Raw genomic sequence first — 57,671 nt, 5'->3', positions numbered from 1 at the left:
GGTGTCGCATCATGTCAGTTGCAGCCATTGCCGCACTCGCAGTATTTATTGGCATTCTGTTTTTTCTCTTCGGACAGCAGAAAAAGTCTCACACTCTTTCACGCTTAGTGCTACTTGGGTTAATCCTAGGCAGCGCATTTGGCCTTGCTCTACAAGTAGTTCTTGGTGAAGGACATGTGGCTATCAAGGAAACATTAGGCTGGGTCAACGTCGTCGGTAACGGCTATGTTGGTTTGCTAAAAATGGTGATTATGCCTTTGGTGCTGGTGTCGATGATCGCTGCGGTTGTGAAGCTCGATAAAGGTGGCTCGCTCGGTAAAATCTCTGGCCTGACCATTTCTATCTTACTGCTGACGACCGCTGTCTCGGCATTGATCGGTATTTTTGTCACCCAAGCTTTTGGTTTAACAGCAGACGACCTCGTTGAAGGCAGCCGTGAAACGGCGCGTATTGCTGTACTAGAAAGCCGCGCCGCTACTGTGAGTGATTTAACTATTCCTCAAATGCTATTAAGCTTTATTCCGACCAATCCTTTTGCCGACTTAACCGGTGCTCGCTCAACCTCGATCATCGCTGTGGTTATTTTTGGCGTACTAACGGGTATTGCGGCGCGTAAAGTAATGTCAGAGAAAGCCGAGCTAGAAACGCCAATCCGCACCTTTGTCGAAGCGATACAGTCGATTGTGATGCGCCTCGTGAAAATGGTGATGGCACTAACCCCTTACGGTATTGCGGCGTTGATGGCGAAAGTTGTCGCTACATCAAGTGCGGGCGATATTCTGAGTTTGCTCGGTTTTATTGTCGCCTCTTATGTCGCCATTGCATTGATGTTTGTGGTGCACGGTATCTTGGTTTCTTTTGTAGGCGTTAGCCCTAAAGAGTATTTTCAGAAAATTTGGCCAGTGTTGACCTTCGCGTTTACCTCACGTAGCTCAGCGGCAACCATTCCTCTGAATGTAGAAGCGCAAATCACTAAGCTGAACGTACCACCAGCAATTGCCAACCTATCGGCTTCATTCGGTGCCACTATTGGTCAAAACGGCTGCGCTGGTATTTACCCAGCCATGCTCGCTGTGATGGTTGCTCCTACCGTCGGTATTAATCCAATGGACGTGCACTTTATTTTGTCGCTAGTGGCTATTATCGCAATCAGCTCATTTGGTATTGCCGGCGTCGGTGGCGGTGCCACTTTTGCAGCCTTAATCGTACTACCAGCGATGGGCCTACCAGTGACGATTGCAGCACTGCTTATCTCCATTGAACCGTTGATTGATATGGCCCGCACCGCGTTGAACGTTTCAGGCTCAATGACGGCAGGTACCATTACCAGCCGCTTACTGAACGGTAAACAGGTACAAGTTCAAGAACAGCAAGCCTAGAAAGTATCGAACGTTCTCGTTTTTCTCCAAGCCGGTGCCAATGCGCCGGCTTTTTCATTTCAAATCCTCATCAGAGCATGCTTCGCACATTGCTATGTCACACAGGCAATGGTCTAATAAACCTTAAATTTCAGCGACTGGATACTATCGAATGCGACAAGAGCACCCGCCTACTTTCTTTTTCCTCGACTATGAGACGTGGGGAGTCAACCCTGCGAAAGATCGTCCGAGCCAATTTGCGGGCGTTCGCACCGATATGGATTTTAATATTATTGGCGAACCACTGGTCATCTATTGCCAACCACCAGCGGACTATTTGCCTTCTCCAGAAGCGGCGCTTATTACGGGTATCACTCCACAAAAAGCGGTGGCCCAAGGCTTGCCAGAGCCTGAATTTATCGCCAAAATTCATCAACAACTCGCCACACCCAACACCACCAGTCTTGGTTACAACAGTATTCGTTTTGATGATGAAGTAACGCGTTACACTTGCTATCGTAATTTCATTGATCCGTATGCTTGGAGCTGGCAAAACGGCAATTCACGCTGGGATTTACTTGATGTGATGCGCGCCTGCCATGCGCTACGCCCAGAAGGCATCAACTGGCCCGAAAATGACGAAGGCTTTACCAGTTTTAAGCTGGAGCATCTCTCAGTTGCCAATGGCATCGAACATGCGAATGCCCACGATGCTATGGCCGATGTTATCGCCACCATTGAGCTAGCCAAAAAAGTAAAAGCCGCCCAACCCAAGTTGTTTGATTACTTTTTTAACATGCGCCATAAACGCAAACTCAATGATCTGATTGATATCGTCAACATGACACCTTTAATGCACGTATCGGGTATGTTAGGCCGAGAATGCCAATATACCAGTTGGATCGTGCCGATTGCTTGGCATCCCACCAATCAAAATGCGGTTATTGTGGTGGACCTTGCCAAAAACCCTCAACCCCTGATCGATTTAAGCAGCGAAGAACTGCATCAACGTCTATATACCAAACGCGAAGAGTTGGCAGAAGATGAATTGCCAGTGCCCATCAAATTAGTGCATCTCAATAAATGCCCTATCCTTGCGCCGGCCAAAACATTAACGGCCGAAAATGCAGACCATATCGGGGTCGATAGAAACCTGTGCCTTGAACACTTAGCGCTCATCAAGCAGTACCCTGAGATCAGAGAAAAGCTGATTGGCCTCTACACAATTGAGCGAGAATATAAGCACAGTGACGATGTCGATACTCAACTCTACGACGGTTTCTTCTCTCCAGCCGACAAAGCGGCGATGGAGATCATTCGCCAAGCTGACCCAGTCAATCTCGCCGCATTAGACATTAGTTTTAGCGATAAGCGCATCGAACCCTTGCTGTTTCGCTACCGCGCTCGCCATTACCCATTGACATTAAGTGACGAAGAGCAAAGACGTTGGGCAACTCACTGTCGTGATTATTTCGAAAGCCACCTTGAAGAGTACATGCTCAATTTAGAGAACTTAGTTCACACCCACAGCAGTGACGAAAAGAAAATGGCTATTTTAAAATCCGTTTACCGTTATGTGGAAGACATCGCGAGTTAATGTACGAGGTTTTCGCGCTGTCAGGTTTCAAACCAACACGCTGCGATTCCATTTCCGAAAATAGTTTAGGCACAACAAGGCACCGACTTTTATTGTGAATACCATTGCAAAATATTTGGTCTCTATGGGGCTGATTTTCCTTTGCCTGATGGCAGGTATCAATCTTCAACATTGGCTTGGCATCACCATTCCGGGCAGTATTATCGGAATGCTAATTCTGTTTAGTTTATTGGCAAGTGGGCTCGTGCCTGTCGAATGGGTAAAACCCAGTGCCAGTCTTTTTATCCGTTATATGGTCATTTTATTTGTCCCTATCAGTGTCGGATTAATCGAGCATTTTGATTTATTGATGAGTAACGCCATACCGATTCTTGCTAGCGCGGTGGGCGGTACGCTGATCGTATTAGTTTGTCTGGGTTTAGGGCTGGATCGTTTTTTGAAAAAGGGGAATAAGTGATGTGGTTATTGCTCACGATTGCGGTCTTTTTCCTAACACGTTGGATCAGTAAAAAATGCAAAACGGCCATAATGAATCCGTTACTGCTCAGCCTTGTGATCATCATTCCTATCTTGCTATTTTTTAACATCCCTTATGCCAGTTACTATGCTGATAACCAGTGGCTGAGCTTTCTGTTGCAACCGGCCGTGGTGGCGCTGGCTTATCCTCTCTATGAACAACTGCCTCAGATCCGCTCAAATTGGCGCATCATTGCCCTCGCCTGCGGGGTGGGCAGTGCTATGTCAATGCTCACAGCCAGCTTAATTGCTGTTTATCTTCAAACGGATATACATTTAATCGCCAGCCTACTGGGTAAATCAGTTACCACACCGATTGCGATGGAAGTTTCCAGTAACCTCGGTGGGGAGCCAGCCATTGCCGCCGTTTTAGTGGTCATTGTAGGGCTGTTTGGCGCGATTCTCGCCTACCCTATCTATAACCTTCTCAACATTACGCATCCCATTGCTAAAGGCTTAACCATGGGCACCGTATCTCATGCGCTGGGCACAGCAACCTGCGCTGAAAAAGATCCACGTGACGCAGCATTTAGTTCACTTGCATTAGTCGTGTGCGGCGTAATCACATCGATACTTGCTCCAAGTTTTTTTGCTTTTTCAATGTGGTTGTCCACGCTATAGAGTGCCAACAGAAATCAAAGATACGTCTACTCATGGATTTTGATTGTAGACGTGTCTCACTCTAAGGCTGACTGTAATCGATTTCATGTGTGACCTCACTCTAAATGTGAAAACCAAAATTACGTTACATTGCATTACGTGACTTAAATCTCAGTAAAATTTCATTCTTCGCCTAGAATATTCGTCAATACATAGATAAGGACTCATTATGAAAAGCCGTATTGAACAGGCGCTAGCTGATACGCCAAAAACCGTTGCAGAATTTTTGTCGCCCATTCTGCTGTGCGATGATTTTGACGCAACCCTATCACCAGAACAGTTCAACCAACTGCTTTCTCTTTCTGGCTTAGACGATGCGGAATTGCGCGTTGCACTGCTGCCTTTTGCGGCCGCCTATGCTTATGTACCGCTTTCAAACTTTTACGTGGGAGCCATCGTCAGAGGTTTATCGGGCCGTTTGTACTTTGGCGCGAATATGGAGTTTTCCGGTGCACAATTAGGCCAAACCGTACACGCCGAGCAATGTGCCATCAGCCATGCGTGGATGAAAGGTGAACAAGGCGTTGCTGACATTACCATCAACTTCAGCCCTTGTGGGCACTGCCGTCAGTTTATGAATGAGCTTACGACCGCAGACTCGCTTGTCATTCAGCTACCACAGCGTGATGAGAAGTCACTGCAAGAGTACCTACCTGAATCATTTGGTCCTGCTGATTTAGGTGTTGATTCTGGTCTAATGGCAGACGCTAACCACGGCAAAACAACTAGCGAAGATGACCCACTCATTGGCTTAGCCCTTAATGGCCTAAACCACAGTTACGCACCCTATACCAACAATCTCAGTGGTGTTGCCCTGCAAGTTGAGAATGGTAAAACCTACGTCGGTGCGTATGCTGAAAATGCCGCATTCAACCCAAGCTTACCACCATTGCAAGTTGCTCTTGTTCAGTTAATGATGGATGGCCAACGCTTTGATAATATTGTCGCAGCCGCATTAGTTGAGATGTCTGATGGCAGTATTAGCCATTTAGCCGATACTCAAGCCACCTTGGAAGTAATTAACCCAGACATTCCTCTTTCCTATCTTGTGGTTTAGGCGCTCTAGTGAAAAATCCCCAACGCATGGGGATTTTTTCCTTTTGATGGTGCAGGTTTTACCGCATATCCTTTCCGCCCAACAAATTATCGAACACCTCTTGTTTACTCATCGGCTTGTAAAAATAGAAGCCTTGGATCTCATCAATATTCCAGACTTTGAGTTTGCGCAGTTGCGAAGCAGTTTCAACCCCTTCAGCCACGGTAGTTAAGCCTAGCTCTTGCGACATATTGATAATACTGCGCACCAAGGTTTTGGCTTTGTCATTGGATTCCAATGTGGAAATATAAGACTGGTCTAACTTCACTATATCTAATGGAAAATCACACAATGTACTAAACGAGGAATACCCCGTACCAAAATCATCAAGCGCCAACTGTATACCGAGTTTTTTTATCGCATCCATGCGTTTGATCGTCTCTTCTTCAGCCCCCAACAACATACTTTCCGTCAATTCGAGCACTAATTGTCCCGGTTCAATTTGATATTTTTCAATCAATACTGATAAGTACCCGACCAATTTTTTACTGTAGAAATGCGGGCTAGAAAGATTGACGTGAATACTTAGCCGTTTACCCAACGAAAATTGCGACCGCGTTTGCAGTTCGTTAATAAATTGGCAGGCTTGGCCTAGTATCTGCTCTCCCAATTCAATGATCACTTTACGTTGCTCAGCCAAAGGGATAAATACGGCTGGCGAAACCATACCAAGTTGAGGGTGTTCCCAGCGAGCTAGAGCTTCAAAGCCAATGATTTCAGCACTGTCTGCACGAACAATCGGCTGATAGTAAGCAATAATATGACCATCTTTCACGGCAGAGATAAGATCTCGATTGATCGCTAACGACTTCTGGGCATGAACAAACAATTCTTGTGTCACTGAAACAACCAGGCTGGCTCCAGCTTTCTCTGTTTGTTGAATGGCATAAAAACCACTTTGAACCAAAGTTTCAAAAGAATCGATCGGCAATTGTGAATCAATCACAGCGCCTTCCACACTCAAATCGAGTTCCAAGCCGCCAATGTCAGTCTTCCTCTTGTAACTATCGATAAGCTTAGTGCCTCTGTGAATCAAAAAAGAGGTTGCCCCGTTACCCAACTCACACACCATAAATTCATATTCACTAATTCGTCCCATTATGGACGTATTGAAACGGTTTCTAAGCGTAGCCGAAAAATGTTTAACGGCCATATCGTAAGCACTGTGTCCGTACACTTCTGAAATTTCTTTTAGTCTTTTAACCCGTAGGTAGAGCACGGAAAACCCACCACATTCAGTCGGATTGTCAATCAAAGGCTGCACTTGGCTCATCATCGTTGGACGATTAAGTAAACCTGAAACTGGGTCACAATGGGTAAGGTCGTAAATAAGCTGCTCTTGCTGCTTTTGCTCGCTGATATCAGTAATCGATAGCATGATAGAGCGATGCCCACGTTGTTCTATCAATGTAGCTTCGATAAGACACTCTAAACGCTGCTGACTCTTTGTAACAACATGTCCCTCAAATTCACGCATCCCTTGTTCTATATTTTGGTAGAGTAATTCACTGCTGCACACCACATCATTTTGTATAATACAAAACTCATCTAAAACCTTTCCAACCAACTCATCTCTAGAATAAGAAAGCATATCCAACAAGGCTTGGTTCACATCGACAATGAAGCGATCAACCACCAGCAACATTCCGAGATTTTGGCTTTGATAGAGTGCATCAAATTTCTGTAACGTCTCTTTAAGCCTATCTTCCGCCAAGGAGGATGAGGCAGCAAGTGAACGGACAAGTTCAGTAATTCGTTCAAACTCATCTTGTTTATCACTCGATTGTGAAGAGAATGCACTCTCTTCAATCAGCTGATTGATCCCACGCTCAAAATTCTCAAACCGTTTGGCTACCTTGCTGCGAAACAGAGCAAAAGTAGCCACGGCGACAAAGCCGGCCGCAATGATGATCGTCAAAATCAAATAATAAAAAGTTTCGTTCCCTTTTTGATAGTAAAGCCGCTGAGCACAGGTTTTTAGATAGCCAATAGGTTGCCCTGTCATATCACTGAGTAAGGTGTAATGCGTGATATTATTTTGATCTCTTTCAATACCTTCTTGATTATGACTAACAGGTAAAATCACAGGAGCATCGGTAACTACAATATCATTTTTAGCGGTTAGTAGGTTCTGATACTGAGAAGGGAAACGGCGGGTTAAGTGCTGTCCCCATAGCATCCACCCCACAACACCAGCCGTACCTTCACTGTTACGCACCGGAGTTAGGCTCACCACCCACACACTATTTTCCACACGGATGAGGCCAGAGCGGCTAGTTTTAGCCTCATCAAGTGTATGATGCATCTGAATTAAATGGTCGCTCACACCTTGTGAGCGTATCAACTGTTCCACTAACGAACAGTTTGTGCCAGGTTCAATATCCCGACATAAGTATTCAACCAATTGCGAAGATTCGGTGATGAAAGCCAAGACGTCTAAATCTAAAGTATCGAGGGAATCAGGATACAAGTTGCGCTCAGCAAATTGAGTGTCGCCATTCAACAGCAACTGATAAGTTTCATCCCAATAAGCCCAATCATAAGAACGCTTTTCTTGCTGTACTAAAAGATCTTGAATGACCGACTGAGCTTGATTGCTATCTCGATGAATCTCAATTGATTCAAGTTCATTCAAACTATATAAAAAAAAGTGGCGAGTAATAAATAAGCTGCTAAGAATGATCCCAACCAACCCGACAGAAAACAACAAAGCAGTTTTCGTGTGTAGAGTAATAAAACGCAAACGTAAGAAAGTTTTCATAGCCATAGGTGTCTTTTTCTTAGTCAATCCCACATAAACTTTAGACTGAAATTACTTCATATTCTTAACGCAGTTTCTCGAATGCTGTTTACTGCACATTAATTGCTATTTCAGCCTTAATTTTGTACAGATATGAGTTCGTTTACTGCGTATTACACAAACCACTCTATCGACAGCACGAACAGGAAATCACTCATCTCTCACCACAAAGGCAAACGTTTGCTTTTATTCTTAATTTTAGTATGATTTTGGCTGTTTTCGCTATTAACTATTGCTTGAATGTAAGGATTCACTATGTTTGGTACTGCTACACGTGAAAATGCCACCCGCGTTTTACTGCTTGGTTCCGGAGAATTGGGCAAAGAGGTGGCAATTGAATGCCAACGCCTTGGTTTAGAAGTGATTGCCTGTGATCGCTACGCCAACGCTCCAGCAATGCAGGTGGCGCATCGTAGCCACGTATTGGATATGCTCGATGGCGATGCGCTACAAGCCATTATCGAACTCGAAAAACCAGACTACGTGGTGCCAGAAATTGAAGCAATTGCCACTCATAAGCTGGTTGAACTGGAAGCGCAAGGCTTAAACGTTGTCCCCACTGCAACGGCCACTCAATTGACGATGAACCGTGAAGGCATTCGCCGTTTAGCCGCAGAAACTCTTGCCTTACCTACCTCTCCTTATCAGTTTGCTGATGACTATAATGATTTTGTACTGGCGATTGAGCATGTCGGTATGCCTTGCGTAGTTAAGCCTGTGATGAGTTCATCAGGTAAAGGCCAAAGTGTGATTAAGACGCAAGAGGATATTAGCCGCGCTTGGGCATACGCTCAAGAAGGTGGCCGCAGTGGAGCTGGGAGAGTGATCGTCGAAGGCTTTATCGATTTCGACTACGAAATTACTCTCTTGACGATTCGAGCAGTGGATGGTGTCCATTTCTGCGCTCCCATTGGCCATCGACAAGAGGAAGGGGATTATCGCGAATCATGGCAACCACAAGTGATGTCGGCTAACGCAATTAAAGCCGCTGAATATGTAGCAGAACAAGTGGTTAATGCACTCGGTGGTTACGGCTTATTTGGGGTTGAACTGTTTGTAAAAGGCGATAATGTTATCTTCAATGAAGTATCCCCTCGCCCACATGATACGGGAATGGTTACCCTTATTTCGCAAGAGCTGTCTGAATTTGCGCTACACGTGCGCGCGTTCACGGGTATGCCAATCAACAGTATTACCCAATATGGGCCATCGGCATCTGCGGTTATTTTAGGTCAAGGCACCTCCACTAACCTTAGATTTGATGGAATAAATGAAGCACTGTCTATCCCACACACTCAACTTCGTCTGTTTGGTAAACCAGACATTGATGGACGCCGTCGGCTTGGGGTTGCTCTGGCGAAAGATAAAGAACTCAAACAGGCTTTGCACAACGCAATTCAATGTGCCAAAAGCGTGCAAGTGATTCTGTAAAAACGCAAAGCGAGCCACTAGGCTCGCTTTCATTTTCTTCACCAACAATACTCGCTGCAGAGCTTTACTCTTTAATCAGTTCACTGACCGTGCCAACCACACTGTCCGCGGCTTTTCTCATTTCATCAATCAGCTTTTGCGTCTCTTCTAGTTTGCTGTTACATGCCGTGACTTGGCCTTGAATTGCCCCCATCATCGATGTCGAGCTGTTGGTCAGTTCGCTATTGAGCTTAACAATATTACCAATTTCATCGGTCGCTTTGGTAGTATTGGAGGCCAATGAGCGCACCTCATCAGCAACCACCGCAAAACCCCGGCCATACTCCCCAGCACGCGCAGCCTCGATAGCGGCATTGAGCGCCAGCAAATTAGTCTGTTCTGCTATGCCTGTAATGGTGGTTACAATTTTGGTGATTTGCTGCGACTGATTGGCCAGTTGCGTCATCGATGTATTCGCCTTAGTGATCGCGTTATCAATCTCTTTAGCAATGGAGGCGGCTTCGGCTAGCGTTCCCGTCCCAAGTTGAGCAATATGTACCGTTTCTTGTGAGGTGTGATGCGCCACTTCTGCTGCATCTTTAATCGCCCGAGCTTGCAGTATTCGTTGCGTGACATCAGTTGCAAACTTAGTCACACCAATCACTTTATGCTTTTCGTTAAAGATGGGGTTATAAGTCGCTTCTAACCAAATTTCATCACCATGTTTTGTAAAACGTTTAAATAATCCCGTTTTAAAATGGCCGCTAGCAAGCGACGCCCAAAAATTCGGGTTCTTTCTATAAAACTCATCGTCACAGAATAGGCTATGTGGTTTACCAACGATTTCTTGTAATTTGTACCCAACACAGGACAGAAAGTTTGGATTCGCCTCCACAACCGTCCCATCGGGAGTGAAAGAAATCACAGCCATTGACTTATCAACAGCTTCAAATACGGCCACTTGTCTATCCAATTTCTCTTTTGCAGCAGTGACATCACTGGCAATCTTCACCACCTTAACCACTTTTCCTTGCTCATCTTTTACTGGGATGTACGTAGCTTCAATCCACACTTTATTATGGCTTTTAGTTAAACGGCAAAACGTACCCGCATGAGTTTTACCTTGCGCTAAATTTTGCCAAAGTTGACTATATTGAGGCGCATTAACAAATTCACTTTCACAGAACATTCGATGATGCTGGCCCACCACTTCCGATAATGAATAACCCAACACTTGTAAGAATGAGGAGCTGGCAGTCAGAATATGTCCTTGTGGATCAAACTCAATATAAGCCATCGTGCGTTTTATTGAATCAACCACCAGTTCATCACTGCTCTTTTTAGACTGTTGATTGCTGTTTGGCTTCCGACTAAACAAACCCATAGTTTTTCCTTAGTATTAGAGCGGCTGATATAGACGTAATGGCTTGCTCTCATCAAACGCCTAAAACCTACCTATTTATTGTTGTATAAGATGTATAAATAAACGATTTAAGCATAGTCTGTTACTTCTCAATTAACCACACGACTTCAGCAAAACGGCTTAATCCTCGTTGACTGATTTTAGGGTTATTTTCATCAGCATCGTCACGAAACAGACACGTCACTTTGCAGTCAGTGAATAACGACTCAACTTCATTTTTGGCGACACAGAATGGAGGGCCCATCATTTCACTTTGAACGTAATCCAGCGTCACAAGCAGCACCCTTCCGCCCTCTTTTAACAGTGAAAGCAAGCGAGTAACGTACTCCTCTCGCATTTCAGGGGGCAGTGCAACTAACGCCGCTCTGTCGTAGATAAGCTCAACCGCTTTTAGCGGCGCACTAAAGACATCTCCGGTATAAATCATCAGTTCATCAAACTGATACAGTTCATGCGTTCCATTTAAGCGAGTGACCGTTGGCGTATAAAAATGCTCGGCAAAAAAGGAACGAACGGCAATTTCACTCAGCTCTACACCCTGAACCTGTTCATGCTGGGAAGCGAGCCATATCAAATCTTCACTTTTTCCGCACAATGGTACAAATACACTTTCATTTCGTTGAGGTGAGAGTTGAGGCCAATATTCGATCAACAATGGGTTCACATCTTCTAAGTGAAATCCTATTTGGTTGGATGCCCATTTCTTGTGCCAAAACTCGGGATCTTTCATTATCTTCGTACTCTACGATTAAAATCTACAGCCAGACAAAGTACATGCTACTGACTAATAAGTGAATCCCCAACGGGTTAAACAAACAGCATAAAGACAGATAAAGATGTTCATATTTGGTTCATCCTCATTAGATACACTTGGTAACACATCAAATTGAACAGATAGCCTGGCGAGGCGTCTGAAGATAAGACCTGTGATAAAGCGCAAAATTATGGATTAATTGTTCCACGAGCTATTGAGTTGACTTTGTTTAGCCCAAGATCTCATAGCAAGCGACTCTGGTTATCACGTGTTTAGGTCTATTTTGGTTTCACCTTTTACCTAGACTAAGTTAAGGAGAATGAATGAGCCTATTTTTACGTACTACGGCACTGATGCTTTTAGTACTAAGCAGAGCCCCTGCCTTTGCAGCCGTTCCGTTCAATTCAGAAAGTGATGCCAAAGTTGGTGAATCGAAAAATCAACTCTCATCTAAACTGTTCAAGCATAGTTTAAGCGGTTTATATGGCATCCAGTCCACCAACAACCAGCCTTTGCAACCCTACAACGATTTTGAAATTCTCTACAGTAAAGCTCATCAAGCTCAACGTGAACTTGAAACATTGTGCAGAAGTACTGCTTTACTGACATCAACAGAGGCTCACTTTTCTGGCGTGAAATCACGTGACCGAGCATTAAGTAAAATAGAACATGAATTAGGTGGGCGAGCTGATAGGATCACAGATTTAGCCAGAACAACCCTGGTGGCAAATGATGTACCAAGCTTAGTCGAGGCTTATGAGGTATTAAGCCGAGAAGCCAGTATCGTAAAAGTAAAGAACCGCTTTAAATCGCCTGCCGCATCGGGCTATCGCGATTTAAACTTACTGGTTCAACTTCCTAAAACCAATGTCATTGCAGAAGTACAATTACATCTTAAAGCCATTGCCGATGTGAAAAATGGCCCCGAGCATCGTTTCTATGAACAGATCCAGAAGTTTGAACGTGTCGCCGCATTAGAGAAGCGAGCGTTACATGATATTGAAAAGGCGCAAATTAACCAGTTTCGTCGCCAATCTATCGAACTCTACCAAAACGCCTGGCAGCCGTATATCACCACTCATATTCAAGCAGCCTAATACGTTCAGAACCCTTAACTCACCATAAACAGAAAAAAAAAGACCACGCATAGCGTGGTCTATTGCTCGGTCTATTTTTCGACATTAATGTTCTCGACTCGGGCTTTTAATTTCTGCCCTGGGCGGAACGTTACGACACGTCGAGCGGAGATAGGAATATCCTCACCTGTTTTTGGGTTTCGACCCGGACGCTCGTTTTTGTCTCGTAGATCAAAATTACCAAAACCAGATAGTTTTACCTGTTCGCCACTTTCAAGCGCCTTGCGAATCTCTTCGAAAAACACTTCAACCGTTTCCTTGGCATCCCGTTTACTGTATCCAAGCTTTTCAAACAGGTTTTCAGCCAATTCGGCCTTTGTGAGCGCCATAAAACTTCCCTCAAAGCTATGTTAAACCTTGCTGCCTCTAAGCAGCGCCAAAGCATTTTCGCTTAGCCAATCAATAGGATATCGGCTTTACCTGAAAAGTGTATGCCAAGCTTCTGATTTTCGCCAACTTTTTTATTCGCAACAATATTAATAGTTTCATCAAAATAAGCGCATATACTGGCTGCATTTATACAATTAGACGTCGAAGATTGAGAAAAAACACTGACAATTTAGTTAGTTATATTATAACGACCAACATTTTTAGAATTTCATACTATTTTGAATGGATATCGATTTCTGATAAAAAAATTTATAACCTGTTAAATCATAGACTTGTTTAACACTAACTTGTCACTAAATTGCATATAAAAAAGCAGGCCCAACTTGAACCTGCTCAAATATACTTAGGCTACTTTCTGAATTAGTCGCGCAAGGCTGCACCAAACTGTGCCGCTACTGAAGTCACAATCGATTCAACAGCGCTTGCAATATCTGCTTCTTCTAAAGTACGTTCAGTCGATTGAAGCATCAACGCAATCGCTAAACTCTTCTTGCCCTCTTCAACCCCTTTGCCTACATAAACGTCAAACAGCTTCGCCTCTTTTAGAAGCTCACCACCAGCGTTACGACATGCATCGACAATATCACCTGAAGCAATGGCGCCATCAACAACCAGTGCTATATCACGGCGGTTCGCTGGGAACTTAGACAGTGATGCAGCTTCTGGAATTACACGGGTGTTCACCGCTGACCATTCAAGTTCAAATACGATGGTGCGGCCATTCAAGCCAAACTTACGCTCAAGCTCTGGATGAACAGTGCCTATCACCCCAATAATCTCACCATCGACAACGATAGCGGCCGATTGCCCAGGGTGCAGCGCTGGGTGTGCAATAGAAGTAAAGCTGTAAGCTTTGCCGTTGGCGGTTAAATCAAGAATGGCTTCCAAGTCACCTTTTAGATCGAAGAAATCAACCGTTGCGGTGTCCATGTTCCAGTGCTCTTCACCACGAGTACCGGATATTACCCCCGCGAGCATAGGTTCTTGGCGCATACCGTTCTCTGCCGAAGCATCAGGAATAAAACGCAAACCATATTCAAACAAACGAACGCGTGGCTGCTGGCGTTTCTGGTTATGAACCACGGTATTTAATAGACCTTGGATCAAGCCCAAACGCATCGCCGACATATCAGCAGAAATAGGATTAGGTAGAATGAGTGGTTCAACATCTGGAACAATCAGTTTCTGCTGCTCTGGCTCCACGAAGCTGTAGGTGATCGCTTCATGGTAACCACGGTCAACTAACAAATGACGAACACGCTTAAGTGACAAGTTTGCTTCTTGGTGGTCATTCATACTCAATGCTGCAACGGGAGCTTGATTAGGGATATTGTTGTAACCGTAAATACGGCCAATTTCCTCAATCAAATCTTGCTCAATCGCGATATCAAAACGCCACGTTGGCGCGGTAGCGACCCAACTGTCTGCGCGACTCTCAACACTCATACCTAAACGTTTTAGGATTTCAACCACATCAGCATCCGCAATGTGATGACCAAGCAAACTGTCCAGTTTAGTGCGACGAAGTGTGACTTGATTTGGTTTAGGTAACTCCGTTTCAGACTCAACACTAACCACAGGTGCAACTTCACCGCCACAAATATCAACCAGCAGCTGAGTCGCTCGTTCCATCGCACTGGCTTGCAACGCGTAGTCAACACCGCGCTCAAAACGCATGGATGAATCAGTATGTAGGCCATAGCTACGAGCACGACCGCGGATATGGTCTGGTGCAAAGAAAGCACACTCAAGCAGTACATCTTGGGTTTCTGAGCTAACGCCTGAACCTTCACCACCAAAAATGCCCGCAATGGCTAATGCTTTATTGTGATCGGCAACAACCAGCGTATCAACATTCAACTTAGCTTCTGTACCATCGAGTAGCGTAAGTTTTTCATCCTGCTCGGCCATACGAACAACAATACCGCCTTCGATCTTGGCAAGATCAAAGGCATGCATCGGTTGGCCTTGTTCAAGCAAGATATAGTTAGTGATATCAACCACTGGATCAATTGAACGTAGACCACAACGGCGTAACTTCTCTTGCATCCAAAGCGGTGTTTGGGCTTGAACATTAATGTTTTTAACCACGCGACCAAGATAACGCGGACAAGCGGCCGGTGCTTTCACTTCAATAGAGACTTTATCTTCAATTGAAGTAGGAATAGCGATGACCGATGGCTCAGTGACATCAATGCGGTTCAATACACCAACTTCACGAGCAAGGCCACGAATACTAAAGCAATCTGCGCGGTTCGCGGTCAAATCAACATCAATAGTCACATCATCTAAGCTTAGGAATTCGCGGAAATCAGTACCAACGATGGCATCTTCTGCAAGCTCCATAATGCCAGCGGATTCAACATCAATCCCTAGCTCACTGAATGAACAAAGCATGCCGTGAGAAGGTTGACCACGTAATTTTGCTTTTTTGATCTTAAAATCGCCAGGAAGTACCGCACCGACAGTCGCTACCGCCACTTTTAAGCCTTGGCGGCAGTTTACTGCACCACAAACGATATCAAGCAGTTCTTCTTCACCCACGTCAACTTTCGTTACACGCAGTTTGTCGGCATCTGGATGTTGACCACATTCCACAACGTGACCCACTTTGACGCCAGTAAATTCACCGGCGACAGCAAGAACGTCATCGACTTCCAAGCCTGCCATTGTAATTTGATGTGTAAGTTCGTCAGTCGTAACCGCAGGGTTAACCCACTCACGAAGCCATGATTCGCTGAATTTCATTGTGTTTACCCTTGAATTACTTGAATTGTTTGAGGAAGCGCAGATCGTTCTCAAAGAACGCGCGTAGGTCGTTGACGCCATAACGAAGCATCGTTAAACGCTCAACACCCATACCAAATGCAAAGCCAGAATATTTTTCAGGGTCAATACCAACACTGCGCAAAACGTTCGGGTGAACCATGCCACAGCCTAGAACTTCAAGCCATTTACCATTTTTACCCTTCACATCCACTTCCGCAGAAGGTTCTGTAAATGGGAAATAAGAAGGACGGAAACGCACTTCAACTTCTTCTTCAAAGAAGTTACATAAGAAATCGTTCAAAATACCTTTAAGCTGAGCAAAATTGACGTGCTCATCAACCAACATGCCTTCAACCTGGTGGAACATTGGTGTGTGTGTTTGGTCGTAGTCATTACGATATACGCGGCCCGGCGCAATAAAACGAAACGGCGGTTGACCATTTTCCATAGTGCGAATTTGCACACCTGACGTGTGTGTACGCAACATTAAATCTGGATTAAAGAAGAAGGTATCGTGATCAGTACGTGCTGGGTGATCGGCAGCGATATTCAACGCATCAAAGTTGTGGAAGGCGTCTTCAATTTCAGGGCCAGATTCAACATGAAAACCAAGCTCACCGAAGAACTGCTCAATGCGTTCAACTGTGCGAGTCACTGGGTGTAAGCCACCATTTTCAATGCGGCGCCCAGGCAAAGTAACGTCAATCGTTTCAGCCGCTAGTTTGGCTTCTAACTCTGCTCGCTGCAAAGCATCTTTACGCGTAGCAATGGCGTGTTGCACTGTCTCTTTCGCAACGTTGATCTCTTGACCTGCAGCGCGACGTTCTTCGGGTGGCAATTTACCTAGGCTCTGTAGCTGAGTGGTTAACTCACCTTTTTTACCCAAGTACTGAACACGCACTTCATCAAGTGCGACTAGCGAATCGGCAGCATTAATCGCTGCGGTCGCATTAGCAATAATCTCTTCTAGATGTTGCATCGTTTCCTCATCTACCTGTAGGTAGTGTCCGTATAGGATGTTTTGTATTTTTCAGATAGCTGCACATAGTATCGAAAGCCACCTCTAAAGCCAAATTGAAATGATACTGAGGCTTGCTCTTGAACAAAAAAACGGCATTATTTTTGCCGCTCTCTTGATATTACCTCCCTCTCCCCAAACAATAATAAAAACATGACTATTTTTAAGAAGAAACGATGAACATCACGATAACACCAATCGAACCACAAGATGATTCGGACATTTGTAAAATTATCCAATCTGTAGGCGCTGAATTTGGGGCCATCGGTGAGGGTTTTGGCCCATCTGATGCTGAAGTGGAAAACATGAGTCAACATTACACGCAAGAGAGCAGCAGCCTGTATCTGGTAGCCAAACGTGACGGCATCATTGTCGGTGGAGCAGGTATTGCAGCCTTTCATCATAGCCAACGGATCTGTGAGCTAAAAAAACTCTTCTTATTACCAGAAAGTCGCGGTTGCGGGCTGGGAAAAATGCTCAGTGAAGCATGCCTATCGTTTGCTCAAAATGCAGGTTATCAATCTTGCTATTTGGATACGTTATCTAGTATGACATCCGCCATTCAGTTATATGAAAAACTCGGATTTATACATTTGGATCGACCAATGGACGGCACTGAGCACAACGGCTGCGATGTGTGGATGCTTAAACAGCTGTAAATCATCGCATCTGCTTATACAAAAAATGCCTACCGAACGGTAGGCATCAAAAGCAGTTGAGATTTAATGCTTAAGTTTTAAAACTTAGAAGAAGTATTTTAGACGGATACGCATGCCTAGATCTTTGTTTTCTGTGTCGTCTACTTTCGAGTAGTAAGTACCTAGATAAACAGAGAAATCTTCCACATCCATCACATTAGCAAATTGGTAAGAAGCATAAGTGGTATTTACCTTCTCGCTAGTACCTTTATCAACATCACCATAGACATGACCTAGACCAAAGCCTTTAAACAGTAAGTTAGCACCGATGGTCGTATCTTCTTGTTTAGTTTTGTCGAAATCACGGAACGCATAGTTCACGTTGATAGAAAGATCGTTAGCAGAATAGTTAACTGTCGCGCCATAACCAAGGAAATCATTCGCAGCATCTTTATCATCTGCAGTCAGATTGGCTTCTAAACCAGCAGCAACACGAACTGAGTCAACGATTTGGTACGCAACAACTGGGCGTATGAACACAGCATTTTTATCCGCTGTAGTCGCATTCTTCTCAAATTTGGTAGAGAGTTCAAAGTAAAGATTATCCGCTGTCTTACTAAAACCGACTTGGCCGTTATCGCCACGACCACGAGCCGCATTCGCTCGATACGGTTCTGCTGTTGCGTATTCAAGCATAGTATCTTGACCAACAGGGAATAGATCAAATGCTTCATAACGACCTACTCTCAATTCCCAGTTATTTGCTTGACCAAATGCAATCCACGCATCATCAAGCTCAACATCACCCGTTGTTTTAAGTAAAGGCTGTGCTTGTGCTTTGATATAACGGTCACCACTCACACTGCGCTCACCAGCGATTTGAACCAAAAGACGACCGTCTTGATTTAGCTCTTGCTTATCAGTGGCATTTTTATCACGAAGGTTGATATCGAACTCAACATCACCGCCGATTGAGAAAACACCTTGTTCACCTTCAACACTGATACCTGCGTTTGCTTGTAGTGCCGCTGAAATTAGAATTGCGGCAAGAGAAAGTTTACCAGAGGTAGCAAAATTCATTTTTTATACTCCATCGACCTTATGGTCATCATTATCATTATGTTGGTGCTTGGCACCTTGAATCTCATCCTGAGATATATTCAATAAAATTAATGAGTTAGATTCAAATTCACCGGGGGAAGTAGCACGCTACTTTGGTAATCATGAACAGCTCAATCTCTTTATTGCTCAGCAACCACTGCTTATGTATTCCCTTAACGTTGCTGACGGGGATGGAGTTTACATTCACCAAATCAATGTAAAAATAGATCAATGTCACATCAGGAACCGTTCCCATGAATGGGTTATTGATAAGTTTATATAAATCACGCTTTTGCAAATAATTCACACCATAAATTAAATGTTGGCACGAAAATTATGTGAAATAGGCCGAAATTTCACATCACAAAATAATAACAACTCAAGATAAGGGTTGCATTATCAAATTATTAACATTCTAGAATTGAGAATAGAGAGTGAAAACGATGCGAGATTTGACCATAAATTGAAGCATTGCTTTTTGATGGTGATGGCTTTGCTTAAAATATTTCAATTTCACGTCCGAAACCGTCAACGAATATAGTGAACGTAGGGGGGTTACCCAGTTTCCGCTAGGGCGGCGATTTGGAGCGACACGCGAGGTTCGCTTTCTTTTGGACTAAAAGCGTGACCTCAACCTTGGCAAGGTTGCTCTAAAACGATATCGTTGGTTGTAAACTGGCTGTGAGACAGAGATGAAAAAGCCCCAGCATTTCCGCTAGGGCTTTAATTTGGAGCGACACACGAGGTTCGCTTTCTTTTGAACTAAAAGCGTGACCTCAACCTTGGCAAGGTGGCTCTAAAACGATATCGTTGGTTGTAAACTGGCTGTGAGACAGAGATGAAAAAGCCCCAGCATTTCTGCTAGGGCTTTAATTTGGAGCGACACACGAGGTTCGAACTCGTGACCTCAACCTTGGCAAGGTTGCGCTCTACCAACTGAGCTAGTGTCGCATACTGCATAAGCAGTAAAAAGATGGTGCCCCGGGCCGGACTTGAACCGGCACGACTCGAAAGTCGAGGGATTTTAAATCCCTTGTGTCTACCAATTTCACCACCAGGGCACGCAATTCTGCATTGCGATGCTGTTTACAAAATTTAGTAACACCATCTTTAGATACTGAACGTTAAGTTCAACACCTCAAAATTTGGAGCGACACACGAGGTTCGAACTCGTGACCTCAACCTTGGCAAGGTTGCGCTCTACCAACTGAGCTAGTGTCGCAATGGAGGCGCGTCCCGGAGTCGAACCGAGGTCCACGGATTTGCAATCCGCTGCATAGCCCCTCTGCCAACGCGCCCCTGTAACATCAAGGGGTTGGGTTGTTTCTCCGTTCCTCTCAAGTACGGGATGCATTCTACGCATTCGATTCGATGAGTCAATATTATTTTTTTAGTTTTTAAACCGTTTGGCTATTTTGCATTCAAAAAGGACAGATTTGGTTAATTTGATAGCAAAATTCACCACCTTTTACACGAGATAACTGTGCTTTAACTGAAGCAATAATGCATGTTGTGAAAGGGATTGTAGAAATTGGAGGAACAAAAAACGGGCCTAAGCCCGTTTCTTAATGATGTTCTGCATTGAGGAGGTCGTCTTTAGCTGCCGCCAAGTATTGAACCATTGACCAATAGGTCAAAATGGTTGCGATGTATAACGCAGCATAGCCGACCCACACCATCCAGTCATCATGCCGCCAAATCAGTACCCACAATGCAAACATTTGGGTTAGCGTTTTAACTTTGCCTACCCATGAAACCGCAACGCTGGCTCGTTTACCAATTTCCGCCATCCATTCTCGCAACGCAGAAATGATGATTTCACGGGCAATCATTGTCACGGCTGGAATCGTTATCCAGATACTGTGGTAATGGTCGGTGATCAAGATAAGAGCTGTAGCGACGAGCACTTTATCTGCTACTGGGTCGATAAAAGCACCAAAGCGAGAGGTTTGCCCAAGTTTTCGCGCCAGCATACCATCTAACCAATCGGTAAAGCCTGCTACCCAGAACACCATTGCCGCAGCAAAAGGGCCCCAGCCGTAAGGCAGATAGAAAACGACGACAAATACTGGAATGAGGAAAAGTCGTAATAAAGACAAAATATTAGGAATATTCAAACGCATATTTATAGGCTCTTATCGATTGCGCGGTTATGTTGCGTTATTTTTCTTATTGTTTCAATGCTTGATAAATGTTTTCAGCTAAAGAATGGCTAATACCGGGTACTTTGGCGATTTCTTCAACAGTTGCTCTTTTTAGCTCTTGCAGGCCACCCATATATTTCAGCAGTGCTTGTCGACGTTTAGGTCCAACCCCTTCGATGCCTTCCAATATACTGGTACGCCGTGTTTTACCTCGTTTCGCTCTATGCCCAGCAATGGCGTGATTATGGCTTTCATCGCGAATATGCTGAATCAAATGCAAAGCTGGCGCGTCACTCGGCAGGTTAAATTCACCGCCATCGGTTGTAATCAACGTCTCTAGCCCCGGTTTGCGGGTAACGCCTTTCGCAATACCAATCATCACCGGTCTTTTCGGCCAATCTTGCCAATGGCTAGAGATGATCTGCAAAGCTCGATTCAATTGCCCTTTACCACCATCAATGAAAATGACATCGGGGATTTTTTCCACGTCAAGCTGCTTGGAATACCGCTTATCTAACACTTGTCCCATTGCAGCGTAATCATCCCCACCAGTAATTCCCGTGATGTTATAACGGCGGTATTCTGGTTTAACAGGCCCTTCTTGGTTAAATACCACGCATGAGGCGATCGTGCTCTCTCCCATGGTGTGCGAAATATCAAAACACTCCATACGCTCTATGCTATCCAACCCTAAAACAGATTGAAGTGCTTTAAAGCGCTGGTTGATCGTCATTCTATGGTTAATCTTAGCCGTTATTGCACTCAATGCATTGGTATTAGCCAATTTTAAATATTGGGCACGCACACCTGTTGGGCTGATGTGGAAAGAAACTTTACGTCCGACCAAGGTCTGTAAGGCTGCTTGCAGCGGCTTTTCATCCTCTAGCAGACCCGCATTTAAGATCACTCTACTTGGGATCGTACGCGCTTCATTGTGACTTAAATAATACTGCCCTAAAAAGCCATCAAACACCTCTTCTTGAGTCGTGTTAGCCGGAATTTTAGGAAAATGACTACGACTACCCAATATTTTACCTTGGCGGATCATCAAAATATGGATGCAAGCGATGCCATTTTCTTGGGCAAATCCCAATACATCCATATCATCCATCGTCTCTTCAGAAACAAACTGTTGTTCTTGGACTCTTCGAATGGCTTGGATCTGGTCTCTAAATTTAGCGGCATTTTCAAACTGCAGTGCTTGGCTGGCTTGTTCCATTTTTTGCACTAATGTTTCAAGTACTTGGTTATCTTTGCCTTGCAAAAACAATCGAACATAATTAACCAATTCAGCATACTCTTCATCCGCAATGATATGACTCACACAAGGTGCAGCGCAGCGGCCAATTTGATACATCAGGCAAGGACGAGTCCGATTGCTATAGACGGTATCTTCACATTGTCTTACCGGAAATATTTTTTGGATGAGGTGTAACGACTCTCGAACCGCACCAGAATCAGGATATGGACCAAAATACTCACCTTTGCGCTTTTTCGCGCCACGGTGCAACGACAAACGAGGGTGCTTATGCCCACTAATAAAAATATACGGGTAAGATTTATCGTCTCGCAGCAGCACATTGTATTTAGGCAAATATTGCTTGATGTAATTATGTTCAAGGATCAACGCTTCCGTTTCAGTGTGAGTAACGGTGACATCAATTTTATTGATATGGCTGACTAACGCGCGCGTTTTCTCACTGTCGATTGTTTTTCGAAAGTAGCTAGAAAGGCGTTTTTTGAGGTCTTTGGCTTTGCCAACATATATGATATCAGCCTCGGCGTTATACATTCGATAAACGCCGGGCTGATGGGTAACGGTTTTAAGAAAAGCGACCGAGTCGAACAAAGAAGTCACTAAAGCGTCTCTGTATCTAACATTCCGTGTCGAATAGCTAAATGGGTCAGTTCAACATCACCGCTGATCGCTAACTTACTAAACAGTCGATAGCGATAGCTATTTACTGTTTTGGGGCTAAGACTAAGTTGCTCGGAAATATCCGTCACTTTTTGCCCTTTAGTAATCATCATCATAATCTGCAGCTCTCTTTCCGAGAGATCAGCAAATGGATTGTCAGAAGCTGGCGAAAATTGGCTTAATGCCATTTGCTGTGCGATTTCAGGCGAGATATAACGCTGCCCGCTATTCACAATGCGAATCGCGTTGACCATTTCATCTGGGCCTGCACCTTTGGTTAAATAACCCGCGGCTCCAGCTTGCATCACTTTGGTCGGAAATGGATTTTCCGTATGAACCGTTAACACGATGATTTTCACATCTGGATTAAAGCGCAGAATTTTTTTTGTCGCTTCCAAACCGCCGATACCAGGCATGTTCATATCCATTAAAACAACGTCGACATGATTAGTGCGACACCATTTTACTGCTTCTTCACCGCTGTCAGCTTCCCCTACTACGTTCATTCCACGGACGTCTTCAATAATACGTCGTATCCCTGTGCGAACCAGCTCGTGATCATCTACAAGGAAAACACTTATCAAACTTGTATCTCCACACTCATCTATTGGCTCTGCACCCACTGAATCGTGGATAGCAGCATCGCGGCCCACATTAATTAGCTCACAATTGGAAATTAACTCACAATCGGGTAATTAACTTAACATTGGTTTTTACTCACACTGAATATGTGCTCAAACCCCAAATTTGGCAAGTACTTATTTGTTCGGCTAATCATCCAATGAGAATCCATTAACAAATCAAAAGCTTAATTATATTAGCAGAGATGCCGCACGACTTTTACATGATTTTTTGACAAATTTGAACCTAAACATAAAAATGCAACCAGCCTCATAAAAATACAAAACCAAAACAAATCATAAAGTTAAAATGCATACACCATACCAATTAACGGTTATTTGATCTCCATCGCCCGCTTACTCACCTCACTGAAATTCGTTATTTACCTCGTAGCTCTGATATGATGCCCTCCCCCAAGGTTACGACTATTTGGATTTATTACGCTTGGTTATTCAACACGGTTTTTTACTTACTCGCCATGCAAGAGACCTTCATGGCTCGACTCATATTGAGTTGTGGTTGAGTACGCCTCAAGGTCCAACCCAACTGATTATCCGTGGTGAAAAACCCGTTTTCTTCATACCACAGAAAGATGTGCCACAAGCGCAAAAATTAGCGTTAGAGCGGCAGCTCTCTATCGAATTAAAGACATTGGATTTGGAAGATTTTGAACATACCCTCCTAGCGGGTTGTTATTGTCAAACGATTCAAACGCATGCTGAGTTTTCGGCACTACTAAAGCAACATCATATTCTGACGTTAGAAGATGATATTAAGCTTGCCGACCGCTTTCTTATGGAGCGTTTTCTTAAAGGCAGCATTGAATTCACTGGACGGCTTACCCAGACGTTTTCCCACTCAAAAATAGAACAGGCGAAATGTCGACCGGGCAACTATCTTCCTCATCTGAAAGTGGTTTCGCTGGATTTAGAGTGTTCTGAAAAAGGCATTCTCTACTCGATTGGTTTTGATAGCCCAATGGACAGCCGCGTAATCATGATTGGTGAGCCTGAGCCTTGCGATACCCCAATTCAATGGGTGAAAGACGAATACGCATTGCTCAACGCTCTCATCGATTGGTTCACTGAGTTCGACCCTGATGTAGTAATTGGCTGGAGCGTGATTGATTTTGATTTTCGCTTACTCCATAAAAGAGCCGAGTGGCATAAGTTAAAACTTGCGATTGGTCGTGGCAAACAGCACAGTTTTTTTCGTAGTTCAAACCAGAGTCAGCAAGGGTTTATTACCATTCCCGGGCGAGTAGTGTTGGATGGAATTGATACATTAAAAACAGCCACTTACCAATTTCGTTCTTGGTCATTGGAATCAGTATCAAGGGAGCTATTAGGCGAAGGAAAAGCGATTCACAACGCCCATGATCGGATGGATGAAATCAACCGTATGTTTAAAAAAGACAAACCTTCACTGGCGAAATACAACCTGCAAGATTGTGTGTTAGTGAATAAAATCTTTGAACATACCCATTTGCTGGATTTCGCCATTGAACGTTCCCGTCTCACGGGTGTGGAGCTAGATCGCGTCGGCGGTTCTGTCGCCGCCTTTACCAATCTCTATTTACCTCAATTGCATCGCGCGGGTTACATCGCGCCTAACTTACACTCCGAAAATTGGGTCGCAAGCCCCGGAGGCTATGTGATGGACTCCATCCCTAACCTCTACGACTCTGTGTTACTTCTTGATTTTAAAAGCTTATATCCCTCGATCATTCGTTCATTTTTAATCGACCCACTGGGCTTGATTGAAGGGCTAAAAATTCCGATTGGCAAAGAGGATAACCAAGCGGTAACGGGATTTCGTGGCGGTCAATTTCACCGCACCAAACATTTTCTTCCAGAAATGATCGAGAAATTATGGGCTGCGCGTGATGTGGCGAAAAAGAACAATAACAAAGCCTTTTCACAAGCGATAAAAATCATCATGAACTCTTTCTACGGGGTGCTTGGATCGTCAGGTTGTCGTTTTTTTGATACTCGCTTGGCGTCCAGTATTACCATGCGCGGACACGAGATCATGAAGCAAACTAAAAAGTTAATTGAGGCGCAAGGCTATCAGGTGATTTATGGTGATACCGACTCAACCTTTGTCTCTTTAGGTGGTCAATATTCACAGCAGCAAGCGGATCGCGTAGGAAAACAACTGGTTGAACACATCAATCAATGGTGGACGACCCACTTGCGTGAAGAGTACCGATTGGAATCGATGCTGGAATTGGAATACGAAACCCACTACCGAAAGTTTCTGATGCCAACCATCCGAGGTTCAGAAACGGGGTCAAAAAAACGCTATGCGGGATTGATCGGTGAAGGCGAAAACGAGCGGCTAATTTTTAAAGGCCTTGAGAGTGCAAGAACGGACTGGACTCCGCTCGCACAACGCTTTCAGCACCAACTTTATTCGATGATTTTTAATGGTGAAGACCCTGCGGCGTTTATTCGTGAAATCGTTGAGCAAACTCAAACCGGTCAACTCGACCATGAGCTCGTGTACCAAAAACGGTTGCGTCGCAAGCTGCATGAATACCAAAAAAACGTACCACCACAAGTAAGAGCCGCACGACTTGCTGATACGATAAACCAGCAGTTAGGCCGACCATTACAATATCAAAATCGAGGTCGTATCGAATACCTCATCACACTGAATGGCCCCGAGCCTAAAGAATATTTAAAAAGTCCTATCGATTATCAGCACTATATCGATAAACAATTGCAGCCAGTCGCAGAAGCCATTTTGCCTTTTGTTAGCTTGAATTTCGAACAGCTCAGCCAGCCACAACTTGGGTTATTTTAAGAAGTACGACGATCTAGCCAGCGGTTAACCAATCCGAAACTCTGTTTTTTGATACTGCTTTGCAAGCCATTGCCCATAACTGTCTAGAATTCCAATCACTGAGCGTTTAGCGATCACTCGCCCAGAGAGCAAAATACCCAATCTCTCAATGTCGATTTTTTTCTCCGGGTGATAACGTAAAAACTGCTGCCCGCATTCGATAGGATCATCAAACCAATTTTTGTCACGATACATAATCAAAGAATAACTGGCGCGCAGTAATTTCTTGGCAATGGCTACTTGCGCCTTGCTCTGTTCACTTTCAGAACTGGTTTTTGCAATTTTATCACGGTAAAAAAAGACCCAATCTGCGATGTCCATATTCCAGTGTTTGGCTATTTCCCAACTGGGTTCGAAATCGCCAAAGCATTCCGCCAGATCATCACCCAAGATACAAACGCAACAATGGCGCAACATAAATCCCCACGTAAAAATGCTCTCTAAAGTGGCTACCTCGCTCACGAGTGCAGTTTTGATCGAGACTTCGGTGATATGTGGGAAACTTTTCTGAAATCGCCATTTTATCGTATTCAGCAGAGTTGCTCGTTGCTCGGAGAAATCACGGTGCGTCACCAACACTACATCCAAATTGGAGCGCCCATAACGCGCAGTTCTGCGCGCCACACTGCCATAAAGGTAAAGACTATGTAGATTGTCACCTAACCCGGCACGCAGAAACTTGATGAGATCATCGATAGCCGCTTGATATTCAGCCTGAAAGGGTTGTTTTGGGTCAATAACCGATAAATACATAGCAAAAAGCGTTAGTTAATTTAAGAAAAAGTACACGCGGTCATGTTCTACTATGCAAAGCAATCAATCAAGATATTCCTTTTCGAAAACGGCAAGGTATAATGCGCCGAAACTAAGTATGAAGGAAAAATTCCATGCCAAAGGCGAATGAATTAAAAAAAGGGTTTGCTATTATTTCTGGTGGCAAGACGCTATTGATCAAAGACATCGAAGTGACCACTCCTGGTGGCCGCGGTGGTTCTAAAATCTACAAACTACGTTGTACTGATTTGAACACTGGCGCTCGCGTTGATGAGCGTTTAAAAGCCGATGACTTTGTCGACACCGTTGACATGAACCGCCGTGCGGTTTCGTTTTCTTATGTTGATGGCGATGAGTACATCTTCATGGATAACGAAGATTACACTCAATTTACGTTTAAACAGGCGGATATCGAAGATGAGCTACTGTTCATCACTGAAGAAATCCAAGGTATGTATGTGGTTGTCGTTGACGGTGTTGCGGTAGCACTAGATGTCCCTTCATCTGTTGAGCTTGTGATTGAAGAGACTGATCCTTCCATCAAAGGTGCTTCAGCTTCTGCGCGTTCAAAACCAGCACGTTTAAGCACTGGCCTTGTCGTGCAAGTTCCTGAATATGTCGCAACTGGCGACCGTATTATTATCAACACCGCTGAACGCAAATACATGAGCCGAGCATAATAATGTCTGATTTGATTTCTTACGACGATGCCATTGATGCGGCTTACGACATCTTTCTTGAAATGGCACCCGATAATCTAGAACCTGTTGATGTCATCCTGTTTACGGCACAATTTGAAGACCGTGGCGCGGCTGAACTGCTTGACGTTGGTGATGATTGGGTTCAACACGTGGGTTTTGACGTCGATAAGGAAGCTTACGCGGAAGTATTGATCGGTCTTGTCAACGAAGAGGACGACGTACTAGACGATGTGTTTGCAAGAATGCTCGTCAGCCGCGACCCAGACCAAAAGTTCTGCCACATTCTGTGGAAGCGTGACTAACCTCATTACTGTTGCTGCGTTTTATAATGAAATCGTCGTGACACTGTCTTGAGGCAAACAGCAATAGCGCCAATCGTGATTGATTGGCGTTATTATTTTTAAGCGTGATCTTTTTCCAGAGCTTTTTCTTCAACCAGTTGATAGTGAATGACATACAACTGTTCAATATTGGGATAAATGTCTTGAATCACCTCTTTCAGTGTCGTGAGTGACATATTTTCTTGCTCTGCATGGTAGTGGCTTAATTCGCTAAATAGGATCGGTTCAACCTTATTGATTAACAAGCGGCAGAACTTTCGTCCCTCTTCCAACGTACTCACCTCGACAATAGAGCCAACTTGGTAGTGCTTTTCGCTCTCATCACGAATGGTGATCACTTTCTTTTTCGCCAAAATATCCGCTTCAAAACGAGCGAAAAAAGTCATTTCTGTTGGAGCTGTCATCGTATTTTCTCTTTATTATTTAAACCACAAGTTATCATTTACAACACAGGTTACTATTTACAACACAAGTTACGACGCCATCTTACCGTGACACTGACCCTTTGTCGTCGATAGCTGCTTCACCAATTCACAGTTTTGGCCGATGATGATCGCAAAGCCTTATCTAAATATTGCATTTCCCAGCGACTTCGTTAATTATTTGTATATTCAAATAAAACTCATCATGCCCATGTCAAGCTCACCACTTTATAGACAAATAAAACAATTTATTTTAGATAACATTGAATCCGGACACTGGCCTGTCGGCCAACGCATAAGCACCGAGCTAGAACTGACCGAGCAATTTAATGTGAGTCGGATGACGGTGAATAAAGCGATACGGGATCTGGTGGCTGATGGAAAACTGCAACGCCGGCCAAGGCTAGGTACTTTTGTTTGCGCTGTAGAAGACAAAGCGGAATCACCGCTACTTGATATTCGTAATATTGCTGACGAGGTCGCTAGCCGAGGAAAGCAATATCGCAGTAAAGTCTTAAAGCAACTTGCGTTAGCAGCAGATGAAAGTGTCGCTATCAAACTCGGCGTCATGCTAGGATCTTCTGTTTTTTATAGTGAAATCATTCACTTTGCTAATGACACTCCGATACAACTGGAAGTGCGTTGGGTCAATAGCCGCTACGCGCCCCACTATCTTGAACAAAACTTCGCCTTCATGACGCCCAATCAATATCTTTCACAAAACTGCCCATTGAGTGCAATTGAGCACACTGTTGAAGCCATTATTGCCGATCATCACATCAAACAATTGTTGCAGTTGGCCGTCAATGAACCCTGTTTAGTACTCAATCGCCGTACTTGGAGTGGCGATAAGTTAGTCAGCTCTGCACTGCTTTATCACCCGGGCTCGAAATACAAATTAACCTCTAAAGTGATGCTCGACTAACGCTACACATTTCAACATTCGATCACACTTTTGCAACATTCATCTTGCACCGCGTGCGCTTTTGCCTTATTTATTTGTATATACATTTAAATCAGCAGCGTACTAAACGATAACGGTGACAATAAAGATGGATCTAATACTGACCAACGCGCGTATCGTCAGCATGGAACAAGGAGAGCTTGGCTATCAGCCTAGCTCTCCTAAAACTGTGGTGATAAAAGCGGGCAAAATTGACGCCTACTTTGATAGCCACATTCCCATCGCCGCCGCGCCAGAACACAAAGTCATAGATTGCCAAGGCAAGCTTATCACTCCGGGGTTGATAGATTGCCATACTCACCTTATCTATGCTGGTAACCGCGCCAATGAGTTTGAAATGCGCTTGCAAGGTGTTCCCTACCCAGCGATCGCCAAACAAGGCGGCGGTATTTTATCAACCGTCCACGCCACCCGCACCGCATCCATTGACCAATTGGTTGACTTGGCACTACCAAGGTTAGAGGGGTTGCTGCGTTCCGGTGTCACATCCATTGAGATCAAATCGGGCTACGGTTTAACGCTCCATGATGAGATAAAAATGCTCAAAGCGGCTAAGCACCTTGAGGATCATCGCCGCATTAAAGTCGTCACAACACTGCTCGCCGCTCACGCCATTCCACCAGAATATCAACACCGATCAGACGATTATGTTGAGTATATTTGTCAGGAAATCATCCCTCTGGTGGCCGAACAAAAACTCGCGTCGAGCGTCGATGTGTTTTGTGAATCGATTGGTTTTACGCTGGCACAAACAGAAAAAGTGTTCCAAGCCGCAATTGCGCATGGGCTGCAAGTGAAAGGTCATACCGAGCAATTATCAAACCTAGGGGGAAGCGCTTTAACCGCCCATTACCAAGGTTTGTCTGCCGATCATATCGAATATTTAGATGAGCAAGGTGTGTTTGCACTCGCCCGTTCCAATACCGTGGCAACCTTGCTGCCCGGTGCTTTTTATTTCTTACGTGAAACCCAACGCCCACCGATTGATTTACTGCGTCAGCATCATATTCCAATGGCCATCGCAAGTGATTTCAACCCCGGTACATCGCCGTTTGCTGACCTCACTCTTATTATGAATATGGCGTGCACACTGTTTGGCTTAACCCCCCAAGAAGCCTTACGAGGTGTGACTCAACATGCTGCACAAGCGTTAGGTTTTGCCGATTCTCGCGGCAAAATTGCCACTGGCTACGATGCCGATCTCGCCATTTGGAATATTAGCCACCCAGCCGATTTAAGTTATCAAGTGGGCGTACCGCGTTTGCATGCACGCGTAGTTGACGGAGCATTGACCTATGAATAACCCTACCTTTAGCAACACTCAGCACTGCTTCGAGTGGCAAGGCCGTGACGATGCCGAAGATGGCGAGTTAGGTACACGCGTTCACCATCAAACTCAACGTTGCACCGTCAATACGCTACCCATTCAACAAAACCAAGATGAGAAAGCCATTGCCATTATCGGTTTTGAATGCGATGCAGGGGTGGCCCGCAATAAAGGGCGCATTGGCGCAAAACAGGCTCCCGATGCCATTCGTCAAGCGCTGGCCAACATGGCTTGGCATAAGCACTCTCGCTTTTTTGATCTGGGCAATATTCGCTGTATTGATGATGAACTTGAGCTGGCTCAGCAACAGTGCGCTGATGTGATTGCCCATACGCTTAAACAAACGCCCGTTATCGTACTGGGTGGCGGTCATGAAGTCGCTTGGGCCACGTTTCAAGGCGCAGCGCAATATCTGAGTCAACAAGCCATCAGCCAACCACGGATTGGGATCATCAATTTTGACGCACATTTCGATTTGCGTGCTTTTGAGTCAGAGATCGCTTCGGTGCGACCTAGCTCGGGCACTCCTTTCAATCAAATTCATCAATGGTGCAAGCAAAATCAATGGCCATTTCATTACGCTTGCTTAGGTGTGAGCCGAGCAAGTAATACGACTGCACTGTTTCAACGAGCCGATGAACTGGGCGTTTGGTATATGCAAGATAATCAGTTTTCAGCACTGAGCCCGATTGATCATCTGCGTGAACTGCAACACTTCATTGACCAGTGTGACTATCTCTATTTGACAATTGACTTAGATGTCTTTCCAGCTGCAACGGCGCCGGGAGTCAGCGCCCCAGCGGCACGTGGCGTAAGTTATGAAGCGCTTGCCCCTTATTTTGACAAAATTTTCTACCACAAAAATAAGCTGTTAATTGCCGACATTGCCGAATACAACCCACAATTTGACCAAGACAATCAAACTGCTCGTCTCGCGGCAAGGCTGTGTTGGGATATCGCCAATGCCATGACCGACGATTAATCGCTACACCTCACTAAACCCGATACTGGCACCATAACAACAATAGCGCCACATTGTGAAACACAAGGAGTCTCAACATGACGCAACCCCATACTCAAGAGCAACGTCTTGATACCACGCGCACCATTCGCGCCCCTCACGGTACAACACTTCGAGCCAAATCGTGGTTAACCGAAGCGCCACTGCGCATGCTCATGAACAACCTTGACCCAGACGTTGCAGAGCACCCACATGCACTTGTGGTGTATGGTGGCATTGGCCGCGCGGCCCGAAATTGGCCGTGCTTTGATAAAATTGTTGAAGTGCTTGAACGCCTTGAAGAGGATCAAACGCTCTTGGTTCAATCAGGCAAACCTGTCGGTGTTTTCCCGACGCACAAAAATGCACCACGTGTGCTAATTGCCAACTCAAACCTTGTACCACATTGGGCCAACTGGGAGCACTTTAATGAGCTCGATAAGCAAGGTTTGATGATGTACGGTCAAATGACGGCTGGCTCATGGATCTACATCGGCTCACAAGGCATTGTACAAGGTACTTACGAAACCTTCGTCGCCATCGCTAAACAGCATTTTGCTGGTAGCGCAAAAGGCCGCTGGGTGTTGACTGGCGGCTTAGGTGGCATGGGCGGCGCTCAGCCATTAGCGGCAACCATGGCTGGGTTTTCCATGATTGCGGTCGAGTGTGATGAATCGCGCATCGACTACCGCTTACGCACTGGTTATGTCGATAAAAAAGCCACCAGTTTAGATGAAGCCTTGGCGATGATCGATAGCTCGGAGACACCGATTTCTGTCGGTTTGTTAGGTAATGCCGCCGATATTTTCCCACAGCTAGTTGAGCGTAATATCACCCCCGACGTGGTGACAGACCAAACCTCGGCCCATGACCCACTCAATGGTTATTTACCCTTAAATTGGAGCATGGAACACGCCGCTCAAATGCGCACTCAAGATGAAAGCCAAGTGGTCAAGGCGGCCAAAGCATCGATGGCGGTCCAAGTTCAAGCGATGTTAACGCTGCAAAAACGCGGCGCTGCCACACTCGACTACGGCAACAATATCCGCCAAATGGCTCTCGAAGAAGGAGTGGCAAACGCTTTTGACTTCCCGGGATTCGTGCCAGCCTACATTCGCCCACTATTTTGTGAGGGGATTGGACCTTTTCGCTGGGTCGCCCTGTCTGGCGATCCCGAAGACATTTATAAAACCGACCAAAAAGTGAAAGAGTTAATCCCTGATAACCCCCATCTACATAACTGGCTAGACATGGCGCGCGAACGCATTCAATTCCAAGGCCTACCAGCTCGCATCTGTTGGGTGGGTTTGAAAGATCGCGAACGTTTAGGCCAAGCCTTTAACGCGATGGTGAAAAGTGGCGAGTTAAAAGCGCCAGTCGTGATTGGTCGCGACCATTTAGATTCCGGCTCGGTAGCAAGCCCAAACCGTGAAACTGAAGGTATGCTAGATGGCTCAGACGCTGTTTCCGATTGGCCGCTGCTCAACGCACTGCTCAATACAGCCGGTGGCGCAACTTGGGTGTCACTCCACCACGGCGGTGGCGTAGGTATGGGCTTTTCTCAGCACTCTGGCATGGTGATCTGCTGCGATGGTTCAGATGACGCAGCACAACGTATTGCACGTGTTTTACATAACGACCCAGCCACAGGTGTCATGCGCCATGCTGATGCAGGTTATGACATTGCGAAACGCTGTGCTAAAGAACAAAAGCTCGACCTGCCAATGCTCAACCATGAACTCGCGCAACTGAAGTAAGGACAAAAAAACATGTTAAATCTTGTTATTAAACCGGGCCAATTGAGCTTAAAAGCACTACGTCAAGTAAGCCGAAAGCCAGTCACCGTATCACTCGACTCCAGCGCGATAGCGGGTATTGAAGCAAGCACACAAGTCGTTGAGCAAGTGATTGCCGAAAATCGTACTGTTTATGGTATCAATACGGGGTTTGGCCTACTTGCCAATACTAAAATTGCCCCTGAAGATTTAGAAACCTTGCAGCGCAGCATCGTGCTTTCACACGCTGCGGGTATTGGTAAATTCATGGCGGCTGAAACCGTTCGCTTGATGATGGTACTCAAAATTAATAGCCTTTCCCGTGGGTATTCTGGTATTCGACTTGAGGTGATCAACGCCTTGATGGCGTTAGTTAATCACCAAGTCTACCCCTGTGTTCCGCAAAAGGGATCGGTTGGCGCATCGGGTGATTTAGCGCCTTTAGCACACATGAGTACGGTACTGCTCGGCGAAGGGCAAGCTCGCCACAACGGCGAAATTATCTCTGGACTGGACGCGTTGAAAATCGCAGGGCTAACTCCTATTACTTTAGCGCCAAAAGAGGGGCTCGCGCTACTCAATGGCACACAAGCCTCTACCGCATTTGCACTAGAGGGGTTATTTGCCGCAGAAGACTTATTTGCCTCCGCCATTGTATGTGGTTCAATGTCGGTCGAAGCGGCGCTGGGCAGTCGCCGCCCGTTTGATCCGCGCATTCATCGCGTTCGCGGCCATCGCGCGCAAATGGATGCCGCCAGCGCTTATCGCCATGTACTTGACAGCCGCAGCGAGATTGGTGAATCCCACACCGCATGTGAAAAAGTACAAGATCCTTATTCACTGCGTTGCCAACCACAAGTGATGGGCGCGTGCTTACAGCAAATTCGCAATTCGGCTGAAACGCTAGAAGTGGAAGCCAATGCCGTTTCCGACAACCCTCTGGTGTTTGCAGACGATGGCGACATCATCTCTGGCGGTAATTTCCATGCAGAGCCCGTCGCGATGGCTGCGGATAACTTGGCGCTAGCAATTGCCGAAATCGGCAGTTTGTCAGAACGACGCATGGCACTTTTGATTGACAGCGCGCTCAGCAAGCTTCCGCCATTTTTAGTGGACAACGGTGGCGTTAACTCTGGCTTTATGATTGCGCAAGTGACGGCGGCAGCGCTAGCCAGTGAAAATAAAACGCTCGCCCACCCGGCTTCGGTTGACAGCTTACCCACTTCAGCCAACCAAGAAGATCACGTGTCGATGGCAACGTTTGCTGGTCGTCGTCTGCGTGATATGAGCGAAAACACGCGTGGTATTTTAGCGGTCGAGTATCTTTCTGCCGCGCAGGGGCTCGATTTCAGAGCGCCCAATAAATCCTCCGCATTGGTCGAACAAGCGAAACAAATCCTGCGTAAAAAAGTTTCGTTTTACGATAAGGATCGCTACTTCTCGCCAGATATTGAACAAGCTAATACCTTGCTAGAGCTGGCGGTACATAACTCGCTCATGCCGGAAAATCTTCTCCCTAGCTTATAATGTTACGCTATTGAGCCTCGCTCTCTGTGAGGCTCTTTTTACTGATTGGACCATTCATCGAGTGGAGTTGACTTATAATCGCGTCAGTTTTGGCTATACAGCGTACATTATGTCTCTTACATCTTATTTCTCTCATCAAGATCAAAAATTCCAGTTCACTCGCCAACAAGCGAGTCACTTTGCTAAAAAAGTGGCGGGAGATTTCAACCCAATCCACGACGAAGACAGCAAGCGTTTCTGTGTTCCGGGCGATTTGCTCTTTGCAGTATTGCTGCAAAAAGAAGGCATTAGCCAAAAGATGCGTTTTGATTTTTCAGGCATGGTCAGCGATGGCATTGCACTGCACATTGAAAATAAGTGTATGAAAGAGAGCGCTCTTGTCGATACTGCCGGCAAAGAGTATCTACACATGAGCCGCGAAGGCCAAGTAAGCCACAACACCGCATTTATCGAACACGTTGTGACGAACTATGTGCAGTTTTCTGGTATGAACTTCCCGCACATCATGGTGCCATTGATGGAAGAAGCGCAAATGATGATTAACTGCCAGCGCCCATTAGTCATCTATGAAAGCATGGAAGTGGAATTTGAACGTTTAGACCTCTCTTCACCTGAAGTTGAGTTTTCTGGTGCGACGTTTGATGTTGACGGTAAACGTGGCATTGTCACGCTTAACTTTGCCTTTAAAGAAAACGGTCAAATCGTAGGGAAAGGGGTAAAGCGCATGGTAGCTAGTGGCCTGAAACCTTATGACCAAGAAGCAGTCGATGACTTAGTTAATCGCTTCAATGAACGTAAAGAGATGTTTTTAGCTCAATTTTCAAAAGCAGCCTAACCGTATTCTTTTTACTATGATTTGAGCTCTTTTGCTCATTATCTAGAACCATATTTGTTGTATAGAACCATGTTCGTTGTATAGATTGCAGCCCCGCTATTCTTGCGGGGCTTTTGATTTCGGATGCCTTACGACATTCAACTATATCCAGCGCCTGACACGCTGCTTGTAATCGACATACTCTTCGCCAAAACGCGCTTCCAGCACTCGCTCTTCTGGATAAATCTGAAAACGATTCATAAACCACACAAATAAAAATGCGACCACGAGGCTCAACCCATTGTGTTGCCAATAAGCCACGCCAAACAACAGGAAAAAGAGCCCCAGATACATCGGATTACGCGAATAACGGTAGATACCGCTATCCACAATACACGATGTCGTTTCTGGTTTGGTTGGATTGACCGTGGTTTTCTTGCGGCGAAATTCGTAAATCCCCAGTAAACCAACGATGCCAGATAAAACAAAGCAAATCGCAAAGACCACTCGAGGCAGAGGTAAAGCGAGGCTTACAAACTCAAAACTGTATGAGATACGATGCATCAACAGTAGCGCCACAATAAATATCGCCACTGGGGGTATTTTCAGTTCAAATTTTTCCATGCTGCTCCACCTGACTGTGCTTCGCTCCAAACCAATATCGACAGTATAGTAAAAAGCCCAGTAAGGTCTGGGCTTAGGGTTTACAACAATGCCAGTAAAGCTTGTAACGGATGCTTGGGTTTTACCTGTTCAAATCGTTTCACTTGACTGCGGCAGGAATACCCTGTGATCAAGCAACGCTCTTTGGGCAGTTTTTCTAAACTTGGCTTCCAGCTTAAACCATAAATATCTTTCGACATCTCCAGCTTATCCTGTTCGTGGCCAAAGGTTCCAGCCATACCACAACAACCAACTGGCACCGTTTTTAACTGAGAACCAAAATGGCTAAATATCGCGCCCCACTCTTTTTCTGCATTCGGTAGTTTGGTCTTTTCCGTGCAATGAGCAAACAGATACCAAGGCGCGTCACTGTGGTTTTGGTGATGGTTAAACTCCGACAAACGTGGCAACAGCCACTCATGAACGGTCAGCACATCAAACTCACCGCGCTTATCGCCAAGAATTTCGTTGTACTCATCGCGGTAGCAAAGCACTAACGCTGGATCGACACCGACCATTGGAATGTTGAGATCCGCTACCTGCGACAAAAACGCAGCGGTGTTTTTCGCGGTAGTTGTGAATTGCTTTAAAAATCCTTTGATATGCTGCGCTTTACCATTGGGTTTGAATGGCAACAGTATCGGATTTTTGCCTAATTTGATCAGCAATTGTACGAAATCTTCAACCACCTCAGCATCGTAATAACTGGTGAATGGGTCTTGAACGATAATCACATGTTCAGCGCGATCTTGCTGTGACAGCCCAGCGAGGCGCTGCATATCGAATTTCACCACTTGGCCTGCGACACGCTTTGCCAACGTCGGTACCGAAAGCAAGGGCGCATCAACGTAACCAACGGTTGAAGCGGTGAGGCTTTGTACCCATTTCTGAGCCAACACCCCGTTCACCACTTGCGGAGCCTTTGCCATGACCGGCAAAAGCGTTTCAATATTCGCGACGAGATAATCCTTAGCCGGACGCTGATAACGTGAGTAGTAGATATTTAAAAAACGAGAGCGGAAACTCGGTACATCCACTTTGATTGGACATTGGCTGGCACACGCTTTACACGCCAAACAGCCATTCATCGCTTCATACACTTCATGTGAAAAATCGTACTCACGCGATTTATTGAAAGAGTTACGCACGCGATCAATCATGGTTTTGATGGTTGGGTTCAACTCCAACACTTGCTTCTCTAGGTCGAGAATATCCACACCCTGCTCGGTAAGTTGGCGTAACCATTCACGCACCAAACCGGCACGGCCTTTCGGTGAGTGACGACGATCCGCCGTGACTTTCATCGACGGACACATCGGCGAACTGGTGTCATAGTTAAAGCATAAACCGTTACCATTACACTCCATCGCCTGTTTGAAACTGTCACGGACCTTCACATCGATTTGACGATCAAAATAGCCGCGTTTGGTGTCCGTGACTTTGACCAATTCAAAATTGGTCTCAAGTGGCGTACATATTTTGCCGGGGTTCATTTTATTGTGCGGGTCAAAGGCTGCTTTAACGCGTCGTAATTCAGTAAATAGCTCCTCACCAAAAAACGCGGGGCCATATTCGGAGCGATAACCTTTGCCATGTTCGCCCCACATTAAACCGCCATATTTTGCCACCAGTTTGACCACCTCATCAGACACTTCATGCATCAGAAGCTCTTGCTGTGGGTCACACAAATCCAAAGCAGGACGCACATGCAGCACGCCGGCATCCACGTGGCCAAACATGCCATAACTGAGATTTTTACTATCCAGCAAGGTACGGAATTCGCTAATAAAATCAGCCAAGTGTTGAGGAGGAACACAAGTATCTTCAGCAAAAGCAACGGGTTTAGCCTTGCCTTTGGCCGCCCCTAATAACCCCACCGCTTTTTTGCGCATGTTGTAAATCAGGTTAATGCTCGCCAAATCACTGCACACTTGATAGCCAATGATGCCCGCTTGTTCTTGCTCAAGCATCTGATCAAGACGCTGCGTCAATGAAGCGACCTGCGCGGCGACCTCTTGCTCGCTTTGGCCTGCGTATTCGACCATATTGATGCCTTGCATCTCTTTGCCCGGAACATCCGCTAATAACTCGCTGACGCTATGCCAAACAATATCTTGCTTAGCTAGATTTAATACTTTGGAATCGACGGTTTCAACCGATAACGCATTGGCCGCTACCATTAAAGGGGCATTACGCAATGCCGAATCAAAGCTGTTGTACTTCACATTGACTAAGGTACGAGCTTGGGGGATAGGCGTCAGATTCAAGGTTGCTTCTGTGATGAAGACCAAAGAGCCTTCTGCGCCACAAAGTACCCGAGTGAGATTAAAGTGATCACCTTCTTCATCAAGCGCATTTTTAAGATCGTAGCCCGTCAGAAAGCGGTTAAGAGGTGGAAATTTCGCCACAATTTGTTCGCGCTTGTCACGGCATACCGCTTCGGTCACTTGCAAAGCATTCGCAGCAAAAGTACCACTTTCAGGCAAGCCTAATGAGAGATCCGATTCAAGTACCGAGCCATCGGCAAAAACGGCTTGCAGAGACAAGACATGATCCGACGTTTTGCCATATTTTAAAGAGCCTTGCCCTGACGCATCGGTATTGATCATGCCACCAAGTGTGGCTCGGTTACTGGTCGAAAGATCCGGTGAGAAAAAATAACCTAATGGTCTGACCGCATCATTTAATTGGTCTTTCACCACGCCAGCTTGTACTCTTACCCAACCCTCATCAGCATTAATTTCAAGCACTTGGTTCATGTGACGAGATAAATCAACCACAATACCTTTGGTTAACGACTGGCCATTGGTACCAGTGCCACCACCGCGCGGTGAAAAAGTGACTCTCTCAAACTCTGGTTTTGAGCTAATCTTACCAATAAGTGCTACGTCATGAGTTGATTTGGGATGCACAACGGCTTGAGGCAATTGCTGATAGACACTGTTATCAGTCGCAACAGCAAGTCGGCTAGAGTATTGTGATTCGATATCGCCGCTAAACCCCTCGTTTTCGAGTTGTTGTAAAAAGCTCAAAACGACGGGATCGACGTCCGTTTGGTGATGAAGTCTTGGTAACATTTGCTTCCTGCCCCTACTGCGCTGATCCAATCAGCTGTGGGTTAATGGTTATTTTGATATTAATCTTTGAATTTCGTCACTTTACAACATTTAAAAAGGTGATCAAATCAGAATCTCAATGCAAGAATGAATCTCTCTAAAAAGTCATCAGTACGACATTTTTCCTGTACACAACATTTTAGCTATATATAGTTAATTAACGCTTTATGCTTTATATATTGATATAGAGAGTTAAATACCGCTTTTAAACTGCAATGCACATTACGGATATCAGAATGAAAAAAAACAAGATTGTTACCACTGAAGATATTTTGCTTAAGCTTTGTCAATCAGTGTCAGGAGTGCTCAGTTCTGCAACGGCGACCAACATTGCTTACTCAGCGATGGTACAAAAAATCAACAAAACGTCACTAAAGCCAGATTTCGGCTGTTTCGTTTTGTTTGATGGTGGCTTCTCTGGGCTCGTTGTTATCAACTTTACGGCCAAGGCTGCGCTGGAAATTTACACCAGTTATATGCGCAACATGGGAATGCCAGAAGAAGAGCTGGCCGTACTGCACACTTCTGACGAGGTGGGCGATGTACTGGGCGAATTGATGAATCAACTCGTAGGCGACTTCACAAATAAAATCCGCAAAGAACTGCAAACCAACATTACCCAAAACCAACCGAAGATGCTGTCACTCAACAAACAGGTAATTTTGTCGGTGGATACTAATTTAGATCGTCCACAAGCACGCCGAGTTACCTTCTCGACAGAAAGTAATAATATTTTCTATCTTGAACTGGCAATGGATAAAACCGAATTCATCCAACTTGAAGAGTTTGAAGTTCAAGAAGATGAAAGCCCTGATTCAATTTTAGAAGCGACTCAGCAAAAACTGTCTGCCAAAGCAAAAAACGACAAGCAAAACAACAGTGATGATGATTTGACAACAGACCTATTGGATGAACTTGGTATTTAAAAACCACCAACCTCCTCTCGACTCGCTGCCTGATTTTGGGCAGCGATTCTCCACTTCGCTTTCACTTCCAGCATAAAACCGCTAAAATGTCGGACTTTTCTGAAGTTGTAGAATTGTATTTGCGAATTAATGGATAAACAGAAAGCTCTAAAGAAGATCGCTAAATGTCTTGAACTTGGTAATTCCGCGAATGTGAATGAAGCGGCCAATGCCATCAAGATGGCGCATAGCCTGATGCTGAAGTATGGGCTTGATAAAGATGACATCGAATTTATCAAGATGGGCAAAACCCAATCAACCCATTTACTACCCGCATCGATCACCTCATCACTACTGCGAGTGATCCGCGGTATCAATACTAAGTTTGGTGTAGAAGCGGTGCTACTCAATCATAAAGGACTCAAACGTGTTGAGTTTATTGGTGAGGCCGATCGCGCTATTTTTGCCGCCTTCGCTTTTGATATCATTTACCGAGAAATGAACGAGCACACAGGCCAATTTCGAAATAGTTTCGCGGGTAGTGGCACTTCCAGCATGGAAGTCACACGGCGCGTCAATTCATTCGTTTCGGGTTGGATTGAAGGGGCATTAGAAAAGCTTCCAGTGATCACCGCCGATGATGAATCCAATAACAAAATCAATAATTACATTGATAAAGAGTTTCAAAATATTGACCGTGAAACCTTCAAGCAGCAGCTGCGTGATGCTATGAAAAATATTACCGCGGATTACGAAACTGGGTTAAAAAAAGGCCGTAAAGTATCTGTAAACCGACCGATTGATGGCGCACCTGCTCCAAAACGTCTTAGATAACCATTAATACGCTATTCTGCTCTGTGCATTCGATAGAAATGCGCTACTATTTGAACAGAAATTAGCCCCACAAAACATGGTGAAAATTTGAGAGTTGTCCTTAGTTTGTGCCTGTTTTTCTCCTCATTAGTATTGGCTTCTCCTGTTGCTGAGCTAACTGCCCAAGCTCAGCAACAAAACTCAAATGCACAATATCAATTGGCGCTGGCTTATCAGCAAGGGGACAAAGTTGCTGTTAACCTAAACAATGCGTTTTATTGGTTTCAGCAAGCGGCGCAGAATGGACACCCCTTAGCCAAATCTAGGCTAGCCAATCTCTATTTAAAGGGACAAGGAACCCCAAAAGACATCCCTCAAGCTCTATTTTGGCTGACAGACTTAGCCACTAGCGGCGATGTGAATGCTCAATTACAACTCGCTAGAACTTACGAAACACTCCCTTCGCCACCCTCTGCGTTAGAATTGTCAGAAATGTGGTATCGCATTGCGGCAAGTAAGAGCAGCCAAGCCGAAGAGGGTTATGCCCGTGTATTGCAAGAAAAATTCAATCAACAACGTGCAAAACAAGTCTCCTCCATCAGCCAATTAGACAGCGCTTTTGACAGCAGCGATGAAGCTGACATGGTGGTCAGCACTGCACCCGTTGAGCACGACTCGACAAGCTCTATCATGACGGATTACTTATCTCTGTTGTTGCTGATGTTACTCCTTTTGATGCTTATCTATCTTTTCCGCTTCTGGAGCCGAAAACGTAAGACTCAACAACACGATAAAAATAGTCAACACCAGCAAGAAATCGAATCGCAGGCCTTTATGATCAAACAGCAAAAAAGGCAGCTTGAAAGCTTATTCAAAGAGATCAAAAGACTGCAAAACAATCATGTGGCTCAATCTCAGGATCAAAAATTACTATTAGCCTGCGCATTATTTGGCTTTAAACCCAGTGAACTTCCCGATGAAAAAAGCATCAAGCTTCGCTACAAGCAACTGTGCAAAATATACCACCCAGATCTTCAAGGCTCACAAGAAGAAATGAAACGACTCAATGGTGCGTTAAAAATCATCCTGCCTCACGTTAAGTAAATGTTACTTTTAATGCAAAATATTACCGCTCGCGATTAAAACACTCGCTAAAGATAGACAACGCAATCGATCTCCATCTCACTTAAAGTAACAAATAGTTAACTTAATTCTCTTTTATATGGGATAATGCGCCGCGAAAATTACACCTAAATCTTCTAGGTGGGGAGAAAACATGTTTACGATTGAAGGTATTTGCGATTGGTGTAAACAACCAAAGCTATTAATAAAACACGAATATATTGATGGGAAATCGCATCACTCATGTGAAAGTTGCAATGAGTTTGCGCGCATGGATGTCAGGCAGTTTAATATTGCAGAGCAAGCATTTCGAGATCGACAGTCACTGTCACATTAGGCATCAATAGCTATACATGAAAAAGCGCCAACACGGCGCTTTTTTACTGCCTGTTTTAAAGCACAACCATTTCAGCGACTATGATAACTTATCTAATTAGTGACGAGACACTGTTACTAGGATACTTACATTGATCACAAAACAGACAACAGCGCTTTATCTTTGAACAATTTAATTGTTTGCTAAAAATAGTTATTAATCAATAAATTAAAACAAAATCTAACGAATTCAAGCTTGGTTATGCTGATAAATTCAGCAAAAAAAACTTGATCAGTATCTACAACTCAAATACTGTACACACATACAGCATGTATGAAAGGACAGTGTTATGCTTCAAGTAAATTTCGCTTCTCAACTATCAGCTCAGTACCCTTTGGCTAGTGCCCATCGCTCAGTCAATACGATTGAACAAGCCATGATGTCAAAGCTTGCTAAGCTATCCCAGCACCAACAGCAGTGGATCTTATTCACCTCTGAATGTCCTCGACCACAGTATGAACAGTTTGCTTCTTTCAATATACATTGCGACAGAGTGATCCACATGAAACCCTCTCAAACGTTATCGGAATTAGAGATTGTGATTAAAGCTATCCGCTCCGGAAATGCCAGTGCGATAATCGCGTCAAATACTATTGAGCCTATCAACCAACACCTACTCAAGCAATTAGCGGCAGAGCACCACTGTGATGTGTTTTTTGTTGCAGGGAAACAGCAACCGTTCCATTGATCGAGAAAATGCTGTTGAGGGTGAATAATGCTGTATTACCCTCCATAACAGCAAAGGCCTAGCATTGTGGCTAGACCTTTGAGATTAGAACATCTTATTGTGTCACTGTGACATCAATAGATTAGATATCAATTACATCGAATGCCACTTCAGTATCGACATCGGCTTCGTAATCAACGCCATCAACACCAAAACCGAATAACTTCAAGAATTCTTCTTTGTATTCAACGTAATCCGTCAGCTCTTTCAGGTTTTCAGTAGTGATCTGTGGCCAAAGCTCACGGCAATGCTTTTGAATATCTTCACGCAGTTCCCAGTCATCCAGACGCAGACGATTTTGCTCATCTACTTCCGGCGCACTACCGTCTTCTTTATAAAGACGTTGGCTAAACATGCGATAGATCTGTTCAATACATCCTTCATGTACACCTTGCTCACGCATTTTCTTAAACACCATTGCGATGTAAAGAGGCATAACAGGAATAGCTGAACTGGCTTGAGTAACAACCGATTTAAGAACGGCCACATTAGCCGTACCGCCTAATACAGAAAGCTGTTCATTCAGTGCCGATGAGGCGCGGTCTAAATCCATCTTCGCTTTACCTAGCGCACCATCCCAATAGATTGGCCAAGTTAGCTCAGTACCGATATAGCTATAAGCCACGGTTTTACAACCTTGAGCCAATACGCCAGCTTCAGCAAGTGCATGGATCCATAGCTCCCAATCTTGACCGCCCATAACCGTTACCGTGTCTGCAATTTCCTGCTCAGTTGCAGGTTCAACACTGGCTTCAATGATGATGTCTTTATTGGTATCAACCGCTGTCGCGGTGTATGTTTGGCCAATCGGTTTCAATGATGAGCGAATCAGTTCGCCAGTTTCAGGTAACTTACGCACTGGTGAAGCAAGCGAGTAAACCACCATATCAATTTGACCTAAGTCTTGTTTGATTAGCTCGATCGCTTTCTGTTTTGCTTGGTGAGAAAATGCATCACCATTTAGGCTTTTAGCATACAAACCCGCCTCGTGAGCAAGCTTGTCAAACGCGGCTGCGTTATAAAAACCGGCGGTGCCTGGTTTTTTATCCGTGCCCGGTTTTTCAAAGAAAACACCGATAGTCGCAGCACCTCCACCAAAAGCGGCGGTAATACGAGACGAAAGGCCGTAGCCACTGGATGAGCCTACAACAAGTACACGTTTCGGTGCATTTTTGATAGGGCCTTGTGCTTTGGTGTAAGCAATTTGTTCTTTTACATTAGCTTCACAACCCACAGGGTGCGTTGTCGTACAGATAAATCCACGAATTTTAGGTTTGATGATCATATTCAACTTCCTTCAAAAATCTCCGCTAGGATAAAAGTTTCGCTCGAAGATCTCACCCTATTTCTTTAAAAACAGGCAGAAATTGCAAGTGGTTGGATCTCTCGTGGCTCAAAAAATCAGGGCACCCGACTAGGATGCCCTGATATATGGTCACACTTTTAGTGACGATATTCGCGACTAGGCGACATGATTAAGCTTTGGCTTTCCCGGCTTATTGGTCATCACCTCGCTCAAGTCATGGCTAAAGTGATCAACTTGAATCGCTTTATAACGCAGTTTGTCTGCGGCCAAAATTTGGTCTACTTCAGTTTGAGTCAACACATTTTCACTTAAGGCTTGAGCTAATCGCTCAGTCAGGGCACCTTTACGCGCAATTTTACCCTCTTTGGCTGCGCGGAACAACTTGCGCTCAAGTGCACTGATACCGTACATCGCCAAAAACGCTTTTTCCATCAAGCCAACGCTATCGTCTTCCTCTGGCCCAATGTAACAAAGATGAGTGAGACGATCTCGATGTGCTCCAGGAGTCATTAAGCTTTCCGCCAGTTTGACCGACAGCTCATCGCTAGGTTTGTCATAATGGTTGCCCAAAGGGAAGACCAACACTTTAAGTAAGCGCCCAACCACTTTGTTGGGGAAGTTGCTGTACGCCTCTTGCAAAGATTTAGCCGCGTGGTACAAACAATATTGCACCGCGTAGTGCACGTAATCTAAATCGGTTTGTTGGCGGCCTTCATCTTCATACTTTTTCAAGGTCGCTGAAGCCATGTACAGATAACTCAAACCATCACCTAAACGCGCTGAGATCATCTCTTTACGTTTAAGATCGCCACCTAACGTCAACATAGCGAAATCGGCACTCACGGCAAGTGCTCGGCTAATGCGCGTCAACTGTTGGTAATACGCTTTTGTTGGGCCGCTCATCTGCGCTTTGACAAAGCGCGAACCCGTTAATGCAGCACCGAGTGCCCCAAAGGTATTTTTGGTCGCGTGGCTAATGTGCTTAAACAACAGCTTATCGAAATCTTTCGCGCCTTGCTCTGTATCAGGATTAGCCGCCGCTTCCATCTCTTTCAAAACATAAGGGTGACAACGAGTGGCACCTTGGCCAAAGATCATCAAATTGCGAGTTAGGATATTGGCCCCTTCAACCGTTATTGCGACCGGGATACCGAGATAATGTGTTCCGAGGTAGTTCATTGGCCCATCTTGAATCGCTCGACCAGAGTGAATATCCATCGAATCATTTAAAATTGTGCGCGCAATTTCTGTCATATGATATTTGGCAATGGCAGTCACTATGCCCGGCTTTTCTTTCAAATCGAGCGAGGTTGTGGTTAAGGTTCGTGTCGCTTCAAGCAAATAAGTTAAGCCACCGATACGGCCCAGTGCTTCAGCTACCCCTTCAAATTTACCAATCGACATGCCAAATTGCTTGCGCACATAAGCGTATGCACCTGTCGTGCGCGAAGTTAAGTGACCAATCGCCGTACCAAGTGCGGGTAATGAAATACCACGCCCTGCCGACAAACATTCCACCAGCATGCGCCAGCCTTTACCCGCATAGTCAGCACCACCGATGAGCCAATCCATCGGGATGAAAACATCTTGACCACGCGTTGGGCCGTTCATAAACGCAAGGCCGAGTGGATCGTGTCGCTCGCCAATTTCCACGCCTTTGTGATTAGCAGGGATCAACGCGCAGGTAATACCGATATCGAGCTTATCGCCTAGAAGTTTTTCAGGATCACTGAGTTTGAAAGCTAGGCCTAGCACAGTTGCAACCGGAGCCAGCGTGATATAACGCTTATTCCAACTGAGTTTAATCCCAAGGACTTCTTTGCCCTCGTGCTTGCCGTAACACACCACGCCTTGATCAGGAATGCCGCCAGCATCGGAGCCTGCTTCTGGCCCGGTCAGCGCAAAACAAGGGATATCCGTACCGTCAGCTAAGCGAGGAAGCCAGTAGTCTTTCTGTTGTTGTGTACCGTAGTGAGAGAGAAGCTCTCCCGGACCAAGCGAGTTTGGCACCATCACTGTAACAGCGGTACTGATACTGCGCGTCGCAATCCGTGACACTATGGTGGAGTTAGCGAGTGCGGAAAATTCACGACCACCGTAAGCCTTTGAAATAATCAAAGAGAAGAAACGCTCTTTACGCAGAAACGTCCACACTTCCGCTGGCAAATCGCGATCTTCTTTCACGATTTTATGGTCATCTAACATGGACAGCAGCGTTTCCAACTCATTATCAATGAAAGATTGCTCTTCATCTGACAAGGTTGGTTTTGGGTAATGATGCAGCTTGGTAAAGTCTGGACGACCTGAAAACAGTTCACCATCCCACCAAACGCTGCCCGCTTCCATCGCCTCTTTTTCTGTCTCCGATAACGGAGGCAAAACTTGCTTAAACAGTTTAAAGGCGGGGTCGCTTATCCATTTTCTTCGTAGAGAGCTCATGATCAGATCCTTTTGTTCGCTTGGATTGTTACTTCTTATAATAGATTTAATTGGGTTAATCAGCCGCAACGCCGGCGGCTAAATAAGGAATAAGTAAGTCGACGACGGCTTTGGCATCCACTTGGTTGCCAAAATCACTTTCGGCAATCTCAGCCAATGCTTGGCTCGACGCCATGGTAAAAACACACGTGCCTAACGTGAAGTGCAAACGCCAGAATAGAGTTTCAGGCGTCAGTTTTGGGTTCGCCTTCATCACTGACTGAGTAAACAGTGACAATACATCGCTGTAGCGTGTGGTGATAAACCAACGCAAATGACCTTGCACATCGGTATAGCCGCGACCAATCAACAACATAAAACGGCTGGTACCGTTGGGCCTAACATCATTCAACGCACGTAATGGTGTACGCAATGACTCAAACACTTCCGACATTTGATATTCATCTTGGGAGTTTAACTCCTGCAGCGCTTGTTGAACGGCTGGCATAAATGCTTCTAAATAACGATTCAACACTGCACGCACTAACGTTTTCTTATCACCAAAATGGTAGTTAACCGAGGCTAGATTTACTCCAGCTTTGCTGGTGATAGCTCGTAACGATGTATCGTTGAAGCCATGTTCAGCAAACAATCCCTCTGCAACATCTAGGATTTTTTCTTTGGTACTACTTCTTGGTGCCATTTCAATCACTCGTATCAAACAGGTGTTTGAAATATACTATCGACACAATTAATTAACAAGCAATTAACATCACATTTTTACGAAATGATCAGAGCTGAAGAGTAAAATAGAAGTAAGCTAATGAAAGATAAATATTTTAAAAATAAATTGAAAAAAATGGCTTTAAGATGGAACTGATTGTGAAATGCTCAGTCTCAATAAGTGTAGTTAGCAGAGCATTAAGAATTTTACAGGCCGTCAAATTTTTCTTCTTACTGTAACTACCGATATGCTGCTTTTTCTTATTAACTCCTATGTTTATTTGTATCCGCCCAGCGCCTTTTGCTCTGGGCTTTTTTTTGCCGCATGAGAGGCAAAGCAGTAACTGACGAGCGATAAAATCGGCCAACACTGCAATTTTTACTCAGGTCAGTATATACTACGGCCCTTTTCTGCTCGAAAATCATCATGAAACTGTCTGACACCCCCATAACACAACATACTTTTGCCAATAACCGATTCTATTTAAAACGTGATGATCAACTTCACAGCCATTTTTCCGGAAATAAAGCGCGTAAGTTCATGGCGTTATTGGATAGCGATCTCCCCGGCATCAGCACTTTAATCAGCTATGGTTCGGCGCAGTCGAATGCTCTCTATTCTCTGGCGGCTCTTGCGCGCATTAAAGGGTGGAAATTTGAGTTTTATGTAGACCACATTCCAACGTGGTTACAACAAAGGCCGATTGGCAACTATCGGGGTGCACTGGATTTAGGAGCGCACATCATCGAAGTTAGCCCCATCAATATAATGGCCCCCGAGCAGTATATTGATACGATCCGCCAGCCTGATGCTTCATGCTTAGTCGTACCGGAAGGCGGTCGCTCAAAGATGGCCGAAACGGGCATTAAGCAGTTGGCCCTAGAAATTCTCAACTGGATAAGAATGGAGACAAAAACGCAATTCGTCGTTGCGTTGCCCTCCGGGACAGGAACCACTGCGATCTACCTGCAAAAATATCTAAAACCGCACGGCATTGAGGTTCTGACCTGTGCTTGTGTAGGGGGAAATGACTACCTCATCCAACAATTTGACGAGCTTGAAGAGCGCCAGTACCCTACGATTATATCTACAGAGAAAAAGCATCACTTTGGACGATTGTACGAAGCCGATTATCGGATGTGGCAAAATCTACTTGAGCAGACTCATGTGGAATTTGATCTGTTGTATGATCCTATGATGTGGCAATGTTTGTTACCTTGGATGGAAGCTCATCCAGAAAAAACGGTGATTTATATTCATCAAGGTGGGTTACTGGGCAATGAAAGTATGCTGCCCCGCTATCAGCGGCAATTTGATTAACTACCTCACTATAAATAGGAAATACACCATGCTGAAGTACTGTGTTTGGTTATTATTGATTGCTCCTAGCTTTGGCTACACGAAAGTAATCAATACCGCTTCGCTACCGGTTGTGGTGGCTACAGAAGGTAAAGCTTTGCAACGTATTTGCTATTATAAGGACCAAGCTTATTCTATCGGTGCAGTGATTCAAGTCGGTGAGCTGTATATGATCTGCCAAGAGGCCAATGATTTTGAAACCAATGGCCCCTTAAGATGGGTGTTACTGACTCAACAAAAATAGTGAGAGGAAGATTAGTTTAAGCCTCCCATTAGGGTGTATTTCACTTCCAAATATTCGTCTAGCCCCTGTTTTGCTCCCTCGCGGCCAAGACCTGACTCTTTGATGCCGCCAAACGGTGCGACTGTAGTTGATATCAAACCTTCGTTAATACCAACAATGCCGACTTCCAGAGCCTCACTCAAGCGCCAAGCCCGAGCCAGTGACTGTGTATAGCAGTATAATGTCGGCATCATCAAACACAATAAAAGGAGCATTACCACCCAGCTCGAGCGACAACTTTTTGATGTTGTGCGCGCACTGTGCCATTAATATTTTCCCCACTCCTGTTGAGCCAGTAAATGAGAGTTTGCGTACCACTTTGCTGCTGGTTAATTGCTGCCCGATTGCGATTGCCTCTCCAGTCACCACTTGCAATAAGCCAGCGAGAAGCCCAGCACGATGCGCCAATTCCGCCAAAGCAAGAGCAGTAAAAGGCGTATCTGGTGCTGGTTTGAGTACCACTGCGCATCCAGCCGCAATCGCTGGAGCACATTTACGAGTCACCATAGCCGCAGGGAAATTCCAAGGCGTGATCGCAGCAACCACACCAATAGGTTCTTTCGATACCAGTATTCTTGCATCCGCTTTATGACTCGGGACAAGCTCACCATAAGCTCGTTTTGCCTCTTCGGCATACCATTCGACAAAGCTGGCAGCATAGCTGATCTCACCTTTCGCTTCCGCTAAAGGTTTGCCTTGCTCGTTGGTTAAAATCAGTGCCAGATCATCGCTGTGTTCAACAATCAATTCATACCAAGATCTAAGCACTCTCGCTTTGTCCGCCGCTGGCTGTTTTTTCCACAGTTTCTGCGCAAGCTCTGCACCCTCAATCGCTTGTTGAACTTGCGCACTATCTAGCTGCGGAATCGTTCCAATCAGAGTGCCATCATAAGGGTTGTAAACGGTTGAGGTGAGCGAGTTGGATGCGCAAACCCATTGACCATTGAGATAACATTGTTGTTTAAAAAGTTGAGGATCACGAAGCTGCATGACGATGCTCCTAGCGATAATAAGGGGAGAAGCACAGGGTAAAAGGAAACTGAGTCAGGTTCAATTGATAAACGGTATTATTCAGGGATTGCGACTATCTACTCATGCATCAGCCTCGACCCAGCCGCTTCCTATGCAGAAAAATGGCGTTAACTCACCACGTCTTCCACTGTAAAAACTCCCCTTAAGGGATCAATGTTTTGACAATAAGTGTTACCAACCACCTCTTTCGCTTGATACATCGCCTCATCAGCTAAGGCCATTAAATGGTGCATACTATTGGTTTGTAAGGGGAAGTAGCTGATACCGACACTAACACCAACGGTTAGGCTTTGCCCTTCAAACTCAATGGGCAGCCCTAAGCATTTGATGATTTGTTTGACTTTCTCTGCGACAAAGTCGTACTCATCAATCAGATCGAGGCACACTACAAATTCATCGCCGCCAAGCCTTGCCGCAAAATCAGATTGGCGGATACTGGCCTCTAAGCGAATCGCGATTTGCTTTAAAATTTCATCTCCCGCGCAGTGGCCTTGAGTGTCGTTAATGGTTTTGAAATTGTCCAAATCAATGAAAAGTAACGCTAACTTCACCTTAGTCCTGTTGGCTTTTACGATGGCGTTATCCAACAACTTTTCAAACGTTCGCCGATTAAGTAGCCCCGTCAACGAATCATGTTCAGATAGAAACTGAAGCTGATCTTTTTGAATTTTTAACTCTGAGGTTTGTCGCTCAACCTCTAATTGTAATTCATCTTTTGTCACGGTTGTCGTTTTTAGTGAGACCTTCATATGGTTAAAAAAATCAGCCAAAGCAACAAATTCAATATCCAGATTAACTGGTTCAATCTTGCTTTCAAGGTCACCATACGTCAAAGCTAGGATACCTTGTTTAATTGACGCAAACCCCCTTTTGAAACGTTTCAAAATCAACCAGGCAATGCCACTCACTAAGATTGAAAAAAATAATATTTTCAGTGCACTCAACATCAAGGTCATTTGTTGACTCTCAATGCTTTTTGCTAAGACTGATTTTTGTAAGTAAAACAACTCTTCAGTCATATTTTGCACAAGCATATTGTAACGTGAATGTAACAGCCCTTTCGCGCTGATTAGAGAGTTGCTTTTTGCTTCAGCATCTTGATGAGTAAGCTTTTTTTCTTGTTGCAGTAAGACGGCAAGGCTAGTATTCATGCGTTGTAAGTTTTCGATATGTTTGCCCATCATCTTATGATTAAGCAGTCTCTTGGAGAGGCTTTGCTGAGCAATATCAACCTGGTCTAAACTTGATACATCAGAATACTGCAGGAAAATCCAAAGTTGGCTACGCAACAAATCCACACTCAATTGGATCTGCATAATATCTTCTAGATCTTTTTTTGTTTGCTCTTGTTCTTTAAGTAAGCCCCACAGAGAAAAAGTGATCAAAAGGATTAGAAATGCCGTGGATGCGAACAATAATGTCAATTTACGTACAATCGAACTGATCATTTTATCGATACCTTAGTACGTAGCACTTCCTCGATCGGCTTGGAAGCAAGCACTGTCCGAAAATCCGGCTTGTCGCCCGTAACCATACCAGCCTCAATCGCCCATCTTGCTTGAAGCTGTAAGTTAGATAAAAGTGCATTACCTAGCGACAAACGAAATACATAATCATTCCAAGACCACTCGAGTTGGGGTAACGGAATATTTAAGGCCTGTGCAATCACCTCTCTTGATTGTTCAGAATTGAGGTTAATCCATTCATTAGCCTCTTTTAATGCACGTAATATTGCCACTATCTCGTCATGCGCCTCTTCGACGGTTGCTTTCATCGAAAGTAAATTAAATGACAAATGGTAAATACCAGATAGCCCAAGGTTCAATACATCGGATGGTGCAGAGGTTTCAGTTTTATAACCGTAAGGTTCCCAAACAGAAATAGCATCAACTTGTGAGGAGAATAATGAGTCATTTAGCGCTTCTGGTGGTAAATAGACTTTTTCAACAGCCATCTCTTTCAGGTCACTGGCAATCAACAATGAATCAAAGTAAAACTCACTGGCACTCGCCTTAACGATGCCTACTTTTTTACCTTCCAAGTCACTCAGGTTAACAATGCCTAATCGCTCTAACGTGAGCAGCTTTAAATCGTTATCTGACTCAACAAAACTGGTTAATAGTGCAAAATCATTACGCTGGAAAAGCTTAAACATAACCACCGACTCAGAGGCAGTCGCATAGTCTACATCCCCACTAAACAAAGCTTGAGAACAGGCCACACCTCCAGAACAGGGCACTAGTTCGACATTCACCCCTTGTTGTTCAAAAAAACCCAAACTTTCGGCAATAATAAAGGAGGAAGAGAGTGGCGTTTGCGAAACCGCTATTCTTACTGCTTTACGCTCTTCAACACGGCTAGCATCATAAAAATGACCAAGTTGCCTATTAAAAATAGCAATAGTGACTACCAATACAACAATAGCCACTGCAACTTTATGAAAGGTCTGAGCTTTGTGCTTTTTCGTAACCATAGCCAATAAGTGAAATTAGTTTTATATATGACAGTTTAGCTCTGAATTGGAATTATTTTTGAGTGAATGGCTATTTAATAACTTTTAGCAGGGGATGCATTAAGATTGTTTAGATTAAACAGTGAGTTAAGCTTGAGTTAACATGGTATTTTACGCACAAAAAAACCGTAGACGATCGTCTACGGTTTAGAATATGGCGGTGAGCAAGAGATTCGAACTCTCGATACGTTGCCGTATACACACTTTCCAGGCGTGCTCCTTAAGCCACTCGGACAACTCACCAAATTATATTGTGGTTAGCGCATTCGGCTAACGAGGCGCTAATTTAATGATTCTATAGGATTAGGTCAAGCCAAAATAACAAAAAAGCCCACCACTTTGGTTCGTTTGACTACTTATTGACTTATTTGATGAAATTCAATACAAGCCTTTCTTCAGTGAGTGTCACGGTTAGGCGCTACGATGATAACCAGGGACACGGAACCAACGGCGGCACATATCTAAAAAATAGCCATAGAGAACGCCCATTCCACACGACACAATGGCATTGCTTGATACTGCGGTTATGATCTGCTCTGTAGATGCGCCTACAGCCCATAGAATGGCGGCATAGACAGGAGATTGAAATAGAACGTAAGCAACCAAATCCGAGACATTCTTCATTAAGCCAGTCTCAGACCATTGACGTCCCTGGCGCAGAATAAAGTCACGAAATACGCCATAAGGCCATGCTATTGCGATATTAACTGGGATAGACAGTGTACGTGATGCTAGCGACTGTTCGAAGGTCATTCCAGAGATGAAAATTTCAATGATCATGCCTGATATAAAACAAAAAACAACCATTGCAAATGTGTCCGCCGCAGCATGACGAATACAAAATGGGCCACGAGCTTTCATTACTTCCCTCTACACAATAGATATAACTATTAAATATGCCAACCAGCAATACAGATACCTAGAAAATAACAACAAGCTAGATAATGAGGGAATTAGAACACATACTTTGTAGATTTAGTGACCGATTTTAATTAACTTAGGTAAATTTATAACCAATTTTGAATCGGAAACTAGAATCTAACGCTATTCTTTAAATTCCTGTTACAACGCATTCTTACTAAATCTAAAAATGGTTATTTAATTACAAAAATCGGAAAGCAATACCGTTAGCAAATCGACTTGCTGCTGTGTAGGTAACTGGTGTTTTTCTAAGCTTGTTTGGGTATCGATTAACACTTGATGAATATGAGTATTTTCAATCTCCGGCAACTGTTGTATCAAACGTTGAATCATGGCTAATGCAAGTTCTATGTTTTGATCTTCTACGGCCATATAAAACGTCACCAATGATTCCTCTGCTGAGCCTATCTTTAGCGGCATAGAGGACTCTGGATGATATTGATACAGTTTTTCGACAAATTGGAAAAGAGCATCATCTAATTCATTGTCATCAATGGGTTTGGTGACAATATAATCAGCGCCGGCCGACAACATTCGCTCACGAGTTTCTTTGAAAACATCAGCAGTACAACCAAAAATGAGCACATTACGTTGCTCCCCAACTAAGATCCGAATCGCAGACACCGCTTCTACGCCATCCATTACGGGCATATGGTTATCCATCAATATCAGGTCATAATTCCCGCCAACAGCCGCTTGAATTGCCAATTCACCATTCTCAACACAATCGCATGTAAACCCTTTATTCTTCATAAAGGTTTCGATGATGATAGAGTTGGTCCGGTTATCTTCCACAATGAGAGCTTTCAGTCCTTGGTAATTAAGCTTGCGACGTGGCTTGACTTCAATGGTCCCGGGCGTCGTTGTTTCTATCGCCAGCATAACGTGAAAACTGGTACCAATTCCTAACTCACTGGTTACCATGACTGTCCCATCCATTAGCTCTACAATTTGTTTTACAATTGCTAAGCCCAACCCCGTTCCACCAAAACGCCTTGTCGTCGATGATTCAGCTTGTTCAAATGGGCGGAATATTTTTTCCTGAGCTTCTTTTGCTATACCTATCCCCGAATCCCGTATCCGAATAGAAAGATACCGTTTATCTTCCATCTGCTGCTCTTTTAGAGTCACTTCGACAAAGCCGTGAGAGGTAAACTTGACCGCATTATTAAGTAAATTAAACAGAATCTGTCTCAATCGTGCTTTATCTGAGTAATACCAGCGATCGTGAACAATATCGCTGTAAATCCTAAACTGCAGTCCTTTTTCATTGCATAAGGTATGGTAAACACTGTTAATACTACCAATCAGTGAATCCAAGGGGAAACGGGTGTTATCAAGTTCTAATCGCCCTTGTTCAATCTTGGAGAAATCGAGAATTTCGTTAAGCAGCACCATCATGTGCTCGCCAGACTCATACAGACTATTAAGGTGTTGCCTCTGTTCTGGGGAAAGCTCTGTTTTCAATAAGATTTGTGCGGTTCCTAAAACACCATTCATTGGAGTTCTGATTTCGTGTGACAGGGTTGCTAAGAAGGCACTTTTGGCTTGAGTGGAAGCTTGAGCTTTCACTTTTTCCGCTTCAAGATAAACGGTTTTTTGGTTAAATGAATCGATAAGCTGGCGGATCTCATCTTGGCTTCGATACGGTATATCAATAATACCGCCCTGTTTAGAATCACTCACTTTTTTGGCGATGATGGTAATCGGTTTGATCACATATTGATTGATCAAGTAATAACCGATCATAACGCAAACTAAAAGGATTGGAATGATACTCCGTTCGACATTCATCACCAGATCAAACACTTCGTCATTCACTAACCGATGGGCATTAATAACATCAACTCGCCATTCAAAATCACCAAAACCGAAATGACTTACGTTAGCTTCTTCACGTATTATAAAATTATGTTCAGTGATCAGGGAGCCCCCCGAATCACTTAAGGATACGCCAAGGTTATAAAGCTCCGCTTGACTGGCAATAAATGTGGCTAACCCCGCCAATGACAGATCGACTGTTGCTACTCCAGCAAATTCACCGTTAACGTAATAGGGCGATGAAGCCGTGATCATCTGAACGTGCGTATAGGCATCAACATAGACTTCTGACCATACCACACTACCGACAGGCTTCTCTTTTACTGCGTTGTACCACTCTTCGTTATCGTAACCATGCGCTTCTTGATTGTTCCAAGAATGCAATTTGTCGACTTGACCGTCAGCGGCCCGATTATAAAACAGGCTACTGTATCGCTGAGATGCATTAATACTGTAGGGTTTCGGCCATAGCCCACCACTGACGACAACATCATCAAGTATAGTGAACAGCGAAGAGAGCATTCTGTCTTGCTCAGCTTGGTTGGTTGCAGCTTGCCCAAGGCTCACAATGCTTTGGAGCACACCAATAGAACGGTTGAGAGGTTCGCGAATTTGGGCTGATAACACTTCTGCACGAAGATCTAAATTCTGTTTTAATTCAGCTCGTAGTGGCGCTTCGACAACCCAATAAGTGACGGTGCCTGTGATCGCAATAAAAAAGCAAAGATAAAAAGAAAGGGCGATAATGCTCTTCTTCTTCAATGAAATAGGTGCTCTCATAAATCCTTTCAATTTTTTCTTTTGTGCAAATTATAGTGAACAATCCTAGCGAGCAATATGTTGATTGTTGTAAAACCTCACTCAAGCCAACAAATTATCAGCAAAATTCGCACATTGTATCGCTTTAACGTTAAAATGGCTGCAAATACACTCGGCAACTGATGGGATCTGCTGTGAATTTACAAGAACTCCTTACCCAACCCGAACTAGAAGATAAATTGCTTAATGAGGCCAAAACTCAAGGTTTTGTCGCATCCATGGCGTCAGCGCCTAACTTGCTCCCGCCAGAGGAATGGCTCCCTTTTCTATGGGGAGGAGAAGAGATCGCGCCATTTAGCGAAGGCAAACAGCTAGAAACCTATTTCCAACTGATCGTTGAAATGTGGAATGACTATCGCCCTGCTTTGCTCGAAAATCAATGGAGCTGGCCTGCAGGTTACTCACTCGATGAACAAGAAATAGTGACTGAACATGTCCGTGATTTTTGTGAAGGTTTTCTTCAAGGTTGGCAACTTACGCGTGACGATTGGGAAACGTTAATGCCTGAAGATAGCCAAGACAATGCGCTACTTGGGGGCGTGCTCCTTTCGCTGAGTATGCTTTATGATCCGGAGACGTCCTTGGCAACACTTTCCCAACAAGGTATGCAAGGACTCGACCAGTTTGAAGAAATCTATCAGGCCATACCGGTGATGTTGTGCGGCTTAACGCAACGCGGCGCTCAGTTGGCACTAGAGCAATAACTGTGTTTTTGAATAGTTTTATTTTCGAATAACGTTAATTTCAAATCAATTTGCTTGCGATAAAAAAGGCTCTGAATAAGAGCTAATGCCGATCAGTTAAGGCCAAAGTGATCGGTTGAACGATCCTTCAGAGCTGTCAAAATCCAAGTGTATTTAATGCACTTGGATTTTTTTATGGATGTTTCTCAAGCTCTAAACATAATTAATGA

The 57,671-nt window shown here is 44.6% G+C and carries 46 protein-coding genes, 5 tRNA genes and 1 pseudogene; 25 read left to right on the top strand and 27 right to left on the bottom strand.

Annotated elements, in window-relative coordinates; genetic code table 11:
* Positions 1–11: 11 nt before the first annotated feature.
* From AACQ75_RS05325 to cdd, 5 genes are all read left to right on the top strand, one after another.
* On the top strand, positions 12–1,379 hold the full coding sequence (locus AACQ75_RS05325; RefSeq protein ID WP_170888338.1) for an L-cystine transporter: 1,368 nt from the start codon (positions 12–14) through the stop codon (positions 1,377–1,379).
* Positions 1,380–1,530: 151 nt separating this feature from the next.
* On the top strand, positions 1,531–2,955 hold the full coding sequence (sbcB, locus tag AACQ75_RS05320) for an exodeoxyribonuclease I (RefSeq protein WP_017047014.1): 1,425 nt from the start codon (positions 1,531–1,533) through the stop codon (positions 2,953–2,955).
* A gap of 124 nt (positions 2,956–3,079) precedes the next feature.
* On the top strand, positions 3,080–3,412 hold the full coding sequence (locus AACQ75_RS05315; RefSeq protein ID WP_033197434.1) for a CidA/LrgA family protein: 333 nt from the start codon (positions 3,080–3,082) through the stop codon (positions 3,410–3,412).
* Positions 3,412–4,092 (top strand): CidB/LrgB family autolysis modulator, encoded by a 681-nt coding sequence (locus AACQ75_RS05310; protein WP_010319624.1) that lies wholly within the window; start codon positions 3,412–3,414, stop codon positions 4,090–4,092. Before AACQ75_RS05315 ends, AACQ75_RS05310 begins: the two co-directional genes overlap by 1 nt.
* A gap of 208 nt (positions 4,093–4,300) precedes the next feature.
* On the top strand, positions 4,301–5,188 hold the full coding sequence (gene cdd, locus AACQ75_RS05305; RefSeq protein ID WP_047688268.1) for a cytidine deaminase: 888 nt from the start codon (positions 4,301–4,303) through the stop codon (positions 5,186–5,188).
* 58 nt (positions 5,189–5,246) lie between these two features.
* Here the strand turns inward: cdd and AACQ75_RS05300 are convergent, their stop codons facing one another.
* On the bottom strand, positions 5,247–7,994 hold the full coding sequence (locus tag AACQ75_RS05300; RefSeq protein ID WP_249339342.1) for a bifunctional diguanylate cyclase/phosphodiesterase: 2,748 nt from the start codon (positions 7,992–7,994) through the stop codon (positions 5,247–5,249).
* Between the two features lie 288 nt (positions 7,995–8,282).
* On the opposite strand from AACQ75_RS05300, the gene purT reads away from it, so the two are divergent.
* Positions 8,283–9,458 (top strand): formate-dependent phosphoribosylglycinamide formyltransferase, encoded by a 1,176-nt coding sequence (purT, locus tag AACQ75_RS05295; RefSeq protein WP_017047011.1) that lies wholly within the window; start codon positions 8,283–8,285, stop codon positions 9,456–9,458.
* A gap of 64 nt (positions 9,459–9,522) precedes the next feature.
* On the opposite strand, the gene AACQ75_RS05290 is transcribed toward purT, so the two are convergent.
* Together AACQ75_RS05290 and AACQ75_RS05285 are read right to left on the bottom strand one after the other, a co-directional pair.
* Positions 9,523–10,821 (bottom strand): methyl-accepting chemotaxis protein, encoded by a 1,299-nt coding sequence (locus AACQ75_RS05290; protein WP_170888336.1) that lies wholly within the window; start codon positions 10,819–10,821, stop codon positions 9,523–9,525.
* A 121-nt stretch (positions 10,822–10,942) separates the two neighbouring features.
* Positions 10,943–11,590 carry a thiopurine S-methyltransferase gene (locus tag AACQ75_RS05285; protein ID WP_170888335.1) on the bottom strand — a complete coding sequence of 216 codons (648 nt, stop codon included), beginning with the start codon at positions 11,588–11,590 and terminating at the stop codon, positions 10,943–10,945.
* A gap of 347 nt (positions 11,591–11,937) precedes the next feature.
* Here AACQ75_RS05285 and AACQ75_RS05280 point away from each other — a divergent pair, with 347 nt between their 5' ends.
* Positions 11,938–12,711, top strand: coding sequence for a phosphoribosylglycinamide formyltransferase (locus tag AACQ75_RS05280; protein ID WP_017044849.1), 774 nt, complete (start codon positions 11,938–11,940; stop codon positions 12,709–12,711).
* Positions 12,712–12,782: 71 nt separating this feature from the next.
* Here the strand turns inward: AACQ75_RS05280 and ihfA are convergent, their stop codons facing one another.
* The 3 genes from ihfA to pheS all read right to left on the bottom strand — a co-directional run bounded on the left by ihfA (position 12,783) and on the right by pheS (position 16,888).
* On the bottom strand, positions 12,783–13,079 hold the full coding sequence (gene ihfA / locus AACQ75_RS05275; protein WP_010319630.1) for an integration host factor subunit alpha: 297 nt from the start codon (positions 13,077–13,079) through the stop codon (positions 12,783–12,785).
* A 421-nt stretch (positions 13,080–13,500) separates the two neighbouring features.
* The gene (pheT, locus tag AACQ75_RS05270) at positions 13,501–15,888 is read right to left on the bottom strand and encodes a phenylalanine--tRNA ligase subunit beta (protein WP_170888334.1); all 2,388 of its coding nucleotides are present in this window, start codon (positions 15,886–15,888) and stop codon (positions 13,501–13,503) included.
* A gap of 16 nt (positions 15,889–15,904) precedes the next feature.
* A complete protein-coding gene (gene pheS / locus AACQ75_RS05265) occupies positions 15,905–16,888 on the bottom strand; it encodes a phenylalanine--tRNA ligase subunit alpha (protein ID WP_017044058.1) in 984 nt (327 codons plus the stop codon).
* A 215-nt stretch (positions 16,889–17,103) separates the two neighbouring features.
* Between pheS and AACQ75_RS05260 the strand changes: the two genes are divergently transcribed.
* Positions 17,104–17,586 (top strand): GNAT family N-acetyltransferase, encoded by a 483-nt coding sequence (locus tag AACQ75_RS05260; protein WP_094123686.1) that lies wholly within the window; start codon positions 17,104–17,106, stop codon positions 17,584–17,586.
* A gap of 84 nt (positions 17,587–17,670) precedes the next feature.
* On the opposite strand, the gene AACQ75_RS05255 is transcribed toward AACQ75_RS05260, so the two are convergent.
* From AACQ75_RS05255 to uvrY, 8 genes are all read right to left on the bottom strand, one after another.
* Positions 17,671–18,645 (bottom strand): carbohydrate porin, encoded by a 975-nt coding sequence (locus tag AACQ75_RS05255; RefSeq protein ID WP_170888333.1) that lies wholly within the window; start codon positions 18,643–18,645, stop codon positions 17,671–17,673.
* Positions 18,646–19,541: 896 nt separating this feature from the next.
* Positions 19,542–19,617, bottom strand: a tRNA-Gly gene (locus AACQ75_RS05250).
* 23 nt (positions 19,618–19,640) lie between these two features.
* A tRNA-Leu gene (locus tag AACQ75_RS05245) sits at positions 19,641–19,727 on the bottom strand.
* Between the two features lie 85 nt (positions 19,728–19,812).
* A tRNA-Gly gene (locus AACQ75_RS05240) sits at positions 19,813–19,888 on the bottom strand.
* A gap of 2 nt (positions 19,889–19,890) precedes the next feature.
* Positions 19,891–19,964: transfer RNA gene (locus AACQ75_RS05235), tRNA-Cys, on the bottom strand.
* Positions 19,965–20,231: 267 nt separating this feature from the next.
* Positions 20,232–20,789, bottom strand: a complete 558-nt coding sequence (gene pgsA / locus AACQ75_RS05230; protein ID WP_010319017.1) for a CDP-diacylglycerol--glycerol-3-phosphate 3-phosphatidyltransferase — start codon at positions 20,787–20,789, stop codon at positions 20,232–20,234.
* 46 nt (positions 20,790–20,835) lie between these two features.
* A complete protein-coding gene (gene uvrC / locus AACQ75_RS05225; protein WP_170888332.1) occupies positions 20,836–22,668 on the bottom strand; it encodes an excinuclease ABC subunit UvrC in 1,833 nt (610 codons plus the stop codon).
* The gene (gene uvrY / locus AACQ75_RS05220) at positions 22,668–23,312 is read right to left on the bottom strand and encodes a UvrY/SirA/GacA family response regulator transcription factor (RefSeq protein ID WP_026027477.1); all 645 of its coding nucleotides are present in this window, start codon (positions 23,310–23,312) and stop codon (positions 22,668–22,670) included. The genes uvrC and uvrY overlap by 1 nt, the downstream gene beginning before the upstream one ends.
* Positions 23,313–23,793: 481 nt before the next feature.
* Between uvrY and AACQ75_RS05215 the strand changes: the two genes are divergently transcribed.
* Positions 23,794–26,157: a DNA polymerase II gene (locus AACQ75_RS05215; RefSeq protein WP_170888456.1), complete on the top strand. Its 2,364-nt coding sequence runs from the start codon at positions 23,794–23,796 to the stop codon at positions 26,155–26,157.
* Positions 26,158–26,181: 24 nt separating this feature from the next.
* On the opposite strand, the gene AACQ75_RS05210 is transcribed toward AACQ75_RS05215, so the two are convergent.
* A complete protein-coding gene (locus AACQ75_RS05210; RefSeq protein ID WP_013856611.1) occupies positions 26,182–26,949 on the bottom strand; it encodes a nucleotidyltransferase in 768 nt (255 codons plus the stop codon).
* Positions 26,950–27,083: 134 nt separating this feature from the next.
* Here AACQ75_RS05210 and yeiP point away from each other — a divergent pair, with 134 nt between their 5' ends.
* Positions 27,084–27,650 carry an elongation factor P-like protein YeiP gene (gene yeiP, locus AACQ75_RS05205; protein ID WP_013856610.1) on the top strand — a complete coding sequence of 189 codons (567 nt, stop codon included), beginning with the start codon at positions 27,084–27,086 and terminating at the stop codon, positions 27,648–27,650.
* Positions 27,651–27,652: 2 nt separating this feature from the next.
* Positions 27,653–27,973, top strand: coding sequence for an HI1450 family dsDNA-mimic protein (locus AACQ75_RS05200; RefSeq protein WP_010319022.1), 321 nt, complete (start codon positions 27,653–27,655; stop codon positions 27,971–27,973).
* Positions 27,974–28,071: 98 nt separating this feature from the next.
* On the opposite strand, the gene yqfB is transcribed toward AACQ75_RS05200, so the two are convergent.
* The gene (gene yqfB / locus AACQ75_RS05195; RefSeq protein WP_010319023.1) at positions 28,072–28,416 is read right to left on the bottom strand and encodes a N(4)-acetylcytidine aminohydrolase; all 345 of its coding nucleotides are present in this window, start codon (positions 28,414–28,416) and stop codon (positions 28,072–28,074) included.
* 229 nt (positions 28,417–28,645) lie between these two features.
* On the opposite strand from yqfB, the gene hutC reads away from it, so the two are divergent.
* The 6 genes from hutC to AACQ75_RS05165 all read left to right on the top strand — a co-directional run bounded on the left by hutC (position 28,646) and on the right by AACQ75_RS05165 (position 35,862).
* On the top strand, positions 28,646–29,359 hold the full coding sequence (gene hutC, locus AACQ75_RS05190; protein ID WP_170888455.1) for a histidine utilization repressor: 714 nt from the start codon (positions 28,646–28,648) through the stop codon (positions 29,357–29,359).
* A 127-nt stretch (positions 29,360–29,486) separates the two neighbouring features.
* Entirely contained in the window at positions 29,487–30,701 is a 1,215-nt protein-coding gene (hutI, locus tag AACQ75_RS05185; protein ID WP_170888331.1) for an imidazolonepropionase, read from the top strand.
* Positions 30,694–31,707 carry a formimidoylglutamase gene (gene hutG, locus AACQ75_RS05180; RefSeq protein ID WP_170888330.1) on the top strand — a complete coding sequence of 338 codons (1,014 nt, stop codon included), beginning with the start codon at positions 30,694–30,696 and terminating at the stop codon, positions 31,705–31,707. The genes hutI and hutG overlap by 8 nt, the downstream gene beginning before the upstream one ends.
* A gap of 77 nt (positions 31,708–31,784) precedes the next feature.
* Positions 31,785–33,482: a urocanate hydratase gene (hutU, locus tag AACQ75_RS05175; RefSeq protein WP_013856604.1), complete on the top strand. Its 1,698-nt coding sequence runs from the start codon at positions 31,785–31,787 to the stop codon at positions 33,480–33,482.
* 12 nt (positions 33,483–33,494) lie between these two features.
* Complete coding sequence (hutH, locus tag AACQ75_RS05170) at positions 33,495–35,027, top strand: histidine ammonia-lyase (RefSeq protein ID WP_170888329.1); 1,533 nt, start codon at positions 33,495–33,497, stop codon at positions 35,025–35,027.
* 109 nt (positions 35,028–35,136) lie between these two features.
* The gene (locus AACQ75_RS05165) at positions 35,137–35,862 is read left to right on the top strand and encodes a DUF3581 domain-containing protein (protein ID WP_047688343.1); all 726 of its coding nucleotides are present in this window, start codon (positions 35,137–35,139) and stop codon (positions 35,860–35,862) included.
* A gap of 141 nt (positions 35,863–36,003) precedes the next feature.
* On the opposite strand, the gene AACQ75_RS05160 is transcribed toward AACQ75_RS05165, so the two are convergent.
* Positions 36,004–36,495, bottom strand: coding sequence for a methyltransferase family protein (locus tag AACQ75_RS05160; RefSeq protein ID WP_081989680.1), 492 nt, complete (start codon positions 36,493–36,495; stop codon positions 36,004–36,006).
* 50 nt (positions 36,496–36,545) lie between these two features.
* Positions 36,546–39,581 (bottom strand): D-2-hydroxyglutarate dehydrogenase YdiJ, encoded by a 3,036-nt coding sequence (gene ydiJ / locus AACQ75_RS05155; protein ID WP_170888328.1) that lies wholly within the window; start codon positions 39,579–39,581, stop codon positions 36,546–36,548.
* Positions 39,582–39,856: 275 nt separating this feature from the next.
* Between ydiJ and AACQ75_RS05150 the strand changes: the two genes are divergently transcribed.
* From AACQ75_RS05150 to AACQ75_RS05130, 5 genes are all read left to right on the top strand, one after another.
* Positions 39,857–40,546, top strand: coding sequence for a DUF3334 family protein (locus AACQ75_RS05150; protein WP_026028133.1), 690 nt, complete (start codon positions 39,857–39,859; stop codon positions 40,544–40,546).
* A 129-nt stretch (positions 40,547–40,675) separates the two neighbouring features.
* The gene (locus AACQ75_RS05145; protein ID WP_017042255.1) at positions 40,676–41,359 is read left to right on the top strand and encodes a DUF2786 domain-containing protein; all 684 of its coding nucleotides are present in this window, start codon (positions 40,676–40,678) and stop codon (positions 41,357–41,359) included.
* A gap of 105 nt (positions 41,360–41,464) precedes the next feature.
* Positions 41,465–42,442, top strand: coding sequence for a J domain-containing protein (locus AACQ75_RS05140; RefSeq protein WP_094126975.1), 978 nt, complete (start codon positions 41,465–41,467; stop codon positions 42,440–42,442).
* 172 nt (positions 42,443–42,614) lie between these two features.
* Positions 42,615–42,797: a hypothetical protein gene (locus tag AACQ75_RS05135; protein WP_010319035.1), complete on the top strand. Its 183-nt coding sequence runs from the start codon at positions 42,615–42,617 to the stop codon at positions 42,795–42,797.
* A 328-nt stretch (positions 42,798–43,125) separates the two neighbouring features.
* Positions 43,126–43,524, top strand: coding sequence for a 50S ribosomal protein L7ae (locus tag AACQ75_RS05130; protein WP_047688288.1), 399 nt, complete (start codon positions 43,126–43,128; stop codon positions 43,522–43,524).
* Positions 43,525–43,645: 121 nt separating this feature from the next.
* Here the strand turns inward: AACQ75_RS05130 and fabV are convergent, their stop codons facing one another.
* The 3 genes from fabV to AACQ75_RS05115 all read right to left on the bottom strand — a co-directional run bounded on the left by fabV (position 43,646) and on the right by AACQ75_RS05115 (position 47,990).
* Positions 43,646–44,848, bottom strand: a complete 1,203-nt coding sequence (gene fabV, locus AACQ75_RS05125) for an enoyl-ACP reductase FabV (protein ID WP_047688290.1) — start codon at positions 44,846–44,848, stop codon at positions 43,646–43,648.
* A 177-nt stretch (positions 44,849–45,025) separates the two neighbouring features.
* Entirely contained in the window at positions 45,026–47,308 is a 2,283-nt protein-coding gene (locus tag AACQ75_RS05120) for an acyl-CoA dehydrogenase (protein ID WP_026028135.1), read from the bottom strand.
* A 55-nt stretch (positions 47,309–47,363) separates the two neighbouring features.
* The gene (locus tag AACQ75_RS05115; RefSeq protein ID WP_010319039.1) at positions 47,364–47,990 is read right to left on the bottom strand and encodes a TetR/AcrR family transcriptional regulator; all 627 of its coding nucleotides are present in this window, start codon (positions 47,988–47,990) and stop codon (positions 47,364–47,366) included.
* A 447-nt stretch (positions 47,991–48,437) separates the two neighbouring features.
* Here AACQ75_RS05115 and AACQ75_RS05110 point away from each other — a divergent pair, with 447 nt between their 5' ends.
* Together AACQ75_RS05110 and AACQ75_RS05105 are read left to right on the top strand one after the other, a co-directional pair.
* Entirely contained in the window at positions 48,438–49,331 is an 894-nt protein-coding gene (locus tag AACQ75_RS05110; RefSeq protein ID WP_170888327.1) for a pyridoxal-phosphate dependent enzyme, read from the top strand.
* 28 nt (positions 49,332–49,359) lie between these two features.
* A complete protein-coding gene (locus tag AACQ75_RS05105; RefSeq protein ID WP_088728935.1) occupies positions 49,360–49,614 on the top strand; it encodes a DUF1496 domain-containing protein in 255 nt (84 codons plus the stop codon).
* A gap of 11 nt (positions 49,615–49,625) precedes the next feature.
* On the opposite strand, the pseudogene AACQ75_RS05100 reads toward AACQ75_RS05105, so the two are convergent.
* The 6 genes and pseudogenes from AACQ75_RS05100 to AACQ75_RS05075 all read right to left on the bottom strand — a co-directional run bounded on the left by AACQ75_RS05100 (position 49,626) and on the right by AACQ75_RS05075 (position 56,719).
* Positions 49,626–50,643, bottom strand: a pseudogene (locus AACQ75_RS05100) (aldehyde dehydrogenase family protein).
* A gap of 149 nt (positions 50,644–50,792) precedes the next feature.
* Complete coding sequence (locus AACQ75_RS05095; protein ID WP_170888326.1) at positions 50,793–52,133, bottom strand: GGDEF domain-containing protein; 1,341 nt, start codon at positions 52,131–52,133, stop codon at positions 50,793–50,795.
* The gene (locus AACQ75_RS05090; RefSeq protein ID WP_170888325.1) at positions 52,130–53,164 is read right to left on the bottom strand and encodes an ABC transporter substrate-binding protein; all 1,035 of its coding nucleotides are present in this window, start codon (positions 53,162–53,164) and stop codon (positions 52,130–52,132) included. Before AACQ75_RS05090 ends, AACQ75_RS05095 begins: the two co-directional genes overlap by 4 nt.
* A gap of 188 nt (positions 53,165–53,352) precedes the next feature.
* Positions 53,353–53,440 (bottom strand) — tRNA-Ser (locus AACQ75_RS05085).
* A 168-nt stretch (positions 53,441–53,608) separates the two neighbouring features.
* On the bottom strand, positions 53,609–54,058 hold the full coding sequence (locus tag AACQ75_RS05080) for an L-alanine exporter AlaE (RefSeq protein WP_017042265.1): 450 nt from the start codon (positions 54,056–54,058) through the stop codon (positions 53,609–53,611).
* 237 nt (positions 54,059–54,295) lie between these two features.
* Positions 54,296–56,719, bottom strand: a complete 2,424-nt coding sequence (locus tag AACQ75_RS05075; RefSeq protein WP_212754992.1) for a hybrid sensor histidine kinase/response regulator — start codon at positions 56,717–56,719, stop codon at positions 54,296–54,298.
* 161 nt (positions 56,720–56,880) lie between these two features.
* On the opposite strand from AACQ75_RS05075, the gene AACQ75_RS05070 reads away from it, so the two are divergent.
* A complete protein-coding gene (locus AACQ75_RS05070; protein ID WP_170888323.1) occupies positions 56,881–57,462 on the top strand; it encodes a UPF0149 family protein in 582 nt (193 codons plus the stop codon).
* The last annotated feature ends 209 nt before the right edge of the window (positions 57,463–57,671 follow it).

Source organism: Vibrio sp. B1-2 (assembly GCF_963888445.1).
Lineage (GTDB): Bacteria > Pseudomonadota > Gammaproteobacteria > Enterobacterales > Vibrionaceae > Vibrio > Vibrio anguillarum.
Note: the sequence above shows the minus strand (reverse complement) of the source record. Positions and strands in the feature narration are given on the sequence as shown.

Excerpts from the sequence above, each read along its gene's own strand:
- AACQ75_RS05300 (WP_249339342.1), bottom strand. The coding sequence starts at position 7,994 with ATGGCTATGAAAACTTTCTTACGTTTGCGTTTTATTACTCTACACACG.
- pheT (WP_170888334.1), bottom strand. The coding sequence starts at position 15,888 with ATGAAATTCAGCGAATCATGGCTTCGTGAGTGGGTTAACCCTGCGGTT.
- purT (WP_017047011.1), top strand. The coding sequence starts at position 8,283 with ATGTTTGGTACTGCTACACGTGAAAATGCCACCCGCGTTTTACTGCTT.
- AACQ75_RS05110 (WP_170888327.1), top strand. The coding sequence starts at position 48,438 with ATGAAACTGTCTGACACCCCCATAACACAACATACTTTTGCCAATAAC.
- AACQ75_RS05150 (WP_026028133.1), top strand. The coding sequence starts at position 39,857 with ATGAAAAAAAACAAGATTGTTACCACTGAAGATATTTTGCTTAAGCTT.
- hutC (WP_170888455.1), top strand. The coding sequence starts at position 28,646 with ATGTCAAGCTCACCACTTTATAGACAAATAAAACAATTTATTTTAGAT.
- ihfA (WP_010319630.1), bottom strand. The coding sequence starts at position 13,079 with ATGGCGCTCACAAAGGCCGAATTGGCTGAAAACCTGTTTGAAAAGCTT.
- yeiP (WP_013856610.1), top strand. The coding sequence starts at position 27,084 with ATGCCAAAGGCGAATGAATTAAAAAAAGGGTTTGCTATTATTTCTGGT.
- hutH (WP_170888329.1), top strand. The coding sequence starts at position 33,495 with ATGTTAAATCTTGTTATTAAACCGGGCCAATTGAGCTTAAAAGCACTA.
- AACQ75_RS05325 (WP_170888338.1), top strand. The coding sequence starts at position 12 with ATGTCAGTTGCAGCCATTGCCGCACTCGCAGTATTTATTGGCATTCTG.
- pgsA (WP_010319017.1), bottom strand. The coding sequence starts at position 20,789 with ATGCGTTTGAATATTCCTAATATTTTGTCTTTATTACGACTTTTCCTC.
- AACQ75_RS05165 (WP_047688343.1), top strand. The coding sequence starts at position 35,137 with ATGTCTCTTACATCTTATTTCTCTCATCAAGATCAAAAATTCCAGTTC.
- ydiJ (WP_170888328.1), bottom strand. The coding sequence starts at position 39,581 with ATGTTACCAAGACTTCATCACCAAACGGACGTCGATCCCGTCGTTTTG.
- AACQ75_RS05105 (WP_088728935.1), top strand. The coding sequence starts at position 49,360 with ATGCTGAAGTACTGTGTTTGGTTATTATTGATTGCTCCTAGCTTTGGC.
- sbcB (WP_017047014.1), top strand. The coding sequence starts at position 1,531 with ATGCGACAAGAGCACCCGCCTACTTTCTTTTTCCTCGACTATGAGACG.
- cdd (WP_047688268.1), top strand. The coding sequence starts at position 4,301 with ATGAAAAGCCGTATTGAACAGGCGCTAGCTGATACGCCAAAAACCGTT.
- hutG (WP_170888330.1), top strand. The coding sequence starts at position 30,694 with ATGAATAACCCTACCTTTAGCAACACTCAGCACTGCTTCGAGTGGCAA.
- AACQ75_RS05255 (WP_170888333.1), bottom strand. The coding sequence starts at position 18,645 with ATGAATTTTGCTACCTCTGGTAAACTTTCTCTTGCCGCAATTCTAATT.
- AACQ75_RS05310 (WP_010319624.1), top strand. The coding sequence starts at position 3,412 with ATGTGGTTATTGCTCACGATTGCGGTCTTTTTCCTAACACGTTGGATC.
- AACQ75_RS05115 (WP_010319039.1), bottom strand. The coding sequence starts at position 47,990 with ATGGCACCAAGAAGTAGTACCAAAGAAAAAATCCTAGATGTTGCAGAG.
- hutU (WP_013856604.1), top strand. The coding sequence starts at position 31,785 with ATGACGCAACCCCATACTCAAGAGCAACGTCTTGATACCACGCGCACC.
- AACQ75_RS05260 (WP_094123686.1), top strand. The coding sequence starts at position 17,104 with ATGAACATCACGATAACACCAATCGAACCACAAGATGATTCGGACATT.
- AACQ75_RS05070 (WP_170888323.1), top strand. The coding sequence starts at position 56,881 with ATGGGATCTGCTGTGAATTTACAAGAACTCCTTACCCAACCCGAACTA.
- AACQ75_RS05290 (WP_170888336.1), bottom strand. The coding sequence starts at position 10,821 with ATGGGTTTGTTTAGTCGGAAGCCAAACAGCAATCAACAGTCTAAAAAG.
- AACQ75_RS05200 (WP_010319022.1), top strand. The coding sequence starts at position 27,653 with ATGTCTGATTTGATTTCTTACGACGATGCCATTGATGCGGCTTACGAC.
- pheS (WP_017044058.1), bottom strand. The coding sequence starts at position 16,888 with ATGCAACATCTAGAAGAGATTATTGCTAATGCGACCGCAGCGATTAAT.
- AACQ75_RS05315 (WP_033197434.1), top strand. The coding sequence starts at position 3,080 with ATGGGGCTGATTTTCCTTTGCCTGATGGCAGGTATCAATCTTCAACAT.
- fabV (WP_047688290.1), bottom strand. The coding sequence starts at position 44,848 with ATGATCATCAAACCTAAAATTCGTGGATTTATCTGTACGACAACGCAC.
- AACQ75_RS05130 (WP_047688288.1), top strand. The coding sequence starts at position 43,126 with ATGCTTCAAGTAAATTTCGCTTCTCAACTATCAGCTCAGTACCCTTTG.
- AACQ75_RS05095 (WP_170888326.1), bottom strand. The coding sequence starts at position 52,133 with ATGATCAGTTCGATTGTACGTAAATTGACATTATTGTTCGCATCCACG.
- AACQ75_RS05145 (WP_017042255.1), top strand. The coding sequence starts at position 40,676 with ATGGATAAACAGAAAGCTCTAAAGAAGATCGCTAAATGTCTTGAACTT.
- AACQ75_RS05210 (WP_013856611.1), bottom strand. The coding sequence starts at position 26,949 with ATGTATTTATCGGTTATTGACCCAAAACAACCCTTTCAGGCTGAATAT.
- hutI (WP_170888331.1), top strand. The coding sequence starts at position 29,487 with ATGGATCTAATACTGACCAACGCGCGTATCGTCAGCATGGAACAAGGA.
- AACQ75_RS05075 (WP_212754992.1), bottom strand. The coding sequence starts at position 56,719 with ATGAGAGCACCTATTTCATTGAAGAAGAAGAGCATTATCGCCCTTTCT.
- AACQ75_RS05120 (WP_026028135.1), bottom strand. The coding sequence starts at position 47,308 with ATGAGCTCTCTACGAAGAAAATGGATAAGCGACCCCGCCTTTAAACTG.
- AACQ75_RS05280 (WP_017044849.1), top strand. The coding sequence starts at position 11,938 with ATGAGCCTATTTTTACGTACTACGGCACTGATGCTTTTAGTACTAAGC.
- AACQ75_RS05285 (WP_170888335.1), bottom strand. The coding sequence starts at position 11,590 with ATGAAAGATCCCGAGTTTTGGCACAAGAAATGGGCATCCAACCAAATA.
- AACQ75_RS05080 (WP_017042265.1), bottom strand. The coding sequence starts at position 54,058 with ATGAAAGCTCGTGGCCCATTTTGTATTCGTCATGCTGCGGCGGACACA.
- yqfB (WP_010319023.1), bottom strand. The coding sequence starts at position 28,416 with ATGACAGCTCCAACAGAAATGACTTTTTTCGCTCGTTTTGAAGCGGAT.
- AACQ75_RS05135 (WP_010319035.1), top strand. The coding sequence starts at position 42,615 with ATGTTTACGATTGAAGGTATTTGCGATTGGTGTAAACAACCAAAGCTA.